At 40.2% G+C, this 42327-nt stretch carries 45 protein-coding genes and 2 tRNA genes; 40 read left to right on the top strand and 7 right to left on the bottom strand.

Annotation, left to right across the window (positions count from 1 at the left end; translation table 11 throughout):
- Positions 1-76: 76 nt before the first annotated feature.
- Entirely contained in the window at positions 77-283 is a 207-nt protein-coding gene (locus tag H9564_RS06600) for a hypothetical protein (protein ID WP_191684724.1), read from the top strand.
- 54 nt (positions 284-337) lie between these two features.
- Here H9564_RS06600 and H9564_RS06595 read toward each other — a convergent pair whose 3' ends face one another.
- Complete coding sequence (locus tag H9564_RS06595) at positions 338-1180, bottom strand: DNA-binding domain-containing protein (protein WP_191684723.1); 843 nt, start codon at positions 1178-1180, stop codon at positions 338-340.
- A 301-nt stretch (positions 1181-1481) separates the two neighbouring features.
- Between H9564_RS06595 and argF the strand changes: the two genes are divergently transcribed.
- Together argF and arcC are read left to right on the top strand one after the other, a co-directional pair.
- Positions 1482-2489 (top strand): ornithine carbamoyltransferase, encoded by a 1008-nt coding sequence (argF, locus tag H9564_RS06590; protein WP_191684722.1) that lies wholly within the window; start codon positions 1482-1484, stop codon positions 2487-2489.
- 12 nt (positions 2490-2501) lie between these two features.
- Positions 2502-3434: a carbamate kinase gene (arcC, locus tag H9564_RS06585; RefSeq protein WP_191684721.1), complete on the top strand. Its 933-nt coding sequence runs from the start codon at positions 2502-2504 to the stop codon at positions 3432-3434.
- Positions 3435-3530: 96 nt separating this feature from the next.
- Here arcC and H9564_RS06580 read toward each other — a convergent pair whose 3' ends face one another.
- From H9564_RS06580 to H9564_RS06570, 3 genes are all read right to left on the bottom strand, one after another.
- A complete protein-coding gene (locus H9564_RS06580) occupies positions 3531-3881 on the bottom strand; it encodes a hypothetical protein (protein ID WP_191684720.1) in 351 nt (116 codons plus the stop codon).
- A gap of 14 nt (positions 3882-3895) precedes the next feature.
- On the bottom strand, positions 3896-4816 hold the full coding sequence (locus tag H9564_RS06575) for a DMT family transporter (RefSeq protein ID WP_191684719.1): 921 nt from the start codon (positions 4814-4816) through the stop codon (positions 3896-3898).
- A gap of 65 nt (positions 4817-4881) precedes the next feature.
- The gene (locus tag H9564_RS06570) at positions 4882-5616 is read right to left on the bottom strand and encodes a matrixin family metalloprotease (protein WP_225209583.1); all 735 of its coding nucleotides are present in this window, start codon (positions 5614-5616) and stop codon (positions 4882-4884) included.
- A 139-nt stretch (positions 5617-5755) separates the two neighbouring features.
- Between H9564_RS06570 and H9564_RS06565 the strand changes: the two genes are divergently transcribed.
- The 13 genes from H9564_RS06565 to H9564_RS06505 all read left to right on the top strand — a co-directional run bounded on the left by H9564_RS06565 (position 5756) and on the right by H9564_RS06505 (position 18298).
- Complete coding sequence (locus tag H9564_RS06565) at positions 5756-6211, top strand: DUF7679 family protein (protein WP_191684718.1); 456 nt, start codon at positions 5756-5758, stop codon at positions 6209-6211.
- A gap of 77 nt (positions 6212-6288) precedes the next feature.
- Positions 6289-6361: transfer RNA gene (locus tag H9564_RS06560), tRNA-Gln, on the top strand.
- Positions 6362-6461: 100 nt separating this feature from the next.
- Positions 6462-6791: a hypothetical protein gene (locus H9564_RS06555; protein WP_191684717.1), complete on the top strand. Its 330-nt coding sequence runs from the start codon at positions 6462-6464 to the stop codon at positions 6789-6791.
- A 49-nt stretch (positions 6792-6840) separates the two neighbouring features.
- Positions 6841-6913, top strand: a tRNA-Glu gene (locus H9564_RS06550).
- 279 nt (positions 6914-7192) lie between these two features.
- A complete protein-coding gene (locus tag H9564_RS06545; RefSeq protein ID WP_191684716.1) occupies positions 7193-8032 on the top strand; it encodes a hypothetical protein in 840 nt (279 codons plus the stop codon).
- Positions 8033-8187: 155 nt separating this feature from the next.
- Positions 8188-8673, top strand: coding sequence for a MarR family winged helix-turn-helix transcriptional regulator (locus H9564_RS06540; protein ID WP_191684715.1), 486 nt, complete (start codon positions 8188-8190; stop codon positions 8671-8673).
- The gene (locus H9564_RS06535) at positions 8657-10399 is read left to right on the top strand and encodes an ABC transporter ATP-binding protein (protein WP_191684714.1); all 1743 of its coding nucleotides are present in this window, start codon (positions 8657-8659) and stop codon (positions 10397-10399) included. The genes H9564_RS06540 and H9564_RS06535 overlap by 17 nt, the downstream gene beginning before the upstream one ends.
- Positions 10392-12221 (top strand): ABC transporter ATP-binding protein, encoded by a 1830-nt coding sequence (locus H9564_RS06530; protein ID WP_191684713.1) that lies wholly within the window; start codon positions 10392-10394, stop codon positions 12219-12221. Before H9564_RS06535 ends, H9564_RS06530 begins: the two co-directional genes overlap by 8 nt.
- A gap of 116 nt (positions 12222-12337) precedes the next feature.
- Complete coding sequence (locus H9564_RS06525; protein ID WP_191684712.1) at positions 12338-13360, top strand: serine hydrolase domain-containing protein; 1023 nt, start codon at positions 12338-12340, stop codon at positions 13358-13360.
- A gap of 227 nt (positions 13361-13587) precedes the next feature.
- Complete coding sequence (arcA, locus tag H9564_RS06520) at positions 13588-14817, top strand: arginine deiminase (protein WP_191684711.1); 1230 nt, start codon at positions 13588-13590, stop codon at positions 14815-14817.
- 137 nt (positions 14818-14954) lie between these two features.
- The gene (locus H9564_RS06515) at positions 14955-15425 is read left to right on the top strand and encodes an arginine repressor (RefSeq protein ID WP_191684710.1); all 471 of its coding nucleotides are present in this window, start codon (positions 14955-14957) and stop codon (positions 15423-15425) included.
- A gap of 13 nt (positions 15426-15438) precedes the next feature.
- The gene (locus H9564_RS06510) at positions 15439-16860 is read left to right on the top strand and encodes a basic amino acid/polyamine antiporter (RefSeq protein ID WP_191684709.1); all 1422 of its coding nucleotides are present in this window, start codon (positions 15439-15441) and stop codon (positions 16858-16860) included.
- 43 nt (positions 16861-16903) lie between these two features.
- The gene (locus tag H9564_RS06505) at positions 16904-18298 is read left to right on the top strand and encodes an amino acid permease (RefSeq protein WP_318241080.1); all 1395 of its coding nucleotides are present in this window, start codon (positions 16904-16906) and stop codon (positions 18296-18298) included.
- A 44-nt stretch (positions 18299-18342) separates the two neighbouring features.
- Here the strand turns inward: H9564_RS06505 and H9564_RS06500 are convergent, their stop codons facing one another.
- Both H9564_RS06500 and H9564_RS06495 read right to left on the bottom strand, forming a co-directional pair.
- Positions 18343-19050 (bottom strand): type 1 glutamine amidotransferase, encoded by a 708-nt coding sequence (locus H9564_RS06500; protein ID WP_191684707.1) that lies wholly within the window; start codon positions 19048-19050, stop codon positions 18343-18345.
- On the bottom strand, positions 19050-20387 hold the full coding sequence (locus tag H9564_RS06495) for a Mur ligase family protein (RefSeq protein ID WP_191684706.1): 1338 nt from the start codon (positions 20385-20387) through the stop codon (positions 19050-19052). The genes H9564_RS06500 and H9564_RS06495 overlap by 1 nt, the downstream gene beginning before the upstream one ends.
- A gap of 176 nt (positions 20388-20563) precedes the next feature.
- On the opposite strand from H9564_RS06495, the gene H9564_RS06490 reads away from it, so the two are divergent.
- From H9564_RS06490 to H9564_RS06375, 24 genes are all read left to right on the top strand, one after another.
- On the top strand, positions 20564-21166 hold the full coding sequence (locus H9564_RS06490) for a thymidine kinase (RefSeq protein WP_191684705.1): 603 nt from the start codon (positions 20564-20566) through the stop codon (positions 21164-21166).
- Positions 21159-22241 (top strand): peptide chain release factor 1, encoded by a 1083-nt coding sequence (gene prfA, locus H9564_RS06485; RefSeq protein ID WP_191684726.1) that lies wholly within the window; start codon positions 21159-21161, stop codon positions 22239-22241. The genes H9564_RS06490 and prfA overlap by 8 nt, the downstream gene beginning before the upstream one ends.
- Positions 22234-23097: a peptide chain release factor N(5)-glutamine methyltransferase gene (prmC, locus tag H9564_RS06480; protein WP_191684704.1), complete on the top strand. Its 864-nt coding sequence runs from the start codon at positions 22234-22236 to the stop codon at positions 23095-23097. Before prfA ends, prmC begins: the two co-directional genes overlap by 8 nt.
- A 5-nt stretch (positions 23098-23102) precedes the next feature.
- Positions 23103-24122, top strand: a complete 1020-nt coding sequence (locus H9564_RS06475) for an L-threonylcarbamoyladenylate synthase (protein ID WP_191684702.1) — start codon at positions 23103-23105, stop codon at positions 24120-24122.
- A gap of 77 nt (positions 24123-24199) precedes the next feature.
- On the top strand, positions 24200-24835 hold the full coding sequence (gene upp / locus H9564_RS06470) for a uracil phosphoribosyltransferase (RefSeq protein ID WP_191684700.1): 636 nt from the start codon (positions 24200-24202) through the stop codon (positions 24833-24835).
- 147 nt (positions 24836-24982) lie between these two features.
- The gene (gene ptsP, locus H9564_RS06465; RefSeq protein ID WP_191684699.1) at positions 24983-26710 is read left to right on the top strand and encodes a phosphoenolpyruvate--protein phosphotransferase; all 1728 of its coding nucleotides are present in this window, start codon (positions 24983-24985) and stop codon (positions 26708-26710) included.
- Between the two features lie 106 nt (positions 26711-26816).
- A complete protein-coding gene (locus H9564_RS06460; protein ID WP_191684725.1) occupies positions 26817-27926 on the top strand; it encodes a YibE/F family protein in 1110 nt (369 codons plus the stop codon).
- 1 nt (position 27927) lies between these two features.
- Positions 27928-28701 carry a YibE/F family protein gene (locus tag H9564_RS06455; protein WP_191684697.1) on the top strand — a complete coding sequence of 258 codons (774 nt, stop codon included), beginning with the start codon at positions 27928-27930 and terminating at the stop codon, positions 28699-28701.
- A gap of 148 nt (positions 28702-28849) precedes the next feature.
- Positions 28850-30151: a solute carrier family 23 protein gene (locus H9564_RS06450; protein WP_191684696.1), complete on the top strand. Its 1302-nt coding sequence runs from the start codon at positions 28850-28852 to the stop codon at positions 30149-30151.
- Positions 30152-30513: 362 nt separating this feature from the next.
- The gene (gene atpB / locus H9564_RS06445; protein WP_191684694.1) at positions 30514-31221 is read left to right on the top strand and encodes a F0F1 ATP synthase subunit A; all 708 of its coding nucleotides are present in this window, start codon (positions 30514-30516) and stop codon (positions 31219-31221) included.
- Positions 31222-31250: 29 nt separating this feature from the next.
- Positions 31251-31469: a F0F1 ATP synthase subunit C gene (gene atpE / locus H9564_RS06440; protein WP_003666561.1), complete on the top strand. Its 219-nt coding sequence runs from the start codon at positions 31251-31253 to the stop codon at positions 31467-31469.
- Positions 31470-31518: 49 nt separating this feature from the next.
- Positions 31519-32037 carry a F0F1 ATP synthase subunit B gene (gene atpF, locus H9564_RS06435; RefSeq protein ID WP_182580669.1) on the top strand — a complete coding sequence of 173 codons (519 nt, stop codon included), beginning with the start codon at positions 31519-31521 and terminating at the stop codon, positions 32035-32037.
- Positions 32027-32569 (top strand): ATP synthase F1 subunit delta, encoded by a 543-nt coding sequence (gene atpH, locus H9564_RS06430; RefSeq protein ID WP_191684693.1) that lies wholly within the window; start codon positions 32027-32029, stop codon positions 32567-32569. The genes atpF and atpH overlap by 11 nt, the downstream gene beginning before the upstream one ends.
- A 29-nt stretch (positions 32570-32598) precedes the next feature.
- On the top strand, positions 32599-34134 hold the full coding sequence (atpA, locus tag H9564_RS06425) for a F0F1 ATP synthase subunit alpha (RefSeq protein WP_191684691.1): 1536 nt from the start codon (positions 32599-32601) through the stop codon (positions 34132-34134).
- Between the two features lie 31 nt (positions 34135-34165).
- Positions 34166-35092: a F0F1 ATP synthase subunit gamma gene (locus H9564_RS06420; RefSeq protein WP_191684689.1), complete on the top strand. Its 927-nt coding sequence runs from the start codon at positions 34166-34168 to the stop codon at positions 35090-35092.
- 23 nt (positions 35093-35115) lie between these two features.
- Positions 35116-36540 (top strand): F0F1 ATP synthase subunit beta, encoded by a 1425-nt coding sequence (gene atpD / locus H9564_RS06415; protein WP_191684687.1) that lies wholly within the window; start codon positions 35116-35118, stop codon positions 36538-36540.
- A gap of 11 nt (positions 36541-36551) precedes the next feature.
- Complete coding sequence (locus H9564_RS06410; protein ID WP_191684686.1) at positions 36552-36980, top strand: F0F1 ATP synthase subunit epsilon; 429 nt, start codon at positions 36552-36554, stop codon at positions 36978-36980.
- Between the two features lie 161 nt (positions 36981-37141).
- Positions 37142-37366, top strand: coding sequence for a DUF1146 family protein (locus H9564_RS06405; RefSeq protein WP_225209582.1), 225 nt, complete (start codon positions 37142-37144; stop codon positions 37364-37366).
- 18 nt (positions 37367-37384) lie between these two features.
- Positions 37385-38701 (top strand): UDP-N-acetylglucosamine 1-carboxyvinyltransferase, encoded by a 1317-nt coding sequence (gene murA / locus H9564_RS06400; RefSeq protein WP_191684682.1) that lies wholly within the window; start codon positions 37385-37387, stop codon positions 38699-38701.
- 70 nt (positions 38702-38771) lie between these two features.
- Entirely contained in the window at positions 38772-39776 is a 1005-nt protein-coding gene (gene mreB / locus H9564_RS06395; RefSeq protein ID WP_191684680.1) for a rod shape-determining protein, read from the top strand.
- A complete protein-coding gene (gene yidD, locus H9564_RS06390; RefSeq protein ID WP_191684678.1) occupies positions 39776-40015 on the top strand; it encodes a membrane protein insertion efficiency factor YidD in 240 nt (79 codons plus the stop codon). The genes mreB and yidD overlap by 1 nt, the downstream gene beginning before the upstream one ends.
- 13 nt (positions 40016-40028) lie before the next feature.
- Positions 40029-40253, top strand: coding sequence for a DUF2969 domain-containing protein (locus tag H9564_RS06385; protein ID WP_191684677.1), 225 nt, complete (start codon positions 40029-40031; stop codon positions 40251-40253).
- A gap of 45 nt (positions 40254-40298) precedes the next feature.
- A complete protein-coding gene (locus tag H9564_RS06380) occupies positions 40299-41495 on the top strand; it encodes an FtsW/RodA/SpoVE family cell cycle protein (RefSeq protein WP_191684675.1) in 1197 nt (398 codons plus the stop codon).
- A gap of 17 nt (positions 41496-41512) precedes the next feature.
- Positions 41513-41812 carry a glycine cleavage system protein H gene (locus tag H9564_RS06375; RefSeq protein WP_191684674.1) on the top strand — a complete coding sequence of 100 codons (300 nt, stop codon included), beginning with the start codon at positions 41513-41515 and terminating at the stop codon, positions 41810-41812.
- Positions 41813-41963: 151 nt separating this feature from the next.
- On the opposite strand, the gene H9564_RS06370 is transcribed toward H9564_RS06375, so the two are convergent.
- On the bottom strand, positions 41964-42327 hold a 364-nt coding region (locus tag H9564_RS06370), incomplete at its 5' end, for an IS30 family transposase (protein ID WP_191684672.1).

The following is a 42327-nucleotide window of genomic DNA, read 5'->3' as shown; positions in this document are numbered from 1 at the left end:
TGTTTGGCCTTCTTGGCAAGCCAGGATACGAAGAAGTCGGCAAGAAGTTGCGGGCTGAAATGGATGAGAATAAGTAATGAACCGTCACCAATTAATTAAGCAGCGACAGCACGTTCAGTTGCGAATTGCTGTTTGGTGTGTGTTGACAATTTGCTTTGCGATCTTGAATTTAATTAAGGCCTTGCCGTTCCTTCAATGGATTGTCTGGTTAGCTGCCTTATATACGTTGATTTTGATTGCAATTTGGACTTACTTAACGATCCAATTATTTAAAAATAAGTAAAAACAGGTTCCAGAGTTCGGAATTTTGAGCTTTGGAACCTGTTTTTATACTACTTTAATTTTGGATACTTTCTTGTGCTAGTCCGTTGAAGAAGTGCTTTACTGAGACTTGACCACTATGCTTTGACTCACCATTGATAATTTTCATTTCATTATGAACATTCTTATATTCAAAGAGGTTATTAGCATATTCAAGGATAATGTCATTTTCGGGATAATCGAGACACATGTGAGCAAGGTTATTCAGTCCTGTCTTAAGGTCGCGACGAATCCGCTGGAGAATGATTTTTTTACCATGATCATCACAGCGGAAGATTTCATGAAAACTAACCTGCTCGAAAGGAACCTCTTGTTCAATCATCACGTTAATGATCCTGGTAATATCTTGTGCCCCAGAACCGTTAGTAATCCCAAGAAAACGCATAATTGATTTAACGTTTTCCTTTTCCTTACTCTTAAAGTTGACATTAATTGTGTTGTGATTAGCGGCGCCACTAACTAAATCAAGAATTTGCAGCATTCGATGGGACATACTGATATTTTCCCCAATGAGTTTGATGATCGTCTTGACCTCAGCGACATTCAGCGGTTTCTCAATACAAAAGTCAACACCAGCCTTATAAGCATTCGTACGTCCTGTAGGATCAAAAGCCTGACTAACCATAATAAAGTGGGGGTGGTGGTTACTTTGTTGAATCCGTTTGATTAAATCGATCCCATTAATTTGAGAAAATGATGGATTCACAAACATCACATCAATACTCAGACGGATAACATCTTCAAATGCTTGCTCGGGATTAAAGGTTGTCCCAACGACTGAATTATTAAAGTCGTTTTCGATAATATTCTTGAGAAGTGATGTAGCGTTATTGTCATCATCAACGATGTAGAAGTTCATTTTAACACCTCGGCTATTTTTGAATCATCTTGAGTTTATTTGAAGCTAAGTAGAAAGTCAATAATAATACAGTCAATATTGAATATTAAGAATATTGATTAATAAAATGCTTGTGAAATGTATATTATTGGATTGAATAATGTATGAATAGTGATGGATCCGCTTTCTTTAAATGCATATTTTAGTTGATTGTGAAAATAAATTTAATTTTTTTGATGGATCTTCTTGAAGCAAAATGAGTTTTTTTGAAAGCACTTACTATCATATATACCGTAAAGAATTTCAAGGAGGAATTTTAATTATGGCATTCAATTTACGTAACCGTAGTTTTTTAACACTCTCAGACTTTAACAAGCGTGAAATGGAATACATGCTTAACCTTGCTGAAGATTTAAAGAAGGCTAAGTACTCTGGCACTGAAGGCAAAAACCTTGAAGGTAAGAACATTGCCTTAATCTTCGAAAAGAGTTCAACTCGTACTCGTTGCTCATTCGAAGTTGGTGCTAAGGATGAAGGTGCACACGTAACTTACCTTGGCCCATCAGGCTCACACATTGGTCACAAGGAATCTGTTAAGGATACTGCTCGTGTTCTTGGTGGTATGTTTGATGGTATTGAATACCGTGGTTTCTCACAACGTAATGTTGAAATTTTAGCTAAGTACTCAGGTGTTCCTGTTTGGAACGGTTTGACTGACGAAGACCACCCAACACAAGTATTGGCTGACTTCTTAACTGCTCACGAAGTATTGAAGAAGCCTTACGAACAAATCAAGTTCGCTTTCGTTGGTGACGGTCAAGACAACGTATCTAACGCTTTGATGTTAGGTGCTGCTGTTATGGGTATGGAATACCACGTTGTAACTCCTAAGGAATTGAACCCAACTAAGGAAGTTCTTGATAAGGCTAACGCTATTGCTGCCGAAACTGGCGCTAAGATCGTTGTTTCAAACGATGTTAAGGAAGGCGTTAAGGGCATGGATGTTATCTACGCCGATGTTTGGGTATCAATGGGTGAATCAGATGACATGTGGGAAAAGCGGATCAAGCTTCTCAAGCCTTACCAAGTTACTAAGGAAGTTATGGAAGCTACCGAAAATCCTAACGCTATCTTCGAACACTGTCTTCCAGCATTCCACAACCTTGACACTGAAGTAGGTAAGGAAATCTACAAGAAGTTCGGTCTTAAGGAAATGGAAGTTACTGACGAAGTCTTCGAAAGCAAGCGCTCAGTTGTATTCCGTGAAGCTGAAAACCGGATGCACACTATCAAGGCTGTTATGGTTGCAACCTTAGGTGAACAAAACTAAGGAGGACGCTAAATGGCTAAAGTAGTTGTTGCCTTGGGTGGTAACGCCCTTGGTAAGTCCCCTGAAGAACAATTAAAGTTAGTTAAGAACACTGCTTCTTCTTTAATTGGTTTGATCGATGCTGGTAACCAAGTTGTTATTAGCCACGGTAATGGTCCTCAAGTTGGTGCCATTAACCTTGGTATGAACTTTGCCGCTGAAAACGGGAAGACTGCAGCCTTCCCATTCCCAGAATGTGGTGCAATGAGTCAAGGTTACATTGGTTACCACTTACAACAAAGTTTGCAAAATGAATTGCACCGTCGTTGGATGAACAAGAACGTCGCCACTATTGTTACTCAAATTGCTGTTGATCCTAAAGACCCTGCATTCCAAAACCCTTCCAAGCCTGTTGGTGACTTCTACACTAAGGAACAAGCCGAACAGATTGAAAAGGAAAAGGGCTACACCTTCAAAGAAGATGCTGGTCGTGGATACCGTCAAGTTGTTCCTTCTCCACTTCCACAGAAGATTATGGAATTGAACAGTATTAAGACTTTGATCGAAAACGGCGACCTTGTTATTGCCGGTGGTGGTGGCGGTGTTCCCGTTATCATGACTGACGATGGCCTCCAAGGTGTTCCAGCGGTTATTGATAAGGACCGTTCAAGTGCCTTGCTCGCTGACAAGATTGATGCTGATACTTTGATCATCTTAACTGCTGTTGATTACGTATACGTAAACTACGGTAAGCCAGATGAAAAGGCTTTGAAGACATTAAATGTTGTCGAAGCTCAAAAATACATGGATGAAAAGCAATTCGCTGCTGGTAGTATGCTTCCTAAGATTGAAGCTTGCTTATCCTTCGTTAAGGGTCACCCAGAACGGAAAGCTTTGATCACCTCACTTAACGGCTTGGACGATGCTCTTGCTGGTAAGGTTGGTACTGTTATCAGTGATAACTAGTCATAGGTGTTTCTCTCAAAAGAACCATTCAGGAATTCCTGAATGGTTCTTTTTTTGATCAAATAAAGCAGTGATTATTTAATCACCGCTTTATTGTTATTCATCATTAGTTTTCTTATTTGCTTCAACTGTATAGTTATCTGCTTGGTCTTCGTTGTACCTTGCAAGAAGGATTTGTTGATCCTTATCCTTAATCAAGTTTTCAAGAGATTCATCAGTCTTTAGTTTTGGCTTTTCTTTAATAATTTTATCCAGGACTTCTTTAGAGAAGGAGAACTCTGGCTTGATTGCAGTATCACCATTTAAGACGTCAATTGTTTCATCATAGGAGAGAATCTTTAACTTACGGGCTGAACGATCAGCATCAGGTTGGTGGAGGACATCTGGATTAGTTTTAAGATCCTCACGAAAACCATTTTCGTCATACTTATAACCATCTTCTGTCATGAGTGAACTACCCCCTATTGTTGCTTACTAGCATCTTTTTGGTGTGGACGAACATTAATTGCACAAACTGCGACAATGACTAAAATTGAACCGACAATATCGGCACCAGTTAGATAAAGGTGGAAGATTAAAACCGAACCAACTGTTGCGGAGAGTGGTTCAAAAGCATCCATTAAACTAAAGGTAGTTGCATCGATGTACTTTAGAGAAGTATTTGCTAAGTAGAATGGAATAATTGTTCCGATAATCAGGATACTTGCACAGTTAATCCAGACACTTGGAACATTTGGAATTGCTGGTTGTTGTGGGTGAATTGCTAGGAGGACGATTCCGGCAAAGAGGAGTCCCCATGCTGTAACGTTAAGGGCAGGAACCCGACCGCTCTTTAACATTTTTTGAGGGATCAAGGTATTTGTGGCCACCCCAATTGCTGAAATAAAGCCCCAAAAAAGGACCGCTGGAGTAACGGCTAAGTGATTAAAACGGCCATGAGTAGCGATAATAAAGACACCCAAGAATGCAATAATCGCGCAAATAATTTCAATTCGCCGTGGTGGTTCGTGTCGGAATACTGCTAAGTAAGCAATGATAAAGAATGGTCCGACAAATTGCAGGATCGTTGCAATTGATGCATTCCCTTCCTGAACAGCCATGAAGTAGGCAAACTGAACGGGAACTAAACCAATAACCCCATAGGCGAAGATTACCCAAGTATCATGGAGATTATGGAAAATAGCAAATGGGTGGTTGCCCAACAACTTACTGATTATAATCATAATCAGTCCACCGAAGATTAGTCGCCACTGAGTTAGCCACAGTGAGGTAATCGACGGACTAACATTAAAGAGTGCCTTTGCAAACAAGCCGGAAATTCCCCAAAAAGTGGTCGCGGTAATTACCATGGCAAGGCCAAGAGCTTTTTTATTTGAATTCATTGATAAATTACCCTTTCCTTAAAATACATACCATTTTATTTTAGCATGAAATATTTGAAGGGAGGCTAATTATTGTGAGAAGAGTTAGTGTGCTCTTGGTGCGACTTAATAACGGGTTCTTTTTTGGAGTATAGGAGCCTGACATTTTTAACATCCTCTGGTTGGATTGAATAGTTTGAACCACTTCGCTGCATTACCGAAATATCATTTGTATGGTGAAGACCAATCGCGTGGCCAAGTTCGTGTTCGGCCGTATTAACAATCCGTCGTTGTGAATAACCATAGATTGGGTTCAACAGGTAAGCAGAATTAAGCTCCACTTTGGCATAGAGGAAGAGGTGAGTAGCAGAATTAATATTGACTCCTGTCAAACCAGCCGCCCTATTTTTATCATCATTAATTGTTGTAAAGAGAATATTAGCCTGCTTTTTATTATGAATCACGTGAAATGTAAAGGCACCAGTATCATTCCAGGCTTTAATAGCAGTTTTAGCAGCGCTTAATAACACAGGATCTTTGATGTCAATGTAGACCGTGGCGGAATTAGTTGGCCACTTACCGACAGGATTAGAGTAGGTAGTTTTCTTATTTGTCTTTTGCGAAGTATCTTTAGTTAATTTTGGCTTCGGCGTTTTCTTTCCTGTAACCTGGTTAATAATATTTTGAGTGTGGATTTGTGCTTCATGGATAAAGACGTTGACGGCAGAATTAACCGTTTCGTTGCTTTGGTAGAAGCAAATTCCCACGATAAAGATTACGATGTAGATTAGCGGGAGAAAGAACTTTGAATGCTTCATCATTAATTTACCTCCCATTGACTGAATTCTAGTGAACTTTTGGGAACTTGTCTATTATTTAAACTAACTTTTGCTAAGGAATGCCTAGTGGCAGTAAATTGCGGTAAAATGGTAATAGTGATATTGCAAGGGGGAATCCATAATGGTTAAGGCATTTAAACTCCATGTTAAATTAAGTTGGGGCGAGGAGAGAGATTACCTATTAGCAAATGATGTTGAGCCTGGTTTAGAACATCGTTATCAAACACGGGAGAATTGGCAAGAGGTTATGCGGGATGCCTTGATTAATGTTCCAGTTGGTCCGTATATTAAAGATAATCGGGTAATTCCACCAATCGCCACGGCAAAGGTGATTGACGTATTTGCTTGCGAGAAGGTTGATCCGCATTTACAACGGACACGAAGTCAGTTTATTATGGCGGCGGTTTGGCAAAAGCAAACTGACGAACAGGACTATAATTTTATGCATCACGATTATTCACGGTGGTCACAGCGACAAATCAAGGCAGACGTTGACTATTGGAATAATGGAACCAAACATCCCTGGATTAATTTAATGACAAAGTGGCGAATCTGGTTACAAGAACACCGTCATTAATGTATTTATTTAGGTTGATTCACAGAAAATAGTTGACTAATTAATAATCCCCGTGTATATTATTAGTGTTATCTTATTGGGCATTCGCCAAACTGGTAAGGCAGTGGACTCTGAATCCATAATTTACTGGTTCGAGACCAGTATGCCCAATTTATTGAGGCTCCGCAGTGTTCGGGGCCTTTTTATTTTATAATGTTTATGAGTATTTATTTCTTGGTAAAATACTCTGAGAGGCTGAGGAGAAGAGAAAATGGCAAGTAATTCTGATTCGATTTATTATGTATTAACCAAGATTAAGCATCATCCAGAATTGGTAGTTGGCGAAAAAGCACAATATATTAATACTATTTCGATTTTTATCAAAGATTCATTAAAGATCGCTGATGCTTCTTTTTATTTTCCGGATAACCGTTTAATGGTAAACCGACTTTCGTATGATTTCGTGGCTAAAAATGGTGATTTGCTAGAAGAATTTTTTGCTAAAACACATGCGGATAAGCAAAACTACCATGATGTTTGGGTGACAACTTCTCATGTTCCCCAGATGGGAGTCTATTTACTAGAGCTATCGTTTGAATAAATAATTGACAATCGGGACGAAAATCTGTATACTTCTCTTGTATTGTTATTGCCCGCTGGTCAAATTGGTTAAGACGTCGCCCTCTCAAGGCGGAGTTACGGGTTCGATCCCCGTGCGGGTGATTATTGATAGTTTCATCTAATGTTAAATAGTGCTAAACAGTTGATATAAAGGCATTTCTAAAATTAGATAAAACCGGTTGAAACCTATTTTTAGAAGAAATTGAGCTAAAATTGAGTCAAAATAATTAGGTCAGCACAGAATGGTCACCTTATTAGGTGATCTTTTTTATTTTCAGGTTAAACAATTATTTTAATAAAAAGGATTAAGGATCTAGCTCAAACATGTTACACTAAGATAGTGTGATTTTTAAATTTTGAAAAATAAATGGTGTTTTAATTATGAATTTAAAAAATGTACTTATAATTGTTGGGGTAATTGCGTTAATTTTGTTAATTATCCAGTATGTTGGACAAGTTAAGCGGATGCGTCGGGGTGACAGTTTTGTTAGTCGTGGACGAGCATTCGTTAACTGGTTATTGTTGTTTATTATTGTTGGAAGTATTGGTGGGACCGTTTATGCAGATCATCACTCAAAGTCGGATTCTGATGATATAACCGAGACTAAGGCGATCACTAATGATACCGATGAAGAGGCAGATGAGGTTTACATCAACTTCGATAAGAAGAAGGCCCACTTAAACAGTGATGGTGTTGCGCCAATGAAGATTATGGTTTCACCGGATACAAAGGTGAAGATTGTTGGTCATGATACCGGAAAAGTGTATAAGACCTTTAAGCCAAAGAAGAGTGATGGTCCAGTAACACTTAAGTATGACTTCGAATACGCTGCAAAGTATGATATTATCGCTACTCGTGGTAGTAAGAAGCTTAAGAAGACGATTACGATTAAGGATCAAGATAATAATTCTTCATCCTCATCATCTAGTGTTACTAGTTCATCAAGCTCGTCTAGCTCATCATCTAGTCACAGTTCATCCCATTCATCAAGCAGTAGTGCTAATAATAGTGGTAACAGTAACCGTGGCGGCGGAAATAATAATTCCGGAACTTCGTACAATGCCGGCGGAAGTAGCTACCATGGTGGCGGACATTCCGGTGGCTATACTCCATCTCACCAATACACTGGTGGCGGTAATGGTGGTGGCTACTCAAGTAGTAGTGCCCCTATCAATAACCAACCAACGATTAGTACGCAACCAACAATTGGTGATCAATAATATTACTAAATAAAACTCAGGAATTCGCGTGGGCGGGTTACCTGAGTTTTACTTTTTAAATTTAAATCTTAATCGTTGCTTTTTTCTATGAAGATCGTTATTATGTAATAGTTATGCACCTAATGGTTATGTACCTAACGATAGGAGATGAAAGGATGATTACTGATAATGAAGTTTTTCCCCGTTTGTTTGGGTTAATCAGGCAGATGCACAATTTATCGATGAAAAATACCAAAAATTCGGGGATGTTTCTTGGTCGGGGACGGATTATTCATATATTAGCGCTAAGTGATCGACCTTTATCGCAACGTGAACTTGCGGATATGGCCAAGATTAAGCCGGGGTCATTGAGTGAGGTTCTTGAGCGCCTTGAGCGAGATAACCTTGTTAAACGAGAACGACTTGCTAATGATCGACGGATAATTCATGTTCGGTTAACACCAAAGGGAAGAGAAAGCTACGAAAAGATTGTGGAAGAACGACACAGCTTTGGCAGTCATCTCCTTGCAGGAATTGACCAGGGCGACTTGGAAAGTTTTATTAAGGTAATAAACATGATGGGGAAAAATCTTCATCACTACTATGGTGATCAATTACCAAAAGACAAAAAAGAGGGTGAACAATTTGATCAAAATTGCTAAAAATAACTTTGTCAAATGGGCAACGACCTTAGCAGTCCTGTTCTTATTGGTTCAGGTAGCTTGTGACCTGTACTTACCAACGATCACGTCTGATCTAGTGAATAAGGGAATTGTTAAACAAGATCTTGGTTATATTTGGCATGCCGGTGGTTTAATGCTGATCGTTGCTGGAATTGGGGTTGCTGCCGCTGCTGGTAATGTTTACTTTGCTGCAACCCAGTCAATGCAGGTTGGTGAAAAGTTGCGGAAACAAGTATTTAGCCATGTAATGAAATTCTCTAGCCGGGATATGAGTAAGTTTGGTGATTCATCACTGATTACCCGGTCAACAAATGATATTGTGCAGATTCAAAATGTGATGATGCATGTCTTGCGGATGATGCTTCAATCACCAATTATGCTAGTTGCTGCCTGTGTTTTGGCATATGTTCGTGAACCACGGTTGACAAAGGTTTTTCTGATTAGTTTGCCAATTTTAGCGGTAGTTGTTGGGATTGTAATGTACTTTGCAGTGCCATTGTTTAAGAGTATTCAGTTTAAAACGGACCGGATTAATCTTATATTCCGTGAAGGCCTTACTGGAGTACGGGTAATTCGGGCATTTCGTCAAGATAATCGTGAACAGGAACGATTTAAGAAAGCTAACGCTGACTATACTGATACAGCGATTAAGGCTTTCACTTTAGTATCCTTCCTGTTCCCCGTAATGACTTTAATTTTGAGTTTAACTAATGTTGGAATTATCTTGTTAGGGAGTCGCTTAATTGCTGATATGACTATGCAAGTCGGGAACCTAATCGCCTTTATGACTTATGCTACCCAAATCATGATTAGCTTTATGATGCTCTCAATGGTCTTTGTATTTGTTCCCCGGGCTTCAGCTTCTGCGGCACGGGTAAATGCCGTTTTGGAACATCAACCAAGTGTTGAAGATCTTCCTAAGGCAGAACAAGAACACCTTTTAAAGGATCACCCAGCTTCATTGAGCTTTGATCACGTTAATTTCCGCTATACTGGGGCTGAACGACTAGCATTAGAGAACCTTAATTTTAAGGTGAAAGCTGGTCAGACTCTAGCAATTATTGGGGGAACCGGTTCTGGGAAATCGACACTGGTGAACTTAATTCCCCGTCTCTTTAATATTGAGAGTGGTGAAATTAAGGTTGATGGTGTGCAGACTGAAAAGCTTAGTCAAAAGGAATTACACTCCGTAATTTCGATTACCCAGCAAAAGGCAATTCTTTTCACGGGAACAATTCGTTCAAACCTTCAATTTGGGAACCCACAAGCAACGGAAAAGGAAATGTGGCATGCTTTGGAGATTGCAAAAGCAGCTGACTTTGTTAAGGAAGCTGGTGGTTTAGATGCCAAGGTTGAGCAATCAGGAAGTAACTTTTCTGGTGGGCAACGTCAACGGTTAGCAATTGCCCGGACAATTATTAAGCCTGCTTCAATTTATATCTTTGACGATTCATTCTCTGCTCTTGATTTCAAGACTGATGCTGAATTACGGCAAGCCTTAAAGAAGGATCAGCAGGTTCAAAGTGCCGTGAGTGTGATCGTTGCTCAACGAGTTTCAACCGTTGCCGATGCTGATCTGATCATTGTGTTGGATGACGGAAAGGTTGTCGGTCAAGGAACTCATGAACAATTGATGAAGGATAATCCGGTATATCAAGAAATTGTGTACTCACAAATTGAAAAGGGGGATGACCAGAATGCATAATGGACCACGAGGAAGGGTCAAAAAAGCCCAACACTTTTGGCCAACAACAAAGCGCCTGTTTGCTTACCTGAAGCCATGGTGGATTGGGGTAATTGTATCAATCATTATGGCGATCGTCTCCGTTATTTTATCAATCCTTGCGCCAAAGATTTTAGGGGAGGCCACTACAATTATTTATGATGGAATAATGCGTGGCTATGCTGAGATGAAACACGGCATCCACTTAACAAGCCTCCCGATTGACTTTCACCGGATCTTCCAAATTGGCCTAATCGTTATCCTGTTATATGTCTTTTCAGGGTTGTTTAGCTTTGCTCAGCAAATTATCATGACCCGGATTTCTCAGAAGGTTGTGTATAACCTTCGTGAAGACTTGAAAGAAAAAATGAGACGAGTTCCGGTGAAGTTTTATGATACCCATAGCAATGGTGATATTATGAGCCGGATGGTTAATGATATGGATAACATTGCAGGAACACTCCAGCAAAGTTTAATCCAGATTGTTACGAGTATTATTACCTTTGTTGGGGTCCTAATCTTGATGATTACGATCAGCTGGAAGCTAACCTTAGTTGCGTTGATTACACTTCCACTTAGTGCGTTGATTGTTGCCTTTGTTGCACCAACAGCTCAGCGCCTCTTCAGTAACCAACAAACTGAACTGGGAAAGATTAACGGCCAAGTTGAAGAAGTTTATGCTGGCCACACAATTGTAAAGACCTTTAATAAGGAAAAGGATGAAGAAAAAGCATTTGCCAAGAAGAACCATAATTATTACGCGGCTGCCTGGAAGGCCCAGTTCTTCTCAATCTTGATTTTCCCATTAATGAACTTTGTCCGGAATTTAGGCTATCTGATGGTTGCAGTTGTGGGGGCAATTGAGGTGATCCATGGTCAGATCACTCTTGGTAATGTTCAAGCATTCCTTCAATATACTAATCAGTTTTCCCAACCGATTACTCAGATTGCAAACTTGAGTAGTACGATTCAACAAACGATTGCTTCTGCAGAACGGATCTTTGAGGTGCTTGATGCTCCTGAATTACTTCCTTCTGATGCGGATCCAACCCCAATTGATGAAAAGCCATTGCCGAAGATTGAGTTTGCTAACGTAGATTTTAGTTATACTGATGAACCATTAATTGAAAACTTCAACCTTAAAGCAATGCCAAACGAAATGGTGGCAATTGTTGGTCCTACCGGTGCCGGAAAGACAACGATTATTAACCTCTTGGAACGGTTCTATGAAGTTAAAAACGGTAAGATTTACCTTGATGGGCAGGATACCAAGTCGATGTCACGGGATGAGTTACGAAGTCATATTGCAATGGTTCTCCAGGACACTTGGCTGTTTACGGGAACAATTTTTGATAACATCAAGTATGGTCGAAATGATGCCAGTGATGATAAAGTCTATCAAGCTGCTAAAATGGCTCATGCAGATAACTTTATTCGGGAGCTGCCAGATGGATACAACACTATTCTGGATGAATCAGCCTCTAATATTTCACAGGGGCAACGACAATTATTGACAATTGCTCGTGCCTTCTTGGCAAACCCAGAAATATTAATCCTTGATGAGGCAACCAGTTCCGTTGATACACGGACTGAAGAGTTGATTCAAAAAGCAATGGATGAATTGCAAAAGGGCCGGACGAGTTTTGTTGTTGCTCACCGATTATCGACAATTCGCAACGCTGATAAGATTATTGTTCTTAACCATGGTCATATTCTTGAAACCGGGAACCATGAATCATTAATGAAGAAGAATGGTTTCTATGCGGATCTCTATAACAGCCAGTTTGTGGGCAATAGTTTGTAGGATGATTAAAAGATAAATATAATCGCTCAGTCTTAATTGGTAGACTGGGCGATTTTTTAGTTAAGTTATTATTGCGGTACAATAGGGTGCATTAATAATGATGGAGGAAATAATCAATGAAGCAGCAGTATCAAAAAACAATTGTTGGCTTAAATGCAATGGTAGATCAGGGAATTGTTCCGGGAGTTAGTTATATTCTTTTTGATCATGATCAGGAATATCGAGAAGTGAGGGGGTTAGCAGAAGTTCAGCCTGATAAACAACAGTTGCGTGCTGGAATGCAATACGATCTAGCATCATTAACAAAGGTAATTGGGACTGTCCCGGTAATTGCGATGGCGCTTCAGGAGGGGAAAATAACATTCGATGATCCTGTGCAGAAATATCTATCGGAATTTAGTGATCCTCGTCCAACAATTCGCCATCTTTTAACCCATACATCGGGGATTTGTGGTTATATTCCTCACCGCGATGAGTTAACTGCGACTGAATTAAAGCAGGCTTATTTAACGCAACAACACGTTGATGAAAGCTTTAATCGTCAAATTAGGTATGCAGATGTCAATTTCTTGTACCTTGGCTGGATCGCAGAAAGAATTTTTGGAAAGCCAATCCAACAATTGATTACTGAGAAGGTATTAGAACCCTTAAAAATGGTCGAGGCAACCTTCAAGCCACTTTCTCAAAATGCAGTTCCTACTGAGATTCAACTGCAGCGAGGGTTAATTCGGGGAGTGGCTCATGATCCAAAGGCTTACATTCTTGGTGAAGAATGTGGTTGCGCTGGACTATTTGCCAGTTTGGATGACTTATTGAAGTATAGCAGGGCACTGATTGAAACTAATCTGAATGACCTTTTAAAGGAAAAAATAGTTGATCAGATGTTTATGGATCAAACGTTGATTTCTGGAGAGCATAGCCGTTCCTTAGGGTGGAAGTTACTTCATGCAACTAATGATCGTCATTTGGTAATTAGCCATACTGGGTTTACGGGAACGTGGTTAATCCTTGATAAGAAGGAAGACCAGGGGATGATTGTTCTCACAAATCGGGTCCACCCAAGTGCAAAAAATGATGATTATTTATGGGCCCGTGATCAACTTTTTGCAACATACCTTTATGAAAAAGAAAACGCTTAATCAATTCAAAAAAATTTGTGAAATTATTATTCAATTTTATGCAATTTTATCGAACGGAATATACATTTTACGGGGATTAATTGCATATAAATTTGTATAATTTTAGTCAAAATTCATCTAGATGTTTAATTGCACAAATCCGCGTCAAAACTAATTTGACAACGGTTTCAAAAGTGGCTATTATATACACGTAATCAAATGAAAGTACACAAAAGGAGTGAGTGTATATGCAAAGCCCAATTCACGTAACATCTGAAATTGGTAAGCTTAAGACAGTTATGCTTCATCGACCTGGTCATGAAATTGAAAATGTTTACCCAGACATTCTTCACCGCATGCTGGTTGATGACATTCCATACCTGCCAATCGCACAAGAAGAACATGATTACTTTGCTAAGACTTTAAAGGACCAAGGAATCGAAGTACTTTACTTCGCTAAGTTGGCTGCTGAAGCTTTGGCAGATGATCAAGTAAAGGATGAGTTCCTTGAAAAGATGTTGGCAGAATCCGGCCATGCTGCTGGTGCTGTTCATGACGCTTTGAAGGAATACTTGCTTAGCATGGATACTCAAGCAATGGTTGATAAGATTATTGCCGGGGTACGGAAGGATGAAATTCACACTAAGTCCGTTTCACTTGCTGAAATGGCTGAAGATGCTGACTACCCATTCTTCATGGATCCAATGCCAAACGCATACTTCACTCGTGACCCACAAGCCTCAATCGGTGATGGAATTACTATCAACCACATGACATTTAAGGCTCGTCAACGTGAATCACTGTTCACTGAATACATTATCAAGCACAACCCTCGGTTTGCTAACAAGGGTGTTCATGTATGGCGTGATCGTTACCATGACACTCGGATCGAAGGTGGGGATGAATTAGTTCTTTCCGACCACGTATTTGCTATCGGTATTTCACAACGTACTTCAGCAGATGCAATCATGGATATTGCACGGAACTTGTTTAAGGACTCCAACTACGATACTGTTGTTGCTATCCACATTCCACACAACCACGCTATGATGCACCTTGACACGGTCTTCACAATGATTAACTATGATCAATTTACTGTTCATCCGCAAATCTTGGATGGTGGTAAGATTGATACTTACATTCTCCACCCAGGTAAGGATGGCGAAATTGAAATCCAACACCGTACAGACCTTCAAAAGGTTCTTGAAGAAGTATTAGATAAGCCAGAAATTGACTTGATCCCTACTGGTAACGGTGATCCAATCGTTGCTCCACGTGAACAATGGAACGATGGTTCTAACACGTTAACAATTGCACCAGGTGAAGTTGTTACATACGACCGTAACTATGTATCTAATGATTTGCTGCGGAAGCACGGAATTCTCGTTCATGAGGTTCGCTCAAGTGAATTGTCTCGTGGTCGTGGTGGTCCACGTTGCATGTCCTGCCCAATTGTACGTGAAGATCTTAAAAACTAGTTAGTTTGAAAAAAGCAGCAAATGCACTTTGAAACTGATTTCATAGTTCAGTGGTAAGTGTTTTTGCTGCTTTTATTGTGCTAAAACGGCATTGTTGTATAATTAAGTTGTTAAATTGTGATGAGGGGTGAACGAGGATGAATCGTAAGGCGCGACGAAAGGTGATCGAACAGTTGGTTAGTGATCACAAGATCGAGACCCAGGATGAATTGCTGGATTTATTAACCCAACAGGGGATTGAGACGACTCAAGCGACGATTTCTCGTGATATTCATGCGCTTAATATTGTTAAAGCTAATGATGGCGAGGGTCATACCTACTATGTCCAGTTGCAACTGACACCAGAACATGATTTTAGTAGGCTTTATGCGGGAATCCGTGATAATGTCCGAACAATCGAAACCGTACAATTTATCAATGTTGTAAAGACAGCATTGAATTCAAGTTACGCGACAATTCTTGGCGGAATGTTTGATGAATTAGATATTCCTGAAGTTGTGGGGACAATTGCAGGGAATGATACTTTAATCATCATTAGCAAGAACAATAGTGATGCACGTGTAATTTACAATTTAATAATGAAACACATTAGCTCACATTTAGACTAAAAGGGGTGTAAAGATGGAAAACGAAAAGAAAGGAATCGGTAAAGGCGAATTAATTGCCCTAATCGTTAGTTCCTGTATTGGTACTGGTATCTTTGGGATTACCAGTGATGTTTCAGCCGCTGCCGCACCTGGTCCTTCCCTATTAGCATGGATCTTTGTTGGTATCGGATTCTTAATGTTAGTTTTGTCACTGAACAACTTATCTGAAAAGCGTCCAGACTTAACTGCTGGGATTTTCTCTTACGCAGGTGCTGGTTTCGGACCAATGGGTGAATTTATTTCTGGTTGGTCATACTGGCTTTCTGCTTGGCTTGGTAACATTGCCTTCGCGACAATGTTGATGAGTTCAATTGGTACTTTCTTCCCCACCTTCAAGGGTGGTCAAAACCTACCATCAATCATTGTTGCAATTGTTTTCTGCTGGCTTTTGACAATCCTTGTTAACAATGGTGTGGAAAGTGCTTCCTTCGTCAACATGATTGGTACGATCTGCAAGGTCTTACCACTTGTTATCTTCATTATTATCATGATTGTTTGCTTCAAGGCCGGAATGTTCACCGCTGACTTCTGGGGCCGTGTTGCTAACAACGCTTCAAAGGGAACCACTACTGGTTCTGTTTGGGAACAAATGAAGGGTACCTTGATGACTCTGATCTGGGTATTCATCGGTGTTGAAGGTGCTTCTGTTATGGCTAGTCGTGCTAAGTCATTGACGGCTGCTCGTGAAGCTTCACTTGTTAGTTTTGGTATCTTAGTTGTTATCTATGTATTGATTTCAATCTTGCCTTACGGTGCATTAGACCGGGCACAATTGGCTTCAATGGGTCAACCAGCTATTGGTCATGTTCTTCAAGATACTGTTGGTACTTGGGGTTCAGTTTTGATTAACGTTGGTTTGATTATTTCAACTATTGTTTCCTGGTTGTCATGGACTATGTTACCAGCTGAAACTACAATGTTAGTTGCCGATGATAAGGCAATGCCAAAGATTTGGGGAAAGGTTAACTCAAAGAACGCACCAACTGCTTCCTTGATGATTACTGCCGTATTGCAAACAATCTTCCTCTTCTCACTTCTTTTCACTGAAAAGGCATATGAATTTGCATACTCCCTTTGTTCTGCTGCTATCCTGTTCTCTTACTTATTCGTTGGTCTTTACCAAATGAAGTACAGTTCAGCACACAAGGAATGGGGTCAATTCACAATTGGTTTACTTTCAGCCGCATTCATGTTCGCATGCATGTTCTTGGCTGGTTGGCAAGAAGTATTACTTGTTTCCATCAGTTTCATTCCTGGATTCATTATTTACTACCTTGCTTGCCGTGAAAACGACCGCAAGATGTCAGCCGCTGAAAAGTGGGTTATGGTATTAATTCTTATTCTTAGTGTTGTTGCCATTTGGCTTGTTGCCAATGGTACAATTGTTGTTGGTTAATGTGTTATAATAACTGAATAAAAAAACAAGCGAGGTGATTAAGGTGAAGGAAAAGAAGTTAAATCTATTCCTCTTAATCACCTTAATTGTTGGAACAATAATTGGCGGTGGAATTTTTAATAGTCCTACCGACCTTATTTTAAAGGCAAACCCATTAGCTGCATTGATTGCTTGGCTAATTGGTGGAGTTGGGATCTTAATGTTAGCATTAGTATTTTATAAGCTAACGATCGTTAAACCTGATCTTAATGGTGGTATTTATACCTATGCAAAGGAAGGCTTTGGTAATTATATTGGCTTTAATTCCTTTTGGGGTTATTGGTTAGGGGCAATTTTTGGTAACATTGCCTTTATCTCCTTATTCTTTAAAACCTTGAATAGTATGTTGCCACACCCACTGTCACCTTTTGGTTGCTTTATTGGTGGATCGATCATCCTTTGGGTTTATGCTTGGATTGGCTGGCGGGGTGTTCGAAAGGTCAGCATCTTAAATGCTGTAATTACCATTGCCAAGGTACTACCTTTAATTCTTGTAATCATTGTTGGAATTACCCTGTTTCAACCACACGTCTTTAGTGTTCCACAATGGTCCCATGTGTTGGTATCAACTGGGCGGTCAGAGAATCTTTCACACCAAATTGGACAAGCAATGAGTACAATTGTGTGGTGCTTTGTTGGAATTGAAGCAGCGGTTTCAATGTCACGACGGGCAAAGAAACATTCAGAAGTTGGCTTGGCAACGGTGATTAGCTTTGTCATTGTCTGGTGCTTATACGTTCTTGTTTCATTGCTACCAATGGGAATTATTCCGGCACATGAATTAAGTACATCTTCAGTTCCTTTAGCAACTGTCCTTAATAAGAGTGTGATTGGCATTTGGGGAGCACTGATCATTAAGGTGGGATTGTTGATTTCCCTTCTAGGAGCTCTTCTAAGTTGGTTCATGATTGGCCCTGAGATTGCCTACGTTACAAGTATGGATAGTGCAATGCCGAAACCGTTTAAGTTGGTTAACCGGCATAACGTTCCGGGATTTGCCTTAATTGTCTATACTTTGATTATGCAGGTTATCTTAATTGTTTTACTTTTACCACAATTACAAACTGCATATACAATTGCTTATACATTAGCTACCACAACGACATTAGTAGCTTACTTATTGTCATCCTTGTATGGGCTTAAGTTAGCATTTAAGGAGTCCTATAGTTGGGGCTTCAAATTAGTTGCTTTGATTGCCTCAGCGTATGCAATTTATACACTCTTTGCTACAGGGATTGAATATGCTTTTGCAAGTGCGATCATCTTTGCTTTCGGTATTCCAGTTTATTTATTAGCTGCTCCAAAGATGAGAAGGTTTGAAAAAGCAATTGCGTTAGTCATTGGTGTAGCAGGGCTCCTTGCTTTAGTAATGATTATCCGTGGTGGAATTAACTTTTAATAAAAAAATGAGGCTGGCGAAATCTTCGCCAGCCTCTTTCAATTTTAAAATGTAGGATTAATTATTAATTTTTCTTGTTGACTAAAGTCTTCATCTGGGTACTTATTATGAAGTGCTGTAAGTAAGAGATGTTTAGCAATTTCACCATTTCGGGTAAGGATCGGACCATGGAAGTAGGAACAGTAAACTTCTTTATAGATCGCTCCTTCAGTGTGATCTTGACCATTATTACCGTGACCTGAAATCACTTTGCCAAGTGGTCGTTCACCCTTTCCTAAGAAGGTCATCCCGTTATGGTTTTCAAAACCGTGGTATTCATCCCCAGTTTGTTCATTTTTAATAGTGATATTCCCGATAAAACGATTATGATCCTGACTGAGAGTATAGTGGGGAAGGATACTTAATCCGGGAATCTTTTCACCGTCAGCCCCAACGTAGTATTTACCGAGTAACTGGTAACCTCCACAGATTGCCAGAAGTGGCTTTTGATCATCAATAAACTTCTTAATTCCGTCATGCTTATTTGGTAAGTCTTTTGAAATAACAAACTGTTCATAATCTTGACCACCACCAAAAAGGGCAATATCGAATTTTGCCGGATCAAATTCTTGACCAATACTAATAACTTTAACTTGGATATCAGTATCCATCTGTTTAGCATAGTAACGCAAGGCAATGATATTACCTACGTCACTATACGTATTTAAGAGGTTTCCGTATAAGTGTGCAAGGTTAAGGTGATACTTTGCCATTAGTCCATTCCTCCCTTAATATAGCCCTTTTCAGCTAATTGCTTTCGTAGTTGAAGAACAGCAGTATAGGTAGCTAGGATATAAACATGTTTTGTTGGCATTTCTTTAATCTTACCAATTACCTGGGTTAAGTCAGGCTCGTGCCACATATTATCTACTCCGGCCATCTTAAGTCGTGTCGTGATATCTTTATAACGTTCGCCACCAGTCATGTATTGGGGAATATTATGTTCGATCAATTTTTCAAAGTTTCCATCCCAGATCCAACTCGTATCAATTCCATCAGCGTAGTTAGCATTAAGGAGAAAAGCAAAACTAAATGGTTGGGGATCGGTTTCAATCATATCAAGAACTTGGTTAAGACCAACCGGATTCTTAACCAAGATTAATGTGACTTCTTTACCATCCACGTTAATAACTTCCTGACGACCAAAGACTCGTTCATCAGATTCAAAAGCATCTTTGATTTGAAATTGGCTAACTCCGAGAAACCTTCCAAGAGCATATGCAGCTAAGGCGTTGTAAATATTGTAAAGGCCACCGATACCGATAGTATATTGCTCACCATCGAGTTCAAAGGTTGAACTAGTAGGAGTTAGTTTGTCAATCTTTGTGACGGCATATGTTAACTTAGGCCGCTCAAAGCCACAGTTTGGACAGAAATAATCACCAAGGTTTGCGTAGGTGCGCATCCGATACTTTAGGATGTGCTGACACTTGGGACAGAGGAGGCCGTCTGTATTGGCTGGGGCATCAAAGGGCTCATGATGTTCATGGTTAAAGCCATAGTAAATGATTGGGTTAGGTAAATCTTGACTATTAAATAGTTGTTCGTCACCGTTAGCAATAATTGTTGCTTTAGGAGCAAGCTTAACCCCGTTAAGAATCTTTTTATAGGTTGTGTAGATTTCACCGTAGCGATCCATTTGGTCACGGAAAATATTAGTGAAGATAAAAGCAATTGGTGTGATATACTTAGTAACCTTTACCACGTTTGCTTCATCGACTTCGAGAACCGCAAGCCCCTTCTTCTTTGGACGAGGGGCAGTAATAAAGGTGGTAACAATCCCTTGTTCCATGTTAGAACCAGTAGGGTTAGTTAACACCTGATCGTATTTTTCTCGAAGGACCCGAACACTTAAAGAAGTAGTAAGGGTTTTTCCATTAGTACCAGTAACAATTACTAAATCATACTTTTTGCTGAATGCTTGGAGAATGTTGGGATCAAGTTTTAATGTTAATTTCCCGGGTAATGAACTTCCACCATTCATAAAGGTGTGAAGGAACCAGTAGCTTGAACGACCAGCTGCTTCAGCAAGTGAACTGCGTAATGACATGTATTCAAAATCCTTTCACCGAAATTAGATTACGACTAATTTTAATCTTTAATTGGTTAAAAGAAAAGTGTTTCGGATTAATATTAAGAAACCATTACTCATCAGCTAAGTATTTAAATGAAAAATGCTTTCAGATATAATAGATTTATCTATGTGTATAAAAAGGAGTGCGAACCGTGGCGCAACTATTTTTTAAGTATGGCGCAATGAATTCTGGAAAATCCATTGATATTCTCAAGGTCGCTCATAACTATGAGGAACAGGGCAAGAAGGTTGTCTTGATGACGAGTGGTGTGGACGATCGATCAGGAATAGGGGTTATCGCAAGTCGGATTGGCCTTTCGCGAAAGGTTCAACCCGTAATGGCAGATACCAATATTTATGATTATGTTCGACAGATGGATGAAAAGATTTATTGTGTTCTGATTGATGAAGCACAATTCTTAAAGAAGAAGCATGTTCTTCAGTTGATCAAAATTGTTGATGAACTTCACATTCCAGTAATGACGTTTGGCCTAAAAAATGATTTTAAAAATGAATTATTTGAAGGCTCAAAATATTTACTAATTTATGCTGACAAGATTGAAGAAATGAAGACAATCTGTTGGTTCTGTGGAAAAAAGGCAACGATGAACTTACGGGTTCATGATGGTCAACCGGTTTATGAAGGTGAACAGGTACAGATTGGTGGTAACGAATCGTATTATCCAGTTTGTCGCTACCATTATTTCCATCCGCAAATACAGGAAAAGGGAGAGATAACCTATGGAAATGGCTGAAATTTTCGATAAGCTACAGGCTGTAGCAGAGCGATATGATGAATTGAACGAATTAATTAGTGATCCTGAAGTTATTGCTGACTCACAACGGTTTATGAAGCTTTCAAAGGAAGAGGGAAGCTTACGGGAAACGGTTGAAAAGTATAACGAATATAAAAAGGTCACTCAGACAATCGCTGATGACGAGGAAATGTTGCGTGAAAGTGACGATCCTGACTTAACGGCATTGACTAAGGACGAATTAAATAGCGCTAAGGAACAACAAGCTAAGCTAGAAAAGGAATTAGAGATTCTTTTGATTCCTAAGGATCCAAATGATGATAAGAACATCATCATGGAAATCCGTGGGGCTGCTGGTGGTGATGAAGCAAGTCTTTTTGCTGCCGATCTTTACAACATGTACCTTCACTATGCTGAAAACCAAGGCTGGAAGGTTGAAGTTGTTGATAAGAGCGAAACCGAGGTCGGTGGTTTTAAGGAAATAGCCCTAATGATTACTGGTGATAAGGTTTATTCAAAGCTGAAGTTTGAAAACGGTGCACACCGGGTTCAACGGGTTCCTGTTACTGAATCTGCAGGACGGGTTCATACCTCAACAGCGACTGTCGGGGTAATGCCGGAAGCGGAAGATGTTGACGTTGATATTGATCCAAAAGACATTCGGGTTGATGTTTACCGTTCAAGTGGTGCCGGTGGACAACACGTTAACAAGACTTCATCAGCTGTTCGGATGACACACTTACCAACAGGAATCGTTGTTGCGATGCAGGATGAACGTTCACAACAACAAAACCGGGCCAAAGCTATGCGGATCTTAAAGTCTCGGGTTTACGATTATTACCAACAAAAAGAACAAAGTGCATATGACGCTAAGCGGAAAGATGCCATTGGTACTGGTGATCGTTCTGAACGAATCCGGACATATAATTACCCACAAAACCGGGTAACCGATCACCGGATTGGTTTAACCTTGAATAAGCTTGATAAGATCATGTCAGGTGACCTTGATGAAATCATTGAAGCATTGATTGTGGCCGACCAAACTAAGAAGTTGGAACAATTACGAAATGAGTAGTAGTCAAACTTATTTTGCTGCTCAACGGTGGGCAAAGGAGCAGTTGAGTCAGAGTAAGGTTGATCCAAATGCCCCACAGTTTCTCCTTAAGGAGCGGCACGGGTGGGATGATACTCACTTACTGGTTCATAATCGAGAAGTAATGCCAGCTGGTGAATGGCAGTGGTTTCAGCAAGCAGTTGACCGGTTGTTAAAAGATGAGCCGGCCCAATATATTGTTGGAAGTGCGCCTTTTTATGGAAGAACTTTTATGGTTAACCATGATGTTCTGATTCCAGAAGCCGAAACGGCAGAGCTAGTTGACTGGGTTTTAAGTGAAATGTCATCAAAGCCGTTACGAGTTCTTGATCTCGGAACGGGCAGTGGTGTGATTGGGATTACCTTAGCCCTTGAACGACCAGAATGGGAGGTTACTCTTAGTGATGTTTCTGCGGCGGCACTCGGGGTTGCCCAAAAGAATATGGAAAGCTTTGGGCTTAAGCTAAACCTAGTAAAGAGTGATTTATTTGCTAATTTAGCTAACGAAAAGTATGATCTAATCGTTACCAATCCTCCCTATATTGCAATGGATGCTACTGATTTGATGGATACTGCTGTTTTGAAATTTGAACCAGATTTAGCCCTTTTTGCGGATGGGAATGGTTTAGGCTTTTACCACCGCCTATTCAAGCAAGCAGCTCAACATTTGAATTCACAGGGACAATTATTTGGTGAAACTGGTTTTGATCAAGAAGAGTCAATTCAGAAATTGTTGAAGCAGGTAGATAGTGCTGCACAAATTGAGCCACGACATGATGTTGCTGGAAAGATGAGGATGATACACGTATGGGATTTTTCAAACGTAGGAGGAAATTAGAAAGAATGGATACAAGAATTTTTCATTTAGATGAAATTGCTCAAGCAGCTAAAGCTATTCAAGACGGTAAGCTCGTTGCTTTTCCTACCGAAACTGTTTACGGACTAGGCGCGAATGCAACTAATGAAGAGGCAGTCAAAAATGTTTATTTGGCAAAGGGGCGGCCGAGTGATAACCCGTTGATCGTTCACGTTGCTTCAATTGAAATGGTTGAAAAATACGCTAGTGAGATTCCGGAAAATGCACGGAAGTTAATGGCTAAGTTTTGGCCAGGCTCCCTTACTATTATTTTGAACATTAAAAAGGGAGTCCTTTCAAAGACTGTTACGGGTGGCCTTTCAACGGTGGCCTTTCGTTTTCCAGACTGCCAGCCAACCCTTGATTTAATTAAGGAAGCCGGTGTCCCAATCGTTGGCCCTTCAGCTAATACCTCTGGAAAGCCAAGCCCGACGACAGCACAACACGTTTATCATGATCTTCACGGAAAAATCGCAGGGATTATTGATAATGGTCCGACCCGGGTTGGTGTTGAATCAACAGTCCTTGATATGTCGACTGATCAGCCAGTTATTTTGCGACCAGGTGCAGTTACTAAGCACCAAATTGAGGATGTGATTGGTTCGATCGACTTAAACCACCATCATGTTGGTAAAAATGAAACACCAAAGGCCCCGGGGATGAAATATAAACACTACGCACCAAATGCGCAGGTTTATATTGTTGACGAGGGTACTGATTGGAAGCAGGTTGTTGACTGGATTAAGCAACAACCATTTGATGTTGGGATGATGGCAGAAGAAAAGATCCTTCAGCAAGAGAGCTTGCCAATGAATGCTATTCAGTTTTCACTAGGTAAGAATGTTGCAGATGCGAGTGCTCGCTTATTTGACGGCCTTCGTCAGTTTGATGATCAACCTAACGTTAAGGCGATTGTAACCCAAGCATTCCCAGCAAAGGACCTGGGACGGGCATACATGAATCGGCTAAATAAGTCAGCTGGTGGCGAACATTTTGCAATAAAATAAAAAAATTACCTATTTGTTTATCAAATAGGCATTTTTTTTGGTAAAATAGGGAAGAAATTCAAAGGAGTGTATTAGGCATGGGTAAATTTGAAGTGATGGATCACCCATTGATTCAACACAAATTAACGATGATTCGGGATAAAAATGTTGGAACTAAGGCTTTCCGTGAAACGGTTAAGGAAATTTCAACATTGATGGCATATGAAGTTGCTCGGGATATGCCATTGAAGGATGTTGAAGTGGAAACACCAATTGCCAAGACCACTAAGAAGGAATTGGCAGGGAAGAAAGTTGCAATTATTCCAATTCTTCGTGCTGGTCTCGGAATGGTTGATGGAATGACGGATCTTATTCCAGCTGCTAAGATTGGCTTCATCGGGATGTACCGCGATGAAGAAACTTTGAAACCACACGAATACTTCGTTAAGTTACCAAATGATATTACTGAACGGCAACTATTCATTGTCGATCCGATGTTAGCTACTGGTGGTTCAGCAATTATGGCAATTGAAGCGTTGAAGAAGCGTGGTTGTTCTGAAAAGAACATGAAGTTTGCATGCTTAGTTGCTGCTCCAGAAGGGGTTAAGGCTGTTCGTGAAGCATACCCAGATGTTGATATTTATGCTGCCGGACTTGATGATCACTTGAACGAGGATGGTTACATTGTTCCTGGATTAGGTGATGCTGGGGATCGGCTATTCGGTACAAAGTAAAATAATTAAAGAGGCTAAGGGAAGGCTTGGCCTCTTTGTTATTTTAAAGTTCATTAAATTAACAGTAATACTGAGAACTGGTCAGTAACAGGAAATTCCCCTATAATGGATATAAACCGTTTTCTTTAAAGAGGGTAAACAGCTAAAATGACATTAAAAATGACAGGGACAGCGGCAAGTAATGGTGTAGGTATCGCACCGGTATATATTGTCGATAAACCAAATTTGAGTTTTGAAAAGCAACGGATTAGTGATTCATCTGCTGAAATTGAGCGATTTAAGGATGCTCTACTGGCAATTAGTGATGAGCTTAAAGGAATAAAAGAAGCGGCAGCAGAAAAGTTGTCAAAAGATGAATTAGCGATCTTTGATGTTCATATTGAAATTTTGAATGATCCCGAAATGTTTAATCAGGTAGTCACCCGGATTCGGAGCCAACGGATTAATGCAGAAACCGCCTTTGAAGAAGTTATTTCCCGGGTTATTCGTGAGTTTGAATCAATGACGGGAAATAAGTACATGCAGGAACGGGCAACGGATTTTGCAAGTATTCGTGATCAGGTGCTGGCTAAGCTTGAAGGAAAGTCTCTTCCTAACTTACAGACACTTGATCATCCAGTAATTGTAGTTGCCCACATGATTGGGCCATCAGATACTTCTCAGATGAATGCTAAGTTTGTTAAGGGAATTGTTACTGAAGTTGGGGGACGAACAAGCCATGCGGCAATTATGGCACGTTCTTTACAAATCCCTGCAATTGTTGGTTGTAAGGGGATCGCCCACCAGGCAAAAAATGGGGAGCGGGCAATTGTTGATGGCTTTTCGGGAACGACCATTGTTGAACCAACACCTAACCAGGTTAAGCATTACCAGCAAATTGCTAGTCAGTACGCTGCAGAAAGACTTGAATGGGCAAAGCTGGTTGATAGTCCATCGCTTACTAAGGATGGCCAACAATTAACGATTTCCGCCAATATTGGCTCCTCAAATGATATTCTAGCAGCAGTTGATAATGGTGCAGACGAAATTGGTCTTTTTCGGACCGAGTTTCTTTATATGAAGAGTGAACACTTACCAACGGAAGAAGAACAGTTGCAAGCATATAAAGAGGCTGTTGAGAGTCTTGGCGGGCGAACATTGGTCGTACGAACACTTGATATTGGCGGGGATAAACCTTTAACGTTTATGCCACTACCGCATGAGTTAAACCCGTTTTTAGGTTATCGAGCAATTCGGATTTCGTTGGATCGTCCGCAAATGTTTCGAACCCAGCTTCGGTCCTTGATCCGGGCATCTCAATTTGGTCGGATTAATATTATGTTTCCGATGATTACAACTCTCGAAGAATTACAAGCAGCTAAAAAGATCTACTATGAGGAGCGAAAAAAACTTCGCCAAGATTACCCTAAGATTGGCGCAAACATTAAGTTAGGAATCATGATCGAAGTTCCCCTTGCTGCATTGTATGCTGAGAGGTTAGCTAAAGAAGTTGACTTTTTCAGTATTGGGACAAATGATTTGATTCAATATTGTTTTGCTGCAGATCGGGGAAATGCATCAGTTTCTTACCTTTACCAACCACTAAATCCACCATTCTTAAAATTAATTGCCCACATAATCAAGTCAGGTCATCAACATAATACTACTGTTGCTATGTGTGGTGAGATGGCTGGTGATCGACTTGCATTACCATTGTTAATGGGAATGGGGTTAGATGAGTATTCCATGAGTGCTACATCAATTCTCCGGACTCGTTCAATGATGAAGGGTCTTAATATTAAGGAGTGTCAGCAGCTTTATCAACGTGCGGTTACTGAATGTGAAACAGCAACTCAAGTCCATGATTTAGTCGAGAAGTGGTTGATAGCTCATTAAAGGATCATTTAAAGAGGTTGCGGTAAATATAAGATTTATCGTGAACCTTTTTTTGATTTAAATGAATAGTAAGATAAATTGTGATTGCAAAAAAGAGGAAGTGAATATCGTGACATTTAAATGGTCGCGGCAGAAAAAGTATCTATTAATGGGGATGGTTATTTGTGGATTATTAGCAATGACTTTTGTTACCCATAACCAGCGCTTTTACCGACAACCAATTGCTCGAGTTGTTAAAGTGACAAATGGGAAGGCACAACGAACAGAAGATGAGTTTAAAAACGTTGATCACCAAACTGAACAACAAATTACTGCGGTACTGATGAACGGAAAGTACAGAGAAAAGAAGGTAACCATTAAGAATACCTTTAGTGACTCCCAACCAATGGATCAAGAATACTATGTTGGGGACCAGCTCTTTCTTTCGCAACTGGGAAAACGTGATGGTGGCTTAACAGCTAATCCAGCTGGGCAAAAGCGGGACACGGTAGTCGTTTTCCTTAGTTGGCTTGTTATTACGATCCTCCTGTTGACGATGGGACGTGCCGGAATATTTGCTTTAATTAGTGTGGTTATTGATACAATTTTATTTATGATTGCTCTTGCACTTGATCTTCATAATCAAGGGAACCATGTCCTATTAATTTTTTCCGTACTAGCATTAATTTTCACGGCGGTTAGTCTCCTCTTGGTTTTAGGACCGACGAAGAAAATGTTGGCAACTTTTTGCTCAACCATTGTTGGGACAACGATTGCAATTTTAGTGGGAGTCCTTGTATTATCTTTGACGAATAACCGGGGTGTTTACTATGAGTCGATGCAATATGTTACTCAAGTGCCACGGCCGCTATTTATTGCCGAAATCCTACTTGGCTCTTTAGGAGCAGTAATGGATGAGTCAAGTGACATTGTTGCAACCCTCTTTGAGCTAAAACGAATTGATCCGAATGTATCCCGAATGCAATTATTTATGTCAGGAAGAAGTGTTGGCAAGTCGATTATGGGGCCACTCGTGAATGTTCTTTTCTTAATTTTTATGGCCGATACCTTTACCAATAGTTTGCTGTACTTAAAGAATGGAAATAGTTGGGGATATACATTTAACATGAATATGAGTTTAGGGATGGTGCAGAGTTTAATTAGTGGGATTGGGATTGTCCTTGCTGTTCCAGCCGTTAGTGTATTCGGTTCATTATTATTGGGAAGGAGGAAGTAGGATGAGTTCAATCAATGCTTTAGGATTAATACTGCTTCTTGTAATGTTCCTTGTTGGTGGTAAGCAAGGATTCCGGTCATTCATTAGTTTGTTGCTTAATTTTTGCTCCCTCTTTTTTGGGATTGTTTTAATTGAATTTCATGTTCCCCCAATGTTTGTTGCGGTGGTAATCGGGATCACGATTTTAGCCATCACGATCTTCATGGGTGAAGATGACTTACGAACAACGGTAACTGCCTTCTATGCTTCATTAATTGTTTTGACAATTCTTCTCTTTTTGATCTTCTTTATTAGCCACTGGGCAATGGTTCAAGGATTTGGAACAGAAGATAGCGATGATCTAGAAGGAATGTCGATCTTGATCGGAATTAGCTACTTAAAGGTTTCCGTAACAGCAATCGTTCTTAGTACTTTAGGGGCAATTGCTGAAGCGGCGATGGCTATTTCTGCAGGTTTAACGGAAATCCTTGAAACGCACCCGGATATCAGCAATTCTCGGCTAATTGAGGGGGGAATGGGAATTGGTCAGCAGATTATTGGAACGACCCTGAACACTTTATTTTTTGGTTGCTTTGGAGGGGTTCTCTCTTTATTTATTTGGTTTGCTGGCCTCCACTATTCATTTGGGACAATTATAAATAATAAGATTTTTGTTGCTGAGTTGATTGAAATTTTGATTTCATTCCTCGGAGTGCTTTTAACTGTCCCCATTACCTCGTTAGTAATGGTTAAACGACGGAAAGAGGTCGTTGACAAATCAATAGAAACAAAGTAAACTAGCATCAAATATTAAAACCTTTAAAAGAGGTCCCGTGAGGCCTCAAAGGTGCGGAAAAAATACCCTACAGGATTGTAGTAGCATTAAAAGCAGCTTTGAGATCTCACTCGAAGCTGCTTTATTTTTTAGGGGAGGGAAAGTATTCATGGCTCATCGTGATGATGTCGTTTTAGACGTTAATGAAAAGCCCAAAACAGGTCAATGGATTGGGCTTTCACTTCAACACATGTTTTCCATGTTCGGTTCCACCGTCTTGGTACCGATTCTGGTTGGGTTAAATCCCGGCATTGCACTTTTTAGTTCTGGTGTGGGTACGTTAATGTACCTTTTAATTACTAAACATAAGATTCCGGCCTATATGGGATCGAGTTTCTCATTCGTTGTTCCAATGATGGCACTGATGAAGACAACGGGTTATCCAGGAATTGCTCAAGGGACAATCGCGGTTGGATGTGTCTATTTAATCGTTGCTTTAATTGTTAGTTTGATTGGTTCAGATTGGATTGATAAGATCTTGCCCCCAATTGTGGTTGGACCAGTTGTAGTTGTAATCGGTCTTTCCTTAGCAAGTACTGCTGCTAAAGATGCAACAATTAATTCCGTAACGGGTAAGTATGACCTGAAGTTCTTTGCGGTAGCGATGATTACGATGCTGTTAACGATTGCCTTTAACATGTATTTTAAGGGCTTCATGGGCTTAATTCCAATCTTGATGGGGATTGTTTTTGGTTATATTGTTGCCTGCCTATTTGGAATTGTTGACTTTGCACCCGTAGAAAAGGCACACTGGTTTAGCCTTCCTGCGTTCCAAATTCCGTTTATCAGCTATCATCCACAGTTTTATTGGGGTGCGATCTTGAGTATGGCGCCAATAGCCTTTGTAACAATGACCGAGCACCTTGGTCATATTATGGTATTGAATGAATTAACTGAACGGAACTACTTTAAGAATCCAGGCCTTAGTCATACTTTGGCCGGTGATGGGACAGCATCGATTATTGCCGGATTCGTTGGTGGTCCTCCAGTTACCAGTTATGGTGAAAATATTGGTGTGATTGCAATCACTAAGGTTCAATCCGTTTACGTTATTGCTGGGGCAGCGGCCTTCGCGATCTTCTTCAGCTTTATCGGGAAACTTAGTGCATTGATTGAAACAATTCCAATGCCTGTTATTGGTGGGATTTCCTTCCTGCTCTTTGGGGTAATTGCCTCCAGTGGTTTACGGGTAATGATTGAAGATCAAATTGACTTCAATAAGAAGCGGAATTTGATGATTGCTTCAGCGATTCTTGTAATCGGAATTGGAAATGCCTACCTTCAATTAGGACAATATCAATTCTCTGGTTTAGCAGTTGCTGCTGTTTTAGGAATTATCCTAAACCTTGTTCTTCCACAAGAAGCACGGAGCGAAAAAGAAATTGCCGCTAAGGTTAACCAATCAAAATAAAAAGTGAGTAGAGAGACTGGTGATTAATCCAGCCTCTCTACTATTTTAAAGATAAGCAACACTAAGGCGGACCAACAGTTGAAATGGATGAATCAGCATTTCAATAAATTGGTCAAGCTTTCCATTTGTGTATGTGAAAAAATGATTAAAAAGACACGCTTGAAAATGAGTCAAATGAGCAAAATGCTACTAAAATAGGGCTTCCTTGGCGTTTTGTTCCCCTAAAAAATTAGAAATTTTTTTGAATGTTCCCTCAAATGATGATATATTAATATTCGTATATTGGGCTAGTTCGTATGGTATACGACGTTCATCCAATTTACAGCCAAATTATTGTTATTAAGGAAAGAGGTGAAATATGAATGGGCGGTGATGCTTTTACTTTTAAGTTTCTTGGTTTAACTTTTAATGCGACAAACATTATTTCAGGCCTTGTTATTTATGCGATCGTATTCTTCGTGTTATTTGGCATGTCCCGAAAGATTCAAATGAAGCCTAAAGGGGCGCAAAACGTTTTGGAATGGTTGATTGACTTCACGAACGGAATTGTCCGTAGTCAGATGCCAAACGAAGAGACTGGACATTATAGCTTCTTTGCTTTTGTCCTCTTCGTCTTTATCTTCTTTGCAAACCAATTTGGGTTGATTTTTAACCTTAGTTGGAATAACCAAGAAATTCTTAGAAGTCCAACGGCGGATCCAGTTGTTACTTTAACATTCTCACTGATGGTAATTGTTTTGGCACACTTTGCAGGAATTGCAAACCATGGTCTTGGTGGTTACTTGAAGGGGTATGTAAAGCCATTTGCATTGATGTTGCCAGTCAATATCATTGAAGAATTGGCTAACTTCTTAACTTTGGGTTTGCGGATCTTTGGTAACATTTTTGCCGGTGAATTGCTATTGAAGTTGGTTGCTCAAGTTGCCTTCTCACATGGTGCTTTGACAATCATTCCAGGATTCTTGCTTGAATTGCTTTGGCAAGGGTTCTCAGTATTTATCGGTTCAATTCAGGCATATGTTTTTGTAACATTAACGACGGTTTATATTTCTCGGAAGGTTTCCGAATAATAATCTATCTCTCAAGGAGGAATTTTAAAATGGCATTAGGAGCAATTGCTGCAGGACTCGCGGCTATGGGTGCCGCTATCGGTGGTGGTATCGGTGATGGTATCTTGATCGGACACACTGTTGACAGTATCGCACGGCAACCAGAATTACAAAGTAGATTACAAGCAACGATGTTTATTGGTGTTGGTTTGATTGAAGCCATGCCTATCATCGCTATTGTTATCGGTTTCCTTGTTATGAACAAGTAATTATTTTGATTAATAATTTTTATTTCACAGAACAAGGAGGTGTCAATAGATGTTTGTGAACAGTGTTTTAGCTGAATCTAATAGCTTATACGTTGGTGATTTGGTATTTTACATCGTTACTTTCATTATTCTGATGCTACTTATCAAGCATTTTGCTTGGAAGCCAGTTACAGACATGATGAAGAAGCGTGCAGATAAGATTGCTAGTGATATTGATAACGCTGCTAAATCACGTGAAAACGCTGAAAAGATGGCTGCTAAACGACAAGCTGAACTCCAGAATTCTCACCAAGAAGCTGCTGACATTATTAATAATGCTAAGAAGTCTGGTGAAGCTCAACGGGCTCAAATTGTTGAAACTGCACAAAATGACGCTCAAGCACTTAAGCAACGCGCACAAGAAGATGCTAAACAAGCTCGTCGTGACGCGTTGAATGGTGCAAAGGATGACGTTGCAAACTTATCTATTGAGATTGCTTCCAAACTCATCCATAAAGAATTGAATGCGGATGATCAAAAGGAATTGATTGATTCGTACATTGAAGGGTTGGTAGATCATGAGTCTTGATAAGCAAACAGTTGCAAATCGTTATGCGAAGGCACTGTTCGAGTTGGTCGATGAAAACAATACACTCGATCAAACTTATCAAGAATTGACTGCTCTACGTCAAGTCTTTGAGGACAACGCTGCACTGGCCCCTGTATTATCAGGAGTCCAATTATCAATCAGTGAAAAGAAGTCCCTTATTGATGATTTGAAGAAAGGCTTTTCTCAACCGGTTTCAAATTTAATTCAAATGACTTTTGATTACGGCCGGATTAGTGATCTGGTTGCAATCATTGATGAGTTTGAACGACGGTATGACGCTAAAATGAAGCGTGTTCATGCTGACGTTGTTACAGCGATCCAACTTGATAAACAACAACGTGATCAACTTAAGGCTAACTTAGCTCAACGTTTTGGTGCTAAGGAAGTTGTTCTTCATGAACAAGTTGATCCTGAAATCTTGGGCGGAGTTATTGTTCGTCTTAATAATAAGACGTTAGATGGTAGCTTAAGTTCAAAGATTAAGCAGATTCGTCGTTTACTAGTTAGATAATAATCTTATTTCGAAGAGGTGAGACCTTTATGAGCATTAAAACTGAGGAAATCAGTTCACTCATCAAGAAGCAACTTGCCAACTATCAAGACAAGGTATCTGTCGAAGAAACGGGTACTGTTACCTATGTTGGTGATGGTGTTGCTCGTGCTGACGGCTTGGAAAATGCCATGGCTGGTGAGTTGCTCGAATTTAGTAACGGTGTTTACGGAATGGCACAAAACCTCGAAAGTAACGATGTTGGTATCGTTATTTTGGGAGATTTCTCTGGCATCCGTGAAGGTGATACCGTTAAGCGGACGGGTCGAATCATGGAAGTCCCCGTCGGCGATGCATTGTTAGGACGGGTTGTTGATTCACTTGGTCGTCCCATTGATGGACTTGGTGAAATCAAGACTGACAAGACACGTCCAATTGAAAAGAAGGCTCCAGGTGTTATGGAGCGGAAGAGTGTTAGTGAACCATTGCAAACTGGTATTAAGGTTATTGATGCCTTAGTACCAATTGGTCGTGGTCAGCGTGAGTTGATCATTGGTGACCGGAAGACCGGTAAGACTGCCATTGCATTGGATACCATCATTAACCAAAAGGGCAAGGGCGTAATTTGTATTTACGTTGCGATTGGTCAAAAGGAATCAACTGTTCGTGCGAACGTTGAAACCTTACGTCGTTACGGAGCATTAGACTACACAATTGTTGTTTCAGCTAGTGCTTCTAACCCTGCACCAATGCTTTACATTGCCCCTTATGCTGGTGCCGCAATGGGTGAAGAGTTCATGTATGGTGGTAAGGATGTTTTGATTGTTTATGATGATCTTTCAAAGCAGGCCGATGCTTACCGTGAACTTTCCTTAATTCTTCGTCGGCCTCCTGGTCGTGAAGCTTACCCTGGTGATATTTTCTATACTCACTCACGGTTACTAGAACGTGCTGCACGGTTGTCTGATGATCTTGGTGGCGGTTCAATGACTGCATTACCAATTATTCAAACCCAGGCTGGTGACGTTTCTGCCTACATTCCAACCAACGTTATTTCCATTACTGATGGACAGATTTTCTTGAACGCTGATGAGTTCTATGCAGGTCAACGTCCAGCCATTGATGCTGGTACATCAGTTTCTCGTGTTGGTGGGGATGCCCAGATCAAGGCAATGAAGAAGGTTGCTGGGACATTGCGTTTGGATATTGCGTCATATAACGAATTGGCTTCATTCGCCCAATTCGGTTCTGATTTGGATGAAGCAACCCAAGCTAAGTTGTCACGTGGTAAGCACACAATGGAACTTCTGAAGCAGGGCTTGCACCAACCACAACCTGTTGAACAACAAGTTGTAACCTTGTTTGCATTGTCAAACGGGTTTGTTGATCAAATTCCAGTGGATGATGTTTCACGTTATGAAAGTGAACTTGCTACATTTATGCATGCTAATCACCAAGACCTTTATGACACGATTAAGTCAACTGGTAAATTACCAGAAGGTGACGACTTGAAGAATGCTGTTGCTGATTTCACGAAATCATTCCAAACCAGCGATGACAAGAAGAAAGCCGCACAAGAAAATTAATAATGACTAGTCGAAAGGACGGTGAGATTTAGTGCCAGCTTCACTTGCTGCTGTTAAGCATAAGATTGAATCCACTAAGAGCACGCGCCAGATTACTTCTGCCATGCAAATGGTTTCAACTGCAAAATTGAATCAAATTCAACACCATACTCAGACATATGAAGTATATGCTGAGAAGGTTAAGAATATGTTGTCCGATCTGGTTAAATCTCACAACGCATCTGCAGCTAGTGCCAGTCATGACGCTTATGCTGCGTTGTTTGAGAAGCGTCCAGTTAAAAAGACTGGAATTTTAGTTATTACATCTGATCGTGGCTTGGTTGGTAGTTACAATAACAATATCATCAAGCAAACTTTACAATTGATGAAGGATAAGAATTTAACCGCTGAAAACACGGTATTCTTAACGGTTGGTAAAACAGGAACTGAATTTTTCAAGAAGCGTGGGATGAACGTTGTTTACCAATATTCAGGAATCAGTGATGTACCAACATTCCGTGAAGTTCATCAAATTGTAAAGACTGCTGTTCAGATGTACGACGATGCTGTATTTGATGAGATGTACCTGGTATATAGCCACTACGTCAACCGAATTACATCCCGAGTACGGGTTCATGATGTATTACCAATTACGGCTGAATCCTTGATGGATGATGAGGAAAATTCTGCTGAATCCACTAAGGATGAATCACCAATTACGGCTGAATACGAATTTGAACCTTCGGATACGGAAATTATTGCAGGTCTTGTCTCACAATATGCTGAAAGCCTATTATATGGGGCAATCCTTGATGCAAAGACATCAGAACATTCTTCAAGTGCAAACGCTATGCGGTCTGCAACTGATAATGCTGATGACATTATTTCATCATTGGAATTGCAATATAACCGTGCTCGTCAAGCTGCGATTACCACTGAAATTACTGAAATTACCGGTGGTATGACAGCACAAGAATAAAATTTAACTGAGGAGGAAACAACATGAGTTCTGGTAAAGTTGTCCAAGTTGTCGGACCAGTTGTTGATATTGAGTTCCCCTTAGATGAAAAACTACCAGAGATTAACGACGCGTTAAAGATCAAGGAAAGTGATGACAAGACTTTGACTACTGAAGTTGCTCTTGAATTGGGTGACGGTGTAGTTCGGACGATTGCCATGGACGGTACTGATGGTCTTCAACGGGGAATGGAAGTCGAAAACACTGGTGCACCTATTAGTGTACCGGTGGGTGACGATACTCTGGGACGTGTTTTCAACGTTTTAGGTGAACCAGTTGATAACGGTCCTAAATTTGGACCAGATGCAAAGCGGATGCCTATTCATCGTGATGCACCTAAGTATGATGAATTAAATAACAATACTGAAATCCTTGAAACTGGGATTAAGGTTATTGACTTGTTAGCACCATATGTTCGTGGTGGTAAGATTGGGTTATTCGGTGGTGCCGGTGTTGGTAAGACCGTTTTGATTCAGGAATTAATCCACAACATTGCTCAAGGTCACAATGGTATTTCTGTCTTCACAGGTGTTGGTGAACGAACCCGTGAAGGTAACGATATGTACTATGAAATGAAGGCTTCAGGAGTCCTTGAAAAGACTGCCATGGTTTATGGCCAGATGAACGAGCCTCCTGGTGCTCGTATGCGGGTTGCCTTAACTGGACTTACTATTGCGGAATACTTCCGTGATGTAAAGGGCCAAGATGTTTTATTGTTCATCGATAACATTTTCCGGTTTACTCAGGCCGGTTCAGAAGTTTCTGCTCTTTTGGGACGGATTCCTTCTGCCGTTGGTTACCAGCCAACGTTAGCTACTGAAATGGGTCAATTGCAGGAACGGATTACTTCTACTAAGAAGGGTTCAATTACTTCAATTCAAGCCGTTTATGTTCCAGCCGATGACTACACCGACCCTGCTCCAGCTACGACATTCGCTCACTTAGATGCCACTACTAACTTGGAACGGCGGTTAACTCAAATCGGTATTTACCCAGCCGTTGACCCATTAGCTTCAACTTCTACAGCGTTAACTCCTGAAATTGTTGGTAAGGAACACTATGAAGTTGCTACTGAAGTTCAACATGTTTTGCAACGGTACCATGAATTACAAGATATCATTTCAATCCTTGGGATGGATGAATTATCTGATGACGAAAAGGTTATCGTTGCTCGTGCTCGGCGAATTCAAAACTTCCTATCACAAAGTTTCAGTGTTGCCGAACAATTTACTGGTACGCCAGGTAAGTACGTTCCATTGAAGGATACTATTAAAGGATTTAAGGGTATTCTTGAAGGTAAGTACGATGACTTACCAGAAGAAGCATTCCGGTTGGTTGGTACAATCGACGATGCTGTTGAAAAGGCTAAGAAAATGAAGGCTGATGCTGCTGAAGAATCTGCAGATTAGGAGGGATAATTATGGCTGATACTAAGTTTAAAGTCACCATTATCACTCCAGATGGTACGGTTTATGATAATGATAATGCCACGATGATTGTTATGAACACTTCTGGTGGTCAAATGGGGATCATGGCTAATCACGTACCTGTATTAGCATCATTATTAATTAGTCAGTTACGAATCAAGCATGATGAGGGTACTGATGAAATTGCCGCTGTTAACGGTGGGATCATGCAATTTGATGGTCACACAGCCTTAATTACGGCGGACAGTGCTGAAATGCCTGAAAAGATTGATGTTGAACGTGCTCAACATGCGGTAGAGCGCGCTAAGGAAGAAATTCAAAAGGCGAAGAAAGCTCATAAGCAAAATGATCTCGCTCGGGCTGAGGTTCATTTGAAGCGGGCTGTTAACCGTCTGAAGGTTTCTAAGTTCAAACATAAGTAACTGCTTTTAACGAAGTAAAAAGGATATTTAATGAGTTTTTCCTCATTAAATATCCTTTTTTGATTATTAACTTAGTCTAAAGGTTATTAATGATGACTGATCACCCGTTAGTTGGTATGATAAGATTGTAGTTGGTTTTAAAGAAGGTGAAATTGGTGCAAATGACAGGAATAAAAGCTTTAGTAGAAATAGTTATCCAGCTCGGAATGATTTGGTTAACGTTTACCGCAATTCAGGGATTTCGGCTTGAACGATTCTTCCGTCAACCACCGAAAACATTGCCGTTAGCCATTGTCTTACTTTCTACAGCAATTGGTTACTTATGTGCCAGTTTCTTTATTGGTTTTATTAATGCGGTTAGCCAACTACCCGGTTTATTGCGTTGATTTAATAAGGAGTAAGTTATGGAAAAGATAATTATTAAGGGTGGTCATCGTTTATTTGGACGCGTCGCCGTTGAAGGAGCAAAGAATGCTGTGCTACCACTTCAGGCAGCTGGTATTCTTGCTTCTACTGGAACTTTTCATTTAACGAATGTTCCGGTATTATCAGATGTCCTAATGATGAATGAATTATTAAAGTTCTTAAATATTCGGGTTCAATTTGATCAAAAAAATCATACTATTGATTTGAATGCGAGTTCAAAGCTTTCTTCAGAGGCACCCTTTCAATATGTAAGTAAAATGCGTGCGTCAATGGTGGTAATGGGACCATTATTAGCAAGAACTGGTTATGCAAAGATTGCACTTCCTGGTGGCTGTGCGATTGGTTCACGACCAATTGATCTCCACCTTAAGGGACTGCGCCAGCTTGGAGCAGTGATTGAACAACATGATGGCTATATTGAAGCACATGCAGATCGGCTAGTTGGGACAAATATTTACCTCGACTTCCCAAGTGTTGGCGCAACGCAAAACATTATGATGGCGGCAACATTAGCCCAGGGAATTACGACGATTGAAAATTGTGCTCGTGAGCCAGAAATTGTTGATTTGGCAAATGCCTTAAATAAAATGGGAGCACGAGTTCACGGCGCTGGAACTGATGTTATTCGTATTCAGGGAGTTAATTTCCTCCATGGTTGTGATTATCGGGTAATGTCTGACCGGATTGAAGCAGGGACATTTATGATTGCTGCTGCTGCGACTAATGGTGATGTGGTTGTTGAAAATACAGAAAGTAAGTATAATGAACCACTAATTGCTAAGTTACAAGATATGGGAGTGACGGTAATTAACCAAGATGACGGGATCCGTGTTCTTGGTACCTCAGTTTTGTTACCATCAACAGTTCAGACAGCACCGTATCCTGGCTTCCCAACTGATTTACAGCCACAGATGACTGTTTTACAATTATTAGCAAATGGGACCAGTACAATGAATGAAACTGTCTTTGAAAAACGATTTATGCACCTTGAAGAATTACGGCGGATGAATGCTGATTATCAAATCAAAAACTCGACTGCAGTATTAAGTGGTCCGACTAAATTTAGTGGGGCAGAAGTTGCTGCTACCGATTTACGTGCTGGGGCTGCCTTGGTAATCGCTGGATTAGTTGCCCAAGGGATCACTCAAGTACGAAATCTGAAATATCTTGACCGAGGATACTATCATCTTCACCAAAAATTAGCCCAGCTCGGTGCACAAATTGACCGAATCAATATTGATGACCAGATCCAATTAAAGACGGAGGAAGCTGCCAACCATACTGAACGTGGTTAGTATTTTTCAATTATGTGGTATAATTACCAACGTTATTATAAAGATTTGGCCGGAAGGAGAAATTACATAAATGGCAAAGGATATCGGAATCGATTTAGGAACTGCAAACGTTCTAATTTATGTTCAAGGCAAGGGGATCGTCTTGAACGAACCTTCAGTTGTTGCGATTGATACGCAAACTAATAAAGTTTTAGCTGTTGGTTCAGAAGCATATCGAATGGTTGGACGGACGCCAAGTAATATTCGGGCTATTCGTCCATTGAAGAATGGTGTTATTTCCGACTTCGATGTTACCCAAGAAATGCTTTCGTACTTTATCGGCAAATTAAGCGTTAAGGGCTTTATGTCAAAACCAGATATTATGATCTGTGCCCCTACAAACATTACTGAAATTGAACGAAAAGCGATTATTCAAGCAGCTGAGCAATCAGGTGGGGGTAAGGTTTACCTTGAATATGAGCCTAAGGTTGCTGCAATCGGTGCTGGCCTTGATATCTTTAAGCCACGCGGTAGTATGGTGATTGATATGGGTGGTGGTACTAGTGATATTGCCATTCTTTCATTAGGTGATATTGTTGCTAGTCAGTCTATTCGAATGGCTGGTGATAAGTTGAATAATGATATTACTGCTTATATTAAGGACCATCACGGCTTGATTATTGGTGAACATACCGCTGAACAAATCAAGATGGAAATTGGGACTGCTTTACCAGTTGACGAACCAAAGAAGATGGATGTCCGTGGTCGTGATGTTGCAACTGGAATGCCAAAGCAAATCACAACTGATGAGAACGAAATCGAAGAGGCAATTCACGGGACACTTGAACAAATTGTTAAGGCAACAGTTGGCGTCTTAGAAACGATCCCACCTGAGTTGGCTAGTGACATTATTGATCGTGGTATCATGCTAACGGGAGGGACTTCTCTTCTTAAGGGAATCGATCAGCTCTTTAGCGATCATTTAAAGGTTCCCGTTGTCGTTTCTCAGGATCCGCTTGATAATGTTGCTAAGGGTGCTGGTGAAATGCTTGAACGGATGCAAAAGACCGATAACGGTAAAAAGAGTAAGAAGTAATGGTTAAGTTCGCAAGTCGAATGATTCGATGGTATCAGCGAAACATATCGGCAAGGCGACCATTTAAAGTTTGTCGGTATTATCCCTCTTGTTCAGAATATACGTTGGAAGCAATTCAACGATTTGGAATGAGGGGGATATTACTTGGAATTGTGAGGTTATTACGGTGTCAACCATTTACTCGTGGTGGCTATGATCCAGTTCCAACAAAATTTACTTTCCATCGAGTTATGAAATAGTAAAGGTGAAAAAGTGACAAGAAAAGATAAAAAAATTGAAGTTAATGTAAAAGATATTGAACGTCGTCATCAACCAGTTCAACAAGTTTTTATTGGTAAACGATTGATTGGTGAAGTATTAGCAGATGGTAATCGTTTTAAGGCTCTCCTGACTGCTGATGAAAGTGAATTTTATGTTCACTCCCAAGAAGAGGGACTTGAAGTTGTATTACAGCAGTATCATTTACACCAAGGATAATGCGATACAGTAGCGTTGCCCAAATCTCAAAAAAGGAGTTAAAGAATGCAACGTTCTCAAAGTGATGATGAAAGCCGAATTGATTGGGGAATTATATTCTGTGTCTTGCTATTAGCTTTAATTGGCTTAGCATCAATTTATGTTGCTGCCGTCCATGATACAGGTGGTTCAACGAGTGTGATGCGACAAGTAGTTAGTCAGTTAATTTGGTATATTATTGGGATAATTCTAGTTGTTGTAATTATGCAGTTCGATTCTGAACAACTATGGAAGGTTGCACCACTAGCATACTGGGTTGGAATATTTTTGATGTTTGCGATCCTAGTGTTCTATAGTCGTGCATACTATACTAATACAGGGGCTAAAAGTTGGTTTGCAATTGGTCCATTTACGTTTCAGCCATCGGAAATCATGAAACCGGCCTATATTTTAATGATGGGACGGGTAATTACAACACATAATAATCGGTATAATGTTCATACCGTTAGATCTGATTGGCGATTAATTGGGACCATGTTCCTCTGGTTATTACCAATTTTAATTTCATTAAAGTTACAAAATGACTTTGGGACAGGACTTGTCTTTTTTGCAATTTTCTGCGGGATGATTCTTGTTTCGGGTGTTACATGGCGAATCATTGCGCCAACCGCTATTGCTCTGGTTGTAATTGGTGGTTCGGCATTAGCAATGGTTACTAGTTCGATTGGACGGACAATTTTAGAGCATGTTGGTTTTCAGGCTTACCAGTTTGACCGGGTTGATACTTGGCTTCATCCGGAACAAGATACTAGTAACCAGGGATACCAACTATGGCAAAGTATTAAGGCTGTCGGTTCTGGGGGCATTACCGGGACCGGATTCAATAATTCCAAGGTTTATGTACCTGTTCGTGAATCTGATATGATTTTCTCTGTTATTGGTGAAAACTTTGGCTTTATTGGAAGTGCACTGCTAATTCTCCTCTACCTCTTGTTAATCTACCTGATGATCCGGGTTACGTTTGATACCAGGAACGAATTCTATGCATATATTTCGACTGGTGTTATTATGATGATTTTATTCCACGTTTTTGAAAATATTGGGATGAATATTGGATTACTGCCACTAACTGGGATTCCGTTACCATTTATCAGTGCCGGTGGTTCCTCACTAATCGGTAATTTAATTGGGATCGGGATGGTAATGTCGATGAGATATCACCATCACTCTTACATGTTTAGTAGTAATAAGGAATTTAGATAAGTGGGGTGTCATGGAAAATGGCTGCTGAAAGTTATTTTTGGACAAAAAAACAAGATAATGGTAATGTCCGGATTGGATTAAATGATAGTGGACGTGATGATCTAGGCCAAATTAGTTTTATTGATGTTCCTGCGACTGGGACGAAGTTAACTAATGGTGGTAAGTTTGTTGCGGTTGAAGCTGAAAAGGCTGTTACTGATATTGACAGTCCAGTCGATGGTGAAATTGTTACAGTAAACCAAAAGGCAATTGACCAACCAGAGCTCCTTGATTCGAGTGATGAGAATGATAACTGGATTGTTGAAGTAAAGGCATAGAGATTGAAAGTCAATTATAAAAAGACGTAGCTGAGCGTTTCAGTCACGTCTTTTTTAATTTTTAAAATTTAATTGGGTATCTGTCAACTGGTATGGTTGACTAAAAATACTTCCTACGAAAATGTAGGGGGTATTTTTTTATGACGAATTGTCAAACCAAGTGCAACGGTTTCTCAAAAAATACTTCATATGGGGTTTCATAATTTAACACTTTTCGAGGACGACGGTTCAGCTGATGTTGGCAGAAACTGACGTCCTTATCTGTATAGTCATCAATATCAGTTCTTTTAGGAAAGTATTCCCTAATTAGGCCATTAGTATTTTCATTAGTTCCTCTTTCCTCTGGTGAATATGGATCTGGCCAATAAATAGCTACTCCTAAACGTTCTCGAATATCATTTAGGCTAAGAAATTCACGCCCATGATCTGGAGTCAATGAATGGACAAATTCTTTAGGGATAGATCCTAAGAGATCAACTAAGCCCTGATTAACATCAGCTGTTTCTTTGTGATTG

Source organism: Limosilactobacillus avistercoris, from assembly GCF_014836425.1.
GTDB lineage: Bacteria > Bacillota > Bacilli > Lactobacillales > Lactobacillaceae > Limosilactobacillus > Limosilactobacillus agrestimuris.
The sequence above is the reverse complement of the archived record's forward strand: the minus strand, read 5'-3'. Positions and strand labels throughout refer to the sequence as shown.

What these genes read in the sequence shown, in the direction of transcription:
- H9564_RS06600 (WP_191684724.1), top strand. Translation starts at nt 77, where the DNA reads ATGAACCGTCACCAATTAATTAAGCAGCGACAGCACGTTCAGTTGCGA.
- H9564_RS06595 (WP_191684723.1), bottom strand. Translation starts at nt 1,180, where the DNA reads ATGAACTTCTACATCGTTGATGATGACAATAACGCTACATCACTTCTC.
- argF (WP_191684722.1), top strand. Translation starts at nt 1,482, where the DNA reads ATGGCATTCAATTTACGTAACCGTAGTTTTTTAACACTCTCAGACTTT.
- arcC (WP_191684721.1), top strand. Translation starts at nt 2,502, where the DNA reads ATGGCTAAAGTAGTTGTTGCCTTGGGTGGTAACGCCCTTGGTAAGTCC.
- H9564_RS06580 (WP_191684720.1), bottom strand. Translation starts at nt 3,881, where the DNA reads ATGACAGAAGATGGTTATAAGTATGACGAAAATGGTTTTCGTGAGGAT.
- H9564_RS06575 (WP_191684719.1), bottom strand. Translation starts at nt 4,816, where the DNA reads ATGAATTCAAATAAAAAAGCTCTTGGCCTTGCCATGGTAATTACCGCG.
- H9564_RS06570 (WP_225209583.1), bottom strand. Translation starts at nt 5,616, where the DNA reads ATGATGAAGCATTCAAAGTTCTTTCTCCCGCTAATCTACATCGTAATC.
- H9564_RS06565 (WP_191684718.1), top strand. Translation starts at nt 5,756, where the DNA reads ATGGTTAAGGCATTTAAACTCCATGTTAAATTAAGTTGGGGCGAGGAG.
- H9564_RS06555 (WP_191684717.1), top strand. Translation starts at nt 6,462, where the DNA reads ATGGCAAGTAATTCTGATTCGATTTATTATGTATTAACCAAGATTAAG.
- H9564_RS06545 (WP_191684716.1), top strand. Translation starts at nt 7,193, where the DNA reads ATGAATTTAAAAAATGTACTTATAATTGTTGGGGTAATTGCGTTAATT.
- H9564_RS06540 (WP_191684715.1), top strand. Translation starts at nt 8,188, where the DNA reads ATGATTACTGATAATGAAGTTTTTCCCCGTTTGTTTGGGTTAATCAGG.
- H9564_RS06530 (WP_191684713.1), top strand. Translation starts at nt 10,392, where the DNA reads ATGCATAATGGACCACGAGGAAGGGTCAAAAAAGCCCAACACTTTTGG.
- H9564_RS06525 (WP_191684712.1), top strand. Translation starts at nt 12,338, where the DNA reads ATGAAGCAGCAGTATCAAAAAACAATTGTTGGCTTAAATGCAATGGTA.
- arcA (WP_191684711.1), top strand. Translation starts at nt 13,588, where the DNA reads ATGCAAAGCCCAATTCACGTAACATCTGAAATTGGTAAGCTTAAGACA.
- H9564_RS06515 (WP_191684710.1), top strand. Translation starts at nt 14,955, where the DNA reads ATGAATCGTAAGGCGCGACGAAAGGTGATCGAACAGTTGGTTAGTGAT.
- H9564_RS06510 (WP_191684709.1), top strand. Translation starts at nt 15,439, where the DNA reads ATGGAAAACGAAAAGAAAGGAATCGGTAAAGGCGAATTAATTGCCCTA.
- H9564_RS06500 (WP_191684707.1), bottom strand. Translation starts at nt 19,050, where the DNA reads ATGGCAAAGTATCACCTTAACCTTGCACACTTATACGGAAACCTCTTA.
- H9564_RS06495 (WP_191684706.1), bottom strand. Translation starts at nt 20,387, where the DNA reads ATGTCATTACGCAGTTCACTTGCTGAAGCAGCTGGTCGTTCAAGCTAC.
- prfA (WP_191684726.1), top strand. Translation starts at nt 21,159, where the DNA reads ATGGCTGAAATTTTCGATAAGCTACAGGCTGTAGCAGAGCGATATGAT.
- prmC (WP_191684704.1), top strand. Translation starts at nt 22,234, where the DNA reads ATGAGTAGTAGTCAAACTTATTTTGCTGCTCAACGGTGGGCAAAGGAG.
- H9564_RS06475 (WP_191684702.1), top strand. Translation starts at nt 23,103, where the DNA reads ATGGATACAAGAATTTTTCATTTAGATGAAATTGCTCAAGCAGCTAAA.
- upp (WP_191684700.1), top strand. Translation starts at nt 24,200, where the DNA reads ATGGGTAAATTTGAAGTGATGGATCACCCATTGATTCAACACAAATTA.
- ptsP (WP_191684699.1), top strand. Translation starts at nt 24,983, where the DNA reads ATGACATTAAAAATGACAGGGACAGCGGCAAGTAATGGTGTAGGTATC.
- H9564_RS06455 (WP_191684697.1), top strand. Translation starts at nt 27,928, where the DNA reads ATGAGTTCAATCAATGCTTTAGGATTAATACTGCTTCTTGTAATGTTC.
- H9564_RS06450 (WP_191684696.1), top strand. Translation starts at nt 28,850, where the DNA reads ATGGCTCATCGTGATGATGTCGTTTTAGACGTTAATGAAAAGCCCAAA.
- atpB (WP_191684694.1), top strand. Translation starts at nt 30,514, where the DNA reads ATGGGCGGTGATGCTTTTACTTTTAAGTTTCTTGGTTTAACTTTTAAT.
- atpE (WP_003666561.1), top strand. Translation starts at nt 31,251, where the DNA reads ATGGCATTAGGAGCAATTGCTGCAGGACTCGCGGCTATGGGTGCCGCT.
- atpF (WP_182580669.1), top strand. Translation starts at nt 31,519, where the DNA reads ATGTTTGTGAACAGTGTTTTAGCTGAATCTAATAGCTTATACGTTGGT.
- atpH (WP_191684693.1), top strand. Translation starts at nt 32,027, where the DNA reads ATGAGTCTTGATAAGCAAACAGTTGCAAATCGTTATGCGAAGGCACTG.
- atpA (WP_191684691.1), top strand. Translation starts at nt 32,599, where the DNA reads ATGAGCATTAAAACTGAGGAAATCAGTTCACTCATCAAGAAGCAACTT.
- atpD (WP_191684687.1), top strand. Translation starts at nt 35,116, where the DNA reads ATGAGTTCTGGTAAAGTTGTCCAAGTTGTCGGACCAGTTGTTGATATT.
- H9564_RS06410 (WP_191684686.1), top strand. Translation starts at nt 36,552, where the DNA reads ATGGCTGATACTAAGTTTAAAGTCACCATTATCACTCCAGATGGTACG.
- H9564_RS06405 (WP_225209582.1), top strand. Translation starts at nt 37,142, where the DNA reads ATGACAGGAATAAAAGCTTTAGTAGAAATAGTTATCCAGCTCGGAATG.
- murA (WP_191684682.1), top strand. Translation starts at nt 37,385, where the DNA reads ATGGAAAAGATAATTATTAAGGGTGGTCATCGTTTATTTGGACGCGTC.
- mreB (WP_191684680.1), top strand. Translation starts at nt 38,772, where the DNA reads ATGGCAAAGGATATCGGAATCGATTTAGGAACTGCAAACGTTCTAATT.
- yidD (WP_191684678.1), top strand. Translation starts at nt 39,776, where the DNA reads ATGGTTAAGTTCGCAAGTCGAATGATTCGATGGTATCAGCGAAACATA.
- H9564_RS06380 (WP_191684675.1), top strand. Translation starts at nt 40,299, where the DNA reads ATGCAACGTTCTCAAAGTGATGATGAAAGCCGAATTGATTGGGGAATT.
- H9564_RS06375 (WP_191684674.1), top strand. Translation starts at nt 41,513, where the DNA reads ATGGCTGCTGAAAGTTATTTTTGGACAAAAAAACAAGATAATGGTAAT.